We start from the raw sequence: 57671 nt of genomic DNA, 5'->3' as shown, positions 1-57671 counted from the left end.
GGCCCGGCCGACGCCCATCTGCCGGCCCACTGGCAGGGCCGCACGGGCGGCACGGGGCTGCTCGGCCCGGCACCCCACACGGACCCCGGACCCGCGCTGCCGTCCGGCCTGCTCACCGTCGGGACGACGGCGCTCGGCGCACCGGGCGGCAGGACCGCCCCGGCGGCCGGCTTCGGCGACGGACTGTCGGCGTACCTCGTCGACCCCGACGGCGCCGCCGCCCCCGTCCTGCTCGCCGTAGAGAAGGACGCGGCGACGCTCCGCGTGTGCGACCTCAGCCGCGACGGCGCGTTCGCGCTGCTGCGCCGGGGACCGCGCGGCCGGCGCGAGGCGGTCGTGCTGCGCACCGCCGACCACGAGCCGACCTGTGTGGTGCCGGTGGCCGACGGGGACCCGTGGATCGGCGGCTTCTCGCCCCGCGCGGACACCCTCTGGCTGCGCAGCAACGTCCACCGGGAGTTCGCGGTCCTGCTCGCCGCCGCACTGGACCCGCGGGGACGGGTGCGCGGCTGGTCGGTCGGCGCAGCGCGCGAGAACAGCGACCTGGAACTGCTGCGGTGCGCCCGCGACGGCACCTTCGCCGTGCTGGCCTGGAACGTCCGCGGCATGAGCGAGGTGGAGGTCCTGGACACCGGCACCTCCGGCGCCGGCACCGGCCCGCCCCGGTCCGTCGCCCTGCCGCACGAAGTGGTCACGCGGGTCACGGACGCCGGGCCCCGGCTGCTGCTGGCCCTGTCCGGGTCCCGTCGCCGCCCCGGCATCTGGTGGCTGCCCGGCGGCGCGAACCCGGTCCGCACCCCGTGGTCGTCCCGCGACGAGGACGCCGTGCCCCCGGGCCGCCCGCCCGTGCGGCCGGTCCCCCTGCGGCCCACCGCCCGGGACGGGCTGCGGCTGAACGGCTGGTACTACCGCGCCCCGGGGCGCGGGCCCGGCGAGCCGGCGCCCTGCGTCATCCACCTGCACGGCGGCCCCGAGGACCAGGAGCGCCCCGTCCTCGACCCGCTCTACCACGAGATCCTCGGGCGGGGACTGGACGTCTTCGCCCCCGACGTCCGCGGGTCCTCCGGCTACGGCCGGTCGTTCGTCGACGCGGACCTGGGCAGGGGACGGCTCGCCGCGATCGACGACGTGGCGGACTGCGCCGCCCACGCGGTGCTGGCCGGCCTCGCCGATCCCGCCCGGCTGGCGGTGATGGGCCGCTCGTACGGCGGCTACCTCACGTTCGCCTCCCTGGTCTGGCACCCGGACCTCTTCCGCACCGGGGTCGCGGTGTGCGGCATGTCGGACCTCGGGACGTTCTTCGAGGGCACCGAACCCTGGATCGCCCAGTCGGCGGCCCACAAGTACGGCCACCCCGAACGCGACCGCGAACTGCTGCGGGCGCTGTCGCCGATGAGCCGCATCGACGCGCTCAGGGCCCCGGTGCTCGCCGTGCACGGCGAACACGACACCAACGTGCCGCCGGGGGAGTCCGAGCAGTTCGTCCGGGCGGCACGCGAGCGCGGTGTGCCGGCCGAACTGCTCACCCTGTACGACGAGGGCCACGAGTTCCTCCGCGCCGACAACCGCCGGCTCTTCCGCCGCGCCGCCGCCGACTGGCTGCAACGGCACCTGGGCACCTGACCGGCCGGGGGGTACCGGAGCCGGGCCCGACTGCCTAGATTCTCCCCAGAGCGGTCCGCGGCACCGACGGGACCGGCCGGCGCACGCGGACACCGAGGTGAGGGATGCAGTTCACCACCCGCCCCACGCTCCAGGGCACGTTCGGCATGGTCTCCACCACCCACTGGCTGGCCTCCCAGTCGGCGATGGCGGTGCTGGAGGACGGCGGCAACGCCTTCGACGCGGCCGTGGCCGGCGCGTTCGTGCTGCACGTCGTCGAACCGCACCTGAACGGCCCGGCCGGCGAGGTGCCGATCCTGCTCGCCCCGGCCGGCGGCGCCGTGCGCGTGCTGTGCGGGCAGGGCGTGGCCCCGGCGGGCGCCGCACCGGCCCACTACCGGCGGCTCGGGCTGGACCTCGTCCCGGGCACCGGACCGCTCGCCGCCGCCGTGCCCGGCGCCTTCGACGCCTGGCTGCTCCTGCTGCGCGACCACGGCACCAAGTCCCTCGACGACGTCCTGGCGTACGCCATCGGCTACGCCGAGCACGGACACCCGCCGGTGGAGAACGTCGGCGCGGCCGTGGAGTCCGTACGCCGGCTGTTCGAGACCGAGTGGACCTCCTCGGCCCAGGTGTACCTGCCGGACGGCAGGGCGCCCCGGCCCGGCACCCTGCTGCGCAACCCGGCGCTCGCCGCCACCTGGAAGCGGCTGCTGGCCGAGACCGCGGGCGCGGGCGGCCGGGAGGCGCGGATCGACGCCGCGCGCGAGGTGTGGCGCACCGGCTTCATCGCCGAGGCCCTGCTGCGGCAGTCCCGGCGGCCCACCCTGGACACCAGCGGCGAACGGCACACCGGCACGCTCACTTCGGCCGACCTGGCCGGCTGGTCGGCCACGTACGAGACCCCGGTGACGTACGACTGGAACGGCTGGACCGTGTGCAAGGCCGGCCCCTGGAGCCAGGGCCCCGTCCTGCTCCAGCAGCTCGCCCTGCTCCCGCCCCGGCTGCCCGCGCCCGGCTCCGCCGACTACGTCCACCTGCTGATCGAGAACTGCAAACTCGCCATGGCCGACCGCGAGGCCTGGTACGGGGACGCCGCCGAGGTGCCGCTCGCCGACCTGCTGTCGGACGCCTACAACGCCGGGCGGCGGGCCCTGGTCGGCGAGCGGGCCTCGTACGCCCTGCGGCCCGGCAGCCCCGGCGGGCGCGTCCCCCGGCTGCCCGCCCACGCCCACGCGCACGCGCCGGCGGGCGCCGCGGCCGGCTTCGACCCGATGGGCGCCGGCGAGCCGACCGTCGCGCCGCTGCCCGGCGCGCCGTCGCTCGCGGAGGCGACCGGACAGGCGCAGGTGACCGGCGCGGCGGAGACGGGTGCCGGGACGTGGGTCGGCGCCGACGGCTCCACCCGTGGCGACACCTGCCACCTGGACGTCGTCGACCGCTGGGGCAACATGATCGCGGCCACGCCCAGCGGCGGCTGGCTCCAGTCCAACCCCGTCGTCCCCGAACTCGGCTTCCCGCTCGGCACGCGTCTGCAGATGACCTGGCTGGAGGAGGGCCTGCCGGGCACCCTCACGCCCGGCCGCCGCCCGCGCACCACCCTCACCCCGTCCCTCGCGCTGCGCGACGGCGTGCCGGTCATGGCGTTCGGCACGCCCGGCGGCGACCAGCAGGACCAGTGGCAGCTGCACTTCTTCCTGGCCGCCGTACTGTGCGACCCCGTCCGCGGCGGCCCGGACCTCCAGGGCGCCATCGACGCCCCCAACTGGCACAACGACAGCTTCCCCGGCTCCTTCCACCCGCGCCTGAGGCGCCCCGGCAGCGTGACGGTGGAGTCCCGCACGGACCCCGGCGTCGTCGCGGAGCTGCGGCGGCGCGGCCATGACGTCACCGTGGGCCCCGCCTGGTCCGAGGGACGGCTGTGCGCGGTGGCCCGGGACCCGGAGACCGGCGTCCTGTCGGCGGCGGCGAACCCGCGCGGGGCGCAGGGCTACGCGGTCGGCCGCTGACCGGCCGGTCCCGGCCGGGACCGGCCCCCGCTCTTCACCGCGGTTCCACCTCCCGTCCACCCGGGCAGCGGGGATTGTCAGTAGGACGTGGTCTGATGGGAGGCATGATCGAAGAGACGGAGACCATCGAGGAGTTTCTCGCCCGCCGCTCGGCCGATGTGGAGGAGGCGGTCCGCAAGGCCGCCGCGGCCGAGATCCTGCCCCGCTTCCGTCGGCTCGCCGCGCACGAGGTGGACCAGAAGAGCGGCCCGCACGACCTGGTGACGGACGCCGACCGCCTCGCCGAGCTGCGGCTCACCGAGGACCTCGGCGCGCTGCTGCCCGGCTCGGTGGTGGTCGGCGAGGAAGCGGTGCACGCCGACCCGGCGGTGTACGAGGCGCTCCAGGGCGACGCGCCGGTCTGGATCGTCGACCCGGTCGACGGCACCCGCCAGTTCGTCCACGGCGACGACGGCTTCTGCACCCTGGTGGCCCTCGCCCACCGCGGCACCGTGCTCGCCTCCTGGACCTACGCGCCGGCGCGCGAGCAGTTCGCCACCGCCGTGCGCGGCCACGGCGCCTTCCTGGGCGGGCGGCGGCTGTTCGCGGGTCCGCCCGAGCCCGGCCGGGACCTGGCCGTCGCCACCTCCCACCCGTACTACACCACCGACGACCAGAAGCGCGCGCTGGGCGCCCTGCGCACCGCCGGCGTGGCCCCGCGCGCGTGCGGCTCCGCCGGCCTGGAGTACCTCGCCGTGGCCCGGGGCGAGTCGGACGCGGTCGCGTTCTCCTGGGAGGCCGCCTGGGACCACGCGGCCGGACTGCTGCTGGTCGAGGAGGCCGGCGGCGCCCACCTCACCCTGACCGGCGAGCCCTTCCGCATCACCGGCGGCAACACCCTGCCGTTCACCGCGGCCCGGGACGCGGCCACCGCCCGCCGGGTGGCCGGCCTGCTGCGCGGCGGGGTCTGACCGCCCGCGGCCACCCGGGCCGGGGGAGCGCCGTCGCCCGGCATATCCTGAGCCCGAATCGCCGTCGGCTGACGAAGGAGTCCGAAGGTGCCGTCGATGCTCGATGCGGTCGTGGTGGGTGCGGGACCGAACGGACTGACCGCTGCCGTGGAGCTGGCCCGCCGCGGCTTCTCCGTGGCCCTGTTCGAGGCGAAGTCCACCGTGGGCGGCGGCGCCCGCACCGAGGAGCTGACCCTGCCCGGCTTCCGGCACGACCCGTGCTCGGCCGCCCACCCCCTCGCCGTCAACTCCCCGGCGTTCCGCGCCCTGCCGCTCGACCGGTACGGCCTCGAATGGCTGCACGCGCCGCTGCCCATGGCCCACCCGTTCCCGGACGGCACCGCGGCCGTGCTGTCCCGCTCGGTCGCCGAGACCGCGGCCTCCTTCGGACCGCGCGACGCGGGCCCGTACCGCAGGCTGGTCGAGCCGCTCCTGGCCCACTGGGACACGCTCGTCCGGGACTTCATGTCCCTGCCGCTGACCGCGCTGCCCCGCGACCCGGTCACCCTGGCCCGGTTCGGCCTGGCCGGGCTCCCGCCGTCCACCTGGCTGATGCGCCGCTTCAAGGACGAGCGGATCAAGACCCTGTTCGCCGGCCTGGTCGCCCATGTGATGGCACCGCTGAACGGCCTGGCCACCAGCGCGATCGGACTGGTCTTCGCGCTCTCCGCGCACGCCCGCGGCTGGCCGGTGGCCCGCGGCGGCTCCCAGTCCCTCTCCGACGCCCTCGCCGCGTATCTGACCGACCTCGGCGGCGCGGTGCACACCGACTTCGAGGTCAAGCGCCTGGACGACCTGCCGCCGGCGCGCGCGTACGTCTTCGACACCTCGCCCGCCGCGCTCGCCCGGATCGCCGGCTTCGGCGACTACTACGCGCACTACCGCTACGGACCCAGCGTCTTCAAGATCGACTACGCGCTGGACGGCCCCGTGCCGTGGACCGCACCCGAGGCCCGCGCCGCCGGCACCGTCCAGATCGGCGCGAGCCAGGCCGAGATCGGCACCGCGCTGCGCGCCGCCTCCCGGGAGGGACGCGCGCCCGAGAGACCGTTCATGATCACCGTGCAGCCGAGCGTGGCCGACCCCACCCGGGCCCCCGAGGGCAAGCACGTCTTCTGGGCGTACGGTCATGTGCCCAACGGCTGGTCCGGAGACCTCACCGACGCCATAGAACGCCAGCTGGAGCGCTTCGCACCCGGCTTCCGCGACCGCGTGCTCGCCCGCGCCACCGCCGGGCCCGCCGAGATGGCCGCCCGCAACGCCAACTACGTCGGCGGGGACATCGCCTGCGGCGCGGCCTCCGGCCTCCAACTGCTGCTGCGGCCCAGGCCGTCCCTGTTCCCGTACCACACCCCGCACCCGGCCGTCTTCCTCTGCTCCTCGGCCACCCCGCCGGGGCCCGGAGTGCACGGCATGTCCGGCCACAACGCGGCCAAGGCCGTCTGGCGGCGGCTGAGACAGGGCTGAACCGGCCCCGGCCCGGACGGCACCGACGCACAGACGAGGCAGACATGACCACCATCACCCTGGTCCGGGGCGACCTCACCCGGCAGCACGCCGACGCCCTCGTCAACGCGGCCAACTCCGCCCTCCTGGGCGGCGGCGGGGTGGACGGCGCGATCCACCGCCGCGGCGGTCCCGCCATCCTCGCCGAGTGCCGCGCCCTGCGCGCCTCCCGGTACGGCAAGGGGCTGCCCACCGGCCAGGCGGTCGCCACCACGGCGGGCGACCTGGACGCCCGCTGGGTGATCCACACGGTGGGTCCGGTGTACCAGGGCCCGGGTACCGATCCCGCGCCGCTCGCCTCCTGCTACCGGGAGTCCCTGCGCGTCGCCGGCGGACTCGGCGCCCGGACGGTCGCGTTCCCGGCGATCTCCACCGGCGTCTACCGCTGGCCGATGGACGACGCGGCCCGGATCGCGGTGGAGACCGTACGCACCACCCCCACCACCGTCGAAGAGGTGCGGTTCGTCCTCTTCGACGACCGGGCCTACGAGGCGTTCGCCCGGCACCTCGGCGCACAGCGCGCGGACTGAGGCCGCGCGCGGCGCCCGGTCACCCCCGGGCCGGCGACGGCTCCTCCTCGGGCCGGCGCATGGTGCCCGGCGGCAGGCCGCCCTGGTCGCGCAGCCGGCGGCAGACATCCACCAGCGCCCTGATGCCGCGGCAGTCCCCTCCGTCCCGCTCGGGCCACACCACGCCGAAGGTGCACGGCGCCAGGTCCGCCACGGTGCGGTAGCGGATGTCGGGCCGGGGGAACAGCTCCGCCGCCACGGCCGGCAGGAAGGCGACCGCGCCGTCGAAGGAGACGGCGGACAGCAGCGACTCGACCCGGCTCACGTGGTGGTCGCTGTAGCGCACGCGGCTGCCGTCCGGCCGGGGGTCCATGGCCCAGAAGCGCCGCTCCACGGAGGACACCCCCGGGGCCAGGCTCACCATCGGCCGGCCGGCCAGGTCCGCCAGCCGCAGCGTGGCCCGCCCGGCGAGCGGGTCGGTGGCCGACAGGCACACCACGCGCGGCTCGGTGGTGAGCGGCTCGGCACAGAAGCCGTCCGGCACCGGCAGATAGGCGAAGGCCGCGTCGACCTTGCCGACCGACAGGGCCGTCGCCTGCTCCACCAGGTCCAGCACCTGGAAGTCGACTTCGAGACCGGGGTGCAGGGTGGTCAGGGTGGCGATGACCCGGCGGGTGGCCCCGAGCGCCGCGGCGCAGTCGGTCAGCCCGACCCGCAGCACGAGCCCGTGCTTGTCGTCCGAGGGCTGCCGCGCGGCGTGCCGGAGTTCGTCCGCGGCGCCCACCACGTTCCGCACGAGCGGAAGCAGCGCCTGGCCCAGCGGCGTCAGCTGCACCCTGCGGCTGGTGCGGGCGAACAACTGCACGCCGAGCCGGCGCTCCAGCGTGCGGATCTGCTGGCTCAGAGCGGGCTGGGTGAGGTACAGCCGAGCGGCGGCGCGGCCGAAGTGCAGTTCCTCGGCCAGTGTCAGCAGCGACCGCAGTTGGTGAACGGCAGGGTCGTCCGTGACCAGCATCGCCGGTGCCTCCCATCCGAGCGGAACGGATTGTGGATCCATCATGCATGCTAATCGATGAACGATTGCGCAGCTCCTCGCATTCACGGGAAGCTGTTGGCGCTTCGACGTGCTAGCGGGGGATTCCAGCCGGGCGAGACGGCGTTGGCCGAAAGTGATCGCCTCGGTTTTTCTTTTCAGCCTGACCGGATCATCCGCGCACGCAGGGCGCTTGGCAGTTGCGCATGAGTGATCGTCGGTTCGGAGGCGGATGGGTCCACAGCGTCATGGGTCAGCGACCACGACAGGTCGGTGACCATGGCAAGGAGGCCCTGGCGCCGTGCCGTCGCCGGTCGTCGAGCACCATCCGGACATGGGTCCGCGGATACGCGGGCGCCAACTCAGGAGCGGTGAAGTGAGAATTCGATCAGTGTTTCGTCCGCAATCCGTCCTGCCCGAACGGCGCGAGTCCGATTTCGCGCCCATACGCGCTTGTGCGATGGAGGAGTGTTGAACGAAAACATAACGGGGGCGTCACTCCCCGGGACGGTATCGCAGAGATTAATGGAACTGCTCGACCGTTACCGGCGGATCGACGAGACACTCGCGGCCGGCGACACGGAAGGCACGCCCGACGGCGACGACGGCACGGGCCACGGCACCACGACCGACCGGACCACGACGGCCCGGCCCACGGCGGGCACGGGCTGCGCCGACGTCCACCGGGCGCGCATCGAGCGCTTCGTCGAGCGCCGGGAACCGATCCACTTCGTCATCCCCGCGTTTCCCGCGAAATCGCCGAACCGCAGCAAGGTGTTGGGCGCGCTGCCCGATCTCGGGGAAAATCTGGCGCTCGGTTTCCTCCAGTCACTGTGCGACTACATCGGGCACTTCTACGAGCCGGGCGCCCGGATCACCATCTGCTCCGACGGCCACGTCTTCGGTGACGTCGTCGGCGTCACGGACCGCGCCGTGACGGAATACCGGCAGGCCCTGGCAGAGATGATCACGGAGTCGGGCTTCGCCTCGCTCGACCTCTTCGGCCTCGACGACGCCTTCGGCACCGCCGACTACCCGAAGCTGCGCCGCCTGCTGGAGGAGAACTACTGCGCGCCCCTGACGGAGCTGCGCGACAAGGTGCGCGCGGACCGCACCACCCAGGCGCTGTTCAACGGCATCCACCGGTTCATGTTCGAGGACGCGGTGGCACGGCGCGGCGAGCAGGTCACCCGCAGCCAGCTCCGCAAGGACTCCAAGGAGACGGCGTACCAGACCATCCTGCGCAGCAACGCGTGGAGCCGGGTCGTCGCCGACAAGTTCCCGCAGGCGGTACGGCTGTCCATACACCCCCAGCCACCGGACTCGGACAAGCTGGGGCTGCGCCTGCTGCGCACGAAGGACGGCTGGCTGACCCCCTGGCACGGCGTGGTCCTGGACGACGGCGTCAACCGGTACCTGGTCCGGCGGTGGGACGCCGAGAAGGTGCACGGCTCCGTCGTCTGGCGCAACGGCCGTCCCAGCCACTTCGTGGCGCCGCACCTGTCCGTGACCGCCTGAGGCGGTGTCCGGCCGCGGCGCGCGAGCGCGCCGCGTGGACGCACACCCAGAAAGGAACACCACGACATGACGATGTCGACGCCTGCCCTCAGGACGCTGAAGCACACCCCGCTGCGCCCCTTCGGCCGGGTGATCGAGGCTCCGGGCGGTGACACACCGGTCGGCGCCATCCCGGTGGACACCCTGGCGCGCTGGACCGAGGAGTCCCGCGTGCTCGTGCTGCGCGGCTTCCGGCTCATGGGCACCCAGGAGTTCGCCGACTACTGCCGCCAGTGGGGCGAGGTACTGAAGTGGGAGCCGGGGGAGGTCATCGACCTGATCGTCGAGGACAACCCGCGCAACTACCTGTTCGCCAGCGGCGACGTGCCGTTCCACTGGGACGGCGCCTTCGTGGAGGCCGACCCGCGCTACTTCTTCTTCCAGTGCCTGGACGCGACCGCGGGCGCCGGCGGGGAGACCGTCTTCTCGGACACCACGGCCGTCTACCGGGACGCCGACGCCGCCGAGCGCGAGCGCTGGGAGCGGATCAGCGTCACCTACACCACCGAGAAGATGGTGCACTACGGCGGCGAGGTCACCGAGCGGCTCGTCGCCCAGCACCCCGGAACCGGCGTGCCCGTGCTGCGCTTCGCCGAACCGCTGGACCCGGCCGTCTACAAGAACCCGGTGTCCGTGCACGTGGACGGTGTCGACGCCTCGGAGGCCGACGCGTTCGTCGACTCCCTCGCCGAGCGGCTGCACCGCCCCGAGTACTGCTACGCCCACGACTGGCGCAAGGGCGACATCCTGATCGCCGACAACTTCGCGCTGGTACACGGACGCAACGCCTTCTCCGGGCCGACCGCCCGCCATCTGCAACGGGTCGAGGTCATCTGACCCTCCCGGCAGCGTCCCGAAAGAGGCAACCGTTCCCAGCACAGGTGGAGCTAGAGCATGAGTATCGGCATCGTGGGCACCGGCATCTCGGGCCTGCACCTGGCCCTGAGACTGCGGCAGTTCGGTATCGACGCCACCCTGTACACGGCTCAGGACCCGGACGGCATCCGCAGCGGACCGCCGTTGAACTTCGTCACGCGGTTCCACTCCACCCGGGAACGGGAGCAGGCGCTCGGCCTGACCGAGTGGGCTTCCGACGCGTACGACAACGCCTGGATGCACCTGTCCGTCGAGGCACCCGGCGGACCGTCGTTCCGCGCCGAACTGCCCCACCCGGCCAGCTCGGTCGACTTCCGGATGTACCTCGCCGCGCTGCTCCAGGAGTACCAGCGGCGCGGCGGGGACACGGTCCGGCGGCAGATCACCGACCGGGCCGGCCTGGCCCGGCTGGCCGAGGCGCACGACCTGGTGGTGGTCGCGGCCGGCCGGGGCGGACTGGGGGACACGTTCCCGCGCGACCCGGCCCGCTCGCCCTACCGGGAGGCACCGCGCCACCTCGCCGGCGGGCTCTTCCACGGCGTCCGGCCGCCCGAACCGCCGGGCATGACCATGCACATGCTGCCCGGGGCCGGCGAGATCCACGCCCCGACCTACCACTCCTTCGCCGGACAGGTGACGGCGGTGCTGGTCGAGGCGGTACCGGGCGGCCCGCTGAGCGCGGTCACCGACCACGACCACGACCCCGGGCGCTTCACCAAGGAACTGCTGCACCTGATCGCCGCGCACGCGCCCGCGCTGCACGCCCGGATCGACGAGCGGGAGTTCGCCCTGACCCGCCCCGCGGACATGCTCCGCGGCGCCGTGCCGCCGATGGTCCGGCACGGCTGGGCCCGGCTCACCGACGACCGCTACGCGCTGGCGATCGGCGACGCCTGGATCACCAACGACCCGCTCACCGCCCAGGGCGCCAACCTCGGCTCCCGGCTCGCCTTCCACCTCGCCGACGCCCTGCGGGCGCACGGCGGTGCCTACGACGAGGCGTTCTGCCGGACGGTGTCGGACCAGATGTGGGCGGCGGCCCGGCCCGTCGTGGACTGGACGAACCAGTTCATCGGGCCGCCCCCGGAGCGGATGGGCACCCTGCTGACCGCCGCCGCGGCCGACCAGCGGGTGGCGGACGCCTTCGTCGCCCGTCTGGACGACCCGGCCGCCATGTGGCGGGCCGTCGGCAGCGAGCAGGGCACCGAGGAGTTCATCGCACAGGCACAGTCAGTGAGGAGCACGGTATGAAGGTGCAAGTCGGTCTGGTCTGGGACGCGGTCGGGCGGATCGAGGGCGGCCGGCAGCTGCTCCAGGTCGCCCGGCAGGCGGGTGCGGACACCTTCCTCGTCTTCGACCACCTCGTCAACGTCTTCCCCCGGCAGGCCTGGGACACCGATTTCAGCTACGCCGCCGCGGAGCTGCCCACCCCCGACCGCTGCCTGGACTTCGCCACGGTCCTCGGCAACCTCGCCCCGGGGGCCGGTCCGGTACGGCTCGCCGTCGGCGTCACCGACCCGCACCGCCGGCACCCGGCCGTGCTCGCCCAGACGGCGCTGACCCTGGCCCAGCTCACCGAGCGGGCACCGGTGCTCGGCATCGGCGCGGGCGCGCTGGAGAACCTGGTCCCGTTCGGGGTGGCGCACGACGACCAGGTGGGCCGGGTCGAGGAGGCGCTGCGCGTGCTGCGGCTGCTCCTGTCCGGTGAGGGCCCGCACGACTTCCAGGGCAGGTACTTCACCCTGGACCGGGCGATCATGGGACTGCCCGCGCCCGAGGGACGTACGCCGCTGATCTGGCTGGGCGCCAACCACCGGCGGATGCTGACCCTGGCCGGCCGCTACGCCGACGGCTGGCTCCCCTCGGAGCTGATGAGCCCCGACGAGTACGCCCGGCGGCTGGCCGTGGTGCGCGCCGCCGCCGCGGACGCCGGCCGGGACCCCGGCGCCGTGCTGCCCGCCGGCGGTGTCCCGATCGTGGTCGCGGAGACCGACGCGGCCGCCCACGAACTGCTGCGCGCCACCCCGATCCGCTTCCTGGCCCTGCACGCCGGCGCCCGGGCCTGGCGCCGGCACGGCGCCGCCCACCCCTTCGGGGAGCACTACCGGGGCCTGGTGGAACTGCTCCCGCACCTGCTGACCCGGCAGGAGGTCGCCCGGGCGCTGGCGGCCGTCCCCGAGGAGGTCGTCGCCGACCAGGTCATCGTCGGCAGCCGGGAGACCGTGCTGAAGCGGATCGGCGAACTGCTCGACGCCGGCATGCGCCACCCCATGCTGATCCCCGCCTCCGCCCTCGCCTCGCCCGAGGCCGCCGGATACACGGTGGAGTCCGTCGGCTGGCTCACCAGCCGGCTGCGCTCCGGGGCGGGCGCCGAGGAGGTGTCCGCATGAGCGTCGGCATCGTCGGCTCCGGCATCTCCGGGCTGCAACTGGCGCTGCGCCTGCGGCAACTGGGCGTGCCGGCCACCGTGTACTCGGAGCACGACATCGACGGCCTGCGGACCGGCCGGCCGCGCAACTTCCCCGCCCGGTTCGGCCGCACCCAGCAGCGGGAGCGCGAACTCGGCGTCTTCGACTGGGACTTCCCCGACGCCCAGGTCCAGCACTGGGCGGTCACCGCGCACCCCGGGGGAGGGGAGCCGCCGCTGCGGTTCCTGGCCGGCCTGGAGCCGCCCTCCAGCGTCGTGGACTTCCGCATCTACCTGCCGCACCTGCTGTCCGCGTGGGTCGGCCGCGGTGGCGAACTGGTCACCGGCGAGCACGAGGTGGCGGACCTGGCGGCCCGCCACGACCTCCTGGTCGTCGCCAACGGCAGCCGCTCGATGCGGGGGCTGTTCCCGGCCGACCCCGGCCGCTCGCCGTACACCACGCCGCAGCGCGTGCTGTGCGCCGGGATCTACCACGGCATCGCCGAGGAGGTGCCGCACTCCCTCGACATCCACTTCCTGCCCGGCGCCGGCGAGATCCTGCGGCTGCCGTTCTACTCGACGGCCGGGCGGGCGGACGTCCTCGCCTTCGAGGCCGTGCCGGGCGGCCCGCTGGAAGCCGTCTGCCACGTCGACGCCGGCGCCGACCCGGCCGGCTTCCACCGGCAGGTCCTCGACCTGGTCGCCGAGCACGCCCCCGACCTGCGGGAACGCGTCGACACCCGGGCGTTCGCCCTGACCGGGCCCGGCGAACTGGCCCAGGGGGCGATCACCCCGGTGGTCCGCCGGGGCTGGGCACGGCTCGACGACGGCACCTGCGCCCTGGCGATCGGGGACGCCTGGATCACCAACGACCCGCTCACCGCCCAGGGCGCCAACCTCGGCTCGCACACCGCCTTCGCCCTGGCCGACCTCCTCGCCGGCGCCACGGGGCCTTTCGACGAGGCGTTCTGCCGTACGGCCTCGGCGCGGCTGTGGGAGCACGCGCGGCACGTCGTGGAGTGGAGCAACGCCTTCCTCCAGCCGCCGGCACCGCACGTGGCCGGGCTGCTCGGCCGGGCGGCGGCGGACAAACGGATCGCCGACGCCTTCGTCAGCCGCTTCAACGACCCCGTCGCGATGTGGCGCACCCTCTCCAGCCCCGAGGGCGTGGCCGCCTTCGTCGCCGGCTGCGAGACCGACGCGCCCGCACCGGTCGGCGCGCAGGGCGGCTGACCACAACCGGCCGCCGCCTCGCCGCCGCCTTGCCGGCCTCTCGCGGCGAGGCGGTGGAAACCGGCGGAAAACGACCGAGAACCAGCACGATATTCGGCACACAAGGGAGCACGATGACCTTCCCGGACATGGTCCACGACGAGAAGGGCCGCCTCATACCCGAGTCCGAGCAGACCGCGGTGTGGCTGCTCGGCGGCCTGGCGCAGATACGCGTGCCCGGTTCCGCGACCCGGGACAGCTTCACGGTCGTCCAGCACACCGGAAACCGCGGGTACAACACCCCGCTGCACATCCACGACTACGAGGACGAGGTCTTCATCGTCCTGGACGGCACCCTGCGCATGATCTGCGACGGGGAGGAGCACATCGCGGAGGCGGGCACCACGATGATCGTCCCGCGGACGGTCCCGCACGGCTTCGTGACGACCTCGGGCAACGCCCGCTTCCTCACCATCCACTCCACCCCGCAGCCGGACCGCAGGCCGCAGTTCGACCTGTTCCTCAAGGCGGAGATCCCGCACGCCAAGACCCTGACGCTGCCCACCGAGGACGTGGGCGGCCCGGACCTGGACCACATCATCGCCCTCGGCTCGACGTACGCCTACCGGTACGCGGGCCCGCCGCCCGCTCCGTAACCGCCCCGACCGGGCACCCCACGGCGGGTCGACAGAACATATCCACCCCGACAGAAGAGACACCATGTCGTTGAAGCTCCTTTCCCTGATGCTGTGCGTGTTCGGCATCACCACCGGTGAATTCGTGATCGCCGGCATCCTGCCGGACGTCGCCGGTGACCTCGACGTGTCGATCCCCGCCGCCGGACTGCTGGTCACGGCGTACGCCATCGGAATGATTCTCGGCGGTCCGATCATGACCGCGCTGACCGCGCGCTACGCGCGCAAGCCGCTCATCGTGGGCCTGCTGGTCGTGGTCGTCGTCGGCAACCTCGCCTCGGCGCTGGCGCCCGTCTACTCCGTGCTCTTCGTGGCCCGTGTGGTGACGGCCCTGGTGACCGCCACGTTCTTCGCCAACGCCATCGTCATCGCCGCTTCCACCGCGCCCGAGGGCAAGCAGGCGTCCACCGTCTCCAAGCTGGTCTTCGGCATGAACCTGTCGATGATGCTGGGCGCGCCCCTCGGCACCTTCATCGGCAACCACTTCGGGTGGCGGGCGACCTTCGGCACCATCACCGTGGTCTGCCTGATCGGCCTGCTGCTGGTGCTGCCCCTGGTCCCGGCGGTGGAGAGCGCGACATCGGGCGGCTCCGCGGTGGCCGAGCTGCGCGTGTTCCGCAACCGCAACGTGCAGCTGGCCATCCTCATCACCGCCGTCGCCAACATGGGCCTGCTGATGGTCTTCACCTACTTCTCCCCGCTGCTCACCGACGTCAGCGGCTTCGCCGAGGGCGCGGTCGCGCTGCTGCTGCTGGCCTACGGCGTGGGCGCGGCGGTCGGCAACTTCGCCGGCGGCTGGCTGTCCGACCGCGCGCTGATGCCGTCGCAGGTGGGCCTGCTCGGGCTGCTCACCGCGGGCCTGGTGGTCATGTGGGCGGTCAGCGGCAGCACCGTCGCCAGCGCGGTCATGGTGTTCGTGATCGGCGCCCTCGGCTTCTCCGTCATCCCCGGCATGCAGACCCGCGTCCTCACCACCGCCAGCTCGGCGCCGACCCTGGCGATCGCGGTGAACGCCTCCGCCTACCAGATCGCCGCCGCCCTGGCCGGCTGGATCGGCGGCCGCATCATCGACGGCCCCGGCCTCAGGCCGGTCTACCTGGCCGCCGCCGCGGTCACCGTCCTCGGCATCCTGCTCAGCTGCTACGCCTGGTACCGGGACCGCGCGACGGCCGCGGCCGGCGTGGAGGGCAAGACGACGGAGACCTCGCCGGCCTGACCCGCCGCCCGGCGGAGCCACCGCTCCCGGCCGGGCAGGACGGCCCCGCCGTTCGCACCGCACCCGGCCCCGTCCCGCACGGGGCCGGGCAGGCCCCGCCGGGAACACCCGGCCGACACCTCACGAGGGGGAACAATGAGCCGTGAGTCCGCCCTGGTCACCGGCGACTGGGCCGAGCAGCGCCTCGGCACCGCCGGGACGGTGCTCGTCGAGACCGCGAACGACGACACCGACTACCGCAAGGGCCATCCGCCGGGCGCCGTCTTCATCAACTGGAGCGAGTTCCAGGACGACCTCAGGCTCGGCGTCATCGGCCGGGAGGCGTTCGAGGAGCTGATGCGGGCCAAGGGCATCGCCGACGACGACACCGTCGTCCTGTACTCCGCCAACGCCAACCTGCTGGCCGCGCTGGCGTACTGGTACCTCACCTACTACGGCCACCGGTCCGTGCGGCTGCTCGACGGCGGACGCGCCAAGTGGGAGGCGGAGGGCCGGCCCCTCTCCGCCGAACCGGTGCGCCGGCCGGCGACCCGCTACCGCGCCGCCGGCCCCGACGCCTCGGTCCGGGCGCTGCGCGACGACGTGCTCGCCGCCCTCGGCACCCACACCATCCTCGACGTCCGCTCGCCCGAGGAGTACGCGGGCCGCGTCTTCGCCCCCGGCTTCGCGGGCGAGGCGTTCGCCCCCGGCAACAACCCGCACGAGGTGGCGCAGCGCGCCGGCCACGTGCCCGGCGCGCTCAACCTGCCCTGGGACACCGCCGTCCACCCCGACGGCACCTTCCGCTCCGACGAGGAGCTGAGAAGCGCCTACGCCGCTGCGGCGCCGGACCGCGGCGCCCTCACCTACTGCTGGGTCGGCGCCCGCTCCGCGCACACCTGGTTCGTCCTGCGGGAACTGCTGGACCGGCCCGACGTGCGCAACTACGACGGCTCCTGGGCGGAGTACGGCTCGCTGGTCGGGGTGCCGGTCGAGCGGGGCGAGCGCACCGCCTGACATCCGCTCCGCCCGACACCTCCCCACCGCACCACCGACAACCCGAAGGGGGCAGGGCCGGCACTCCGGGCCGGCTCATCACCTGATGACCGAACGTGACACGAACCGCTCCACCGCAGGCAGCTCCGCGCCCGGCCGGCTGCACGGCAAGGTCGCCCTGGTGACGGGCGCCAGCTCGGGCATCGGCGAGGCCGCCGCCAAGGCCCTGGCCGCCCAGGGCGCGAGCGTGGTCCTGGCGGCCCGGCGCGAGAGCGAACTCGACCGGGTGGCCGCAGAGATCACCGCCGCCGGCGGCGCCGCCCTCGCCGTACGCGCCGACGTGACGGCGGACGAGGACCTCGCCGCCGCGGTGCGGGCGGCCGAACAGCACTTCGGCGGGCTCGACATCGCCTTCAACAACGCCGGGGCCCTCGGCTCCATGGGCCTGATCGAGGAGCAGAAACCCGAGGCGTGGGCCGAGGACATCACCCTCGTCCTCACCAGCGTGTTCCTCTCCATGCGGCACGAACTGCCGGCCATGCGCCGGCGCGGCGGCGGCTCGATCGTCAACAACGCCTCCCAGCTCGGCGTGGTCGGCTTCGGCGCCGGCATCAGCTCCTACGTGGCCGGCAAGCACGGCGTGGTCGGCCTGACCAAGGCCGCGGCGCTGGAGTACGCCCGCCACAACATCCGGGTCAACGCGCTCGCGCTGGCGACCGTGGACACGCCGATGTACCGCGCCTCCGTGGGCGGCAGCCAGGAGATGGCCGACATGTTCACCAGCCTGCACCCCCTCGGCCGTATCGGCAGCCCGCAGGAGGCGGCCTCGGCCGTGGCCTACCTGGCGGGCGACGACGCGGCCTTCTTCACCGGCTCGGTGCTGGTCATGGACGGTGGATGGAGCGCGCAGTGATCCCCGCGGCCGCGACCGAGCCGGACCACGTCGGCGACGGGCTGCCCGCCGTCGTCGGCGCCGGGCTCCGGGTGCCGCTGGTGACGGGCGGGTGGGTGCCGTACGCCGGACTCGACCACGCCGCGAGCACCCCCAGCCTGGTCGCGGTGCGGGACGCGGTGGACGCGCTGCTGCCCTGGTACAGCAGCGTGCACCGCGGCGCCGGCTTCGTCTCGGCGGTCGCCACCCGCGTCTACGAGCAGGCCCGGCGGGAGGTGCGGCGCTTCACCGCCGCCCCGCCGGACGCCGCGGTGCTGTTCACCCGCAACACCACCGACGCGCTCAACCTGCTGGGCCGCGCCCTGCCCGAGAAGACGACGGTGTTCCGGTTCTCCACCGAGCACCACGCCGCGCTGCTCGCCTGGCGCGGCCACCGGGTGCACCGGCTGGCGCCCCCGGACAGCCCGGCGGACGCCCCCGCCGTGCTGGCCAAGGCGCTCGCCGACGCGCCCGACGGACCGAAACTGGTCGTGATCACCGGCGCCTCCAACGTCACCGGCGAGCTGTGGCCGGTGGCGGAACTGGCCGAGGCGGCCGCCGCGCGGGGCGCGCGCACCGTGCTCGACGCCGCCCAGCTCGCCGGGCACCGGCCGCTGGACCTGGCCGGCTGGGGCGTGGACTGGGTGGCGCTGTCCGGGCACAAGATGTACGCGCCGTTCGGGGCCGGCGCCCTGGTGGGCGCCGCCGACTGGCTGGCCGCCGCCGACCCCTACCTGGCCGGCGGCGGCGCCACCGCGGCGGTGGCCGAACAGGACGACCGGACGGCCGTCACCTGGTCCGGACTGCCGCACCGGCACGAGGGCGGCTCCCCGAACCTGGTGGGCGCCCACGCCATGGCGGTCGCCGGCGGCGCGCTGGCCGGCGCCGGCTGGCACACCCTGATCCGCCACGAGGAGGAGCTGACCGCCCGGCTGCGCGAGGGGCTGGCCACCATCCCCGGGGTGCGGGTGCTGAACCTGTGGCCGGGCCGGCACCCCCGGCTCGGCGTGGTCTCGTTCAGCGTCGCCCGCTGCGGCGGCGAACCGGCGGACCAGCGGCTGCTGGCCACCGCGCTCTCCGCCGAGCACGGCATCGGCCTGCGCGACGGCGCCTTCTGCGCCCACCCGGCCGTCCGCGCCCTGCTCCGGGACGCCGACGGCCACCAGCCCGACCGGGCACTGCGGGCCAGCGTCGGCCTCGGCACCACCGCCGAGCACGTGGACCGGCTGCTGACCGCCCTCGCCGACCTGGTCCGCACCGGACCGCGCTGGGCCTACGGACACCCGGAGGAGGGATGGCGGCCCGTACCGGACCCCCGGCCGGCACCCGGCCTCGTACGGTGAGCCCGGAGCGTGGCCGCCGGGGCGCGGCCACGGCCCGCGACCCCCTCTCGGAACACAGCGTGGAGGCACCACTGAACACCGCATCACCGCAGCCGCGGGGACCCCACGGCACCCCGCCTCCGGCACCACCGGACACCGCGCCCGGCGCGGCACCGCGGCCCGCCCCGGGCACCCCGGGACGGCCCGTCCGCCGGTTCGGCGTCATGCTCTACCCGGACCAGCCCTTCCCGGTCCTCGCCGAACGCCTGCGGCTGCTGGAGGACCTCGGCTTCGACCAGGTCTTCCTGCCCGACCACAGCGCCGACCTGCGAGACGCGCGCCGGCCCTGGTTCGACAGCTGGTCGGTGCTGGCCACGGCCGCCGTGGTGACCCGCCGGATCAGGATCGGCACCCTGGTCGCCAACCAGATCCTGCGCCCGCCCGCCCAGCTCGCCAAGCAGGCGATCGCCCTGGACCACCTCTCGGGCGGCCGCTTCGAACTGGGCATCGGGGCCGGGATCTTCCCGTGGGACCACTTCAGCGTGGGCCAGGAACCCTGGTCCCCGAAGGAGCGGGCCGAGCGGTTCACGGACTACGTCACGATCGTCGACGGCGTGCTGCGCGGCGGCGTCTTCAGCCACCAGGGCAGCCGGCTGTGGGTGAAGGACGTGGTGACCGTGCCCGGCTCCGCGCAGCACCCGCGGCTGCCGGTCACCGTCGGCGGCCAGTCGCCGACCCTCATCCGGGTCGCCGCCGCGTTCGCCGACGCGTGGAACACCCACGGCCCGCCCGGCGCGAGCGCCGCCGAGGTGCTCGCCATCACCGCCGAACAGAACGAACGGCTCGACCGGCTCGCCGAGGCCGCCGGCCGGGACCCCGCGGACGTCCGGCGCTCGTACACCGTCTTCGGGCCGTGGGACCCGAGGGCCGGACAGCACACCTACGAGGAGATCTTCGAGCGGTTCTCCGCCGCCGGTGTCTGCGAATTCGTCCTCGACTGGCCGGGGGAGGCGCATCTGGAGGAGTTCGAACGAGTCGCCCGTGAGGTGATCCCGCCGCTGCGGGCCGGCTGACGGTACCCACCGGGCCGCCCGCACCAGCACATCACCTCACGAGCACCCACGACGCGATCCTGTGCCGGGTGTCCCGGCCGCGAAGCGCCGGCCGGGACACCGTTTTGCCGCACGGGGGATCACAGCGATTCGGCAGTCCCAACACATTCGGGGTTCTCACCCAGGACACCCAGGATTCGCGTGAAGGTGTGACACACATGACCGAAGACACCACCCGCCACCCGGCCGGCCTCACGGTCACCCGGGCCGACCGGCAGTACGCCGATCTGGTGAGCGGGCTCAACCAGCGTTACGTGGCCCGGCCCGAGTCCATACGGCTCGTGCGGTCCACCGACGAGGTGGTGGCGGCCGTCCAGCAGGCCGTCGACGAGGGCAAGCGGATCAGCGTCCGCTCCAGCGGCCACTGCTACGAGGACTTCGTGCACCACCCCGACGTCCAGATGATCGTGGACATGTCGGGCATGAGCGCGGTGTACCACGACGAGCGGCGCGGCGCCGTCGCCGTGGAGTCCGGCGCCACCAACCTCCGTACGTACCAGACCCTCTACCCGGAGTGGGGCGTCGTCGTCCCCACCGGGTTCTGCTACTCGGTCGCCATGGGCGGCCACGTCAGCGGCGGCGCCTGGGGGCCGCTGTGCCGCCTGCACGGCCTGGTCGTCGACCACCTCTACGCGGTGGAGGTGGTCGTGGTCGACGCCCGGGGCAAGGCCCGCGCGGTGGTCGCCACCCGCGACGCGGACGACCCCCGGCGCGAGCTGTGGTGGGCCCACACCGGCGGCGGAGGCGGCAACTTCGGCATCGTCACCCGCTACTGGTTCCGCTCCCCGGACGCCCGGGGCCGCGACCCGCGCGGACTGCTGCCGAAACCGCCCGCGGAACTCCTGGTCAGCGCGGTCGGCTGGGCGTGGAGCGAGCTGCGCCGGCAGGAGTTCCACCAACTGGCGCGCAACTACGCCGACTGGCACGTCGCCCACCGCGCGCCCGACGACCCCCACCGCGCGCTCATCAGCCAGCTCGTCCTCAACCACCGCTCGGCCGGGCAGATCGGCCTGCTCGCCCTGGTCGACGCCACGGCCCCGGACGCCGAGCAGATCCTCGCCGACTACCTCAAGCACATCGGCTACGGCATCAGCGCCGAACACGGCGCGCTGACCCGGCACATGGGCGACCTGCCCGCGCTGCCCCAGTTCGCGGCGCCCCGCCGGCTGCCCTGGCTCCAGGCGGTGCGGATGCTCGGCACCACCAACAGCCTCCTCAACGACCCCACGCTGCGCGCCGAGTACAAGTCCTCCTTCATGCGGGCGGCCTTCCCCGACAGCCACCTGGAGGCGCTGTACAAGCACCTCACCCGCGACGACATCGACAACCCCGGCATCAGCGTGCAACTGACGTCCTACGGCGGCCGGATCAACGCGGTGGACCCCGCGGCGACCGCCGCCCCGCACCGCGACGCCGCCTTCAAGATGCTCTGGCAGGTGTTCTGGAACGACCCCGACGACGACGACCGGTACATCTCCTGGGCCCGCGAATGCTACGGGGAGGTCTACGCGGACACCGGCGGCGTCCCGGTGCCGAACGAGGTGACCGACGGCTGCTACGTCAACTACCCCGACATCGACCTCGGCGACCCCCGGTTCAACACCTCCTCCACCCCCTGGCACACCCTCTACTACAAGGACAACTACCCGCGCCTGCAACGCGTCAAGGCGAAGTGGGACCCGCGGAACGTCTTCCGGCACAGCCAGTCCGTCCAGCCGCCCGCCGCCTGACGGGCACCCCCGCCGGGAACCGTCCCGGCACGCACCGCGCGGCGCCCGGCACCCGGGGCGCCGCGCGGCACCGCCCGCCCGCCCGCCGGCTCACCGTCCGCGCACCCGCATCCCCCTCTGCCCGCCGTCCGCGCACCCGCATCCCCCTCCGCCCGCCGTCCGCACGCCCGCCGTCCGCCCCGCCGTCCCGGCGATCCGCGAAGGAGCCCTCGATGACGCCGACGTCCCTGGTCGCGATATCCGGCAGCCCTTCGGCGCGCTCGCGCACCGCCCTGCTCACGGCCCACGTGCTGGACCGGCTGGCCGGGGCGGGACTGACCGCCGAGCACGTCCGGGTCCGCGAGCTGCCGCCGGCCCCGCTGCTGGCCGTGCGGACCGAGGAGCCCGCACTGCGCCGGGCCCTGGACGCGGTCGCCGCCGCCGACGGTGTCGTGATCGCCAGCCCCGTCTACCAGACCGCCTACAGCGGCCTGCTCAAAGCCTTCCTCGACCTGCTGCCCCAGGCGGGCCTCGCCGGCAAGACGGTGCTGCCGCTGATGACCGGCGGCACCCTCGCCCACGCCCTCGCCCTCGACTACGCGCTGCGGCCCGTCCTGTCGGCCCTGGGCGCCCGCCAGGTGCTGCGCGGCGCCTTCGTCCTGGACCAGAGCATCACCCGCGGCGACGACGGACCGCCGCGCCTTGCCCCGGACGCTGAGGACCGCCTGGCCCGCGCCGTCGAGGAGTTCACCACCGCCCTCCTGCCCGACGGACGGGTCGTCGTGGGCTGACGGGCCCGGCCGAGCCTCGTGTCGCGGACCGTGCCGGCCGCCGCGCGCCGCACGCCCTGCCCGCGGGTCCCGGCCACCCGCGTGGCATCATCGGCGGGGTCCGGGACCACGCCCCGGCGAGCCGCGGGCCCGAGCCGCACGTCGTACGAGGAGCACGAGAAGCACGATGAACCCCGCTCTGCTGGACGACTTCTCCCTGGAGATGACCGGCAAGGACGTGCCCCGGCTGGAGGAGGCGCGCGACGGCATCCCGCCGGGCACCCGGATCAACATCACCTTCCTGGCCGGCGAGGACACCGCGACCCGGCTGGCGGCGGCCCGCGCGGTCAGCCGGCTGGGCTTCGTCCCCGTACCGCACGTCTCCGCCCGCCGCCTGCCCTCCCGCACCGCCCTGGAGGAGTTCCTCGCCGGGCTGGCGGCCGACGGCACCGTCGATAACGTGTTCGTCGTCGGCGGCGACCCGGCCCGCCCCGAGGGCCCCTACCCGGACGCCCTCTCCGTGCTGCGCACCGGGCTGCTGCGCCGCCACGGCGTCCGGCACGTCGGCGTCACCGGCTATCCCGAGGGCCACCCCGGCATCACCGACCGCGTGCTGTGGCAGGCGCTCACGGACAAGGCGGCGGCCCTCGCCGCCGACGGCTTCGGCGGCGACGTCATCACCCAGTTCGGCTTCGACGCCGACCCGGTCCTCGGCTGGCTGGAGGCCCTTCGGGCCAAGGGCGTGCACCTGCCCGTCCGCGTCGGCGTCCCCGGACCGGCCGGCGTGCGCCGGCTGCTGGGCTACGCCACCCGGTTCGGCGTCGGCACCAGCGCCTCCGTCGCCCGCAAGTACGGCTTCTCGCTGACCAACCTCGTGGGCACCACCGGCCCCGACCGCTTCCTACACGCGCTGGCCGACCGGTACGACCCGGCCCGGCACGGCACCGTGAAGGTGCACTTCTACACCTTCGGCGGCCTGCGCACCACCGCCGAGTGGATCACCGGCTTCCGGGACCGCGGCGCCCTCACCGCAGCCACTTGAGCCGGAAGAGTCCCTGGCCGGAGCCACGTACGTGTCGGATTCCCGCCAGCTTCCCGGGCCCCCGGTGGCCGATGCTGGACCCATGGCGACAGCGACACCACTCGACCGGGAGCACTGCGTGCGCGCCGTGCGGTCCAAGGACGCGCGGTTCGACGGCTGGTTCTTCACCGCCGTCCTGACCACGCGGATCTACTGCCGGCCGAGCTGCCCGGTCGTGCCGCCCAAACCGGAGAACATGACGTTCTACCCGAGCGCCGCCGCCTGCCAGCAGGCCGGCTTCCGGGCCTGCAAGCGCTGCCGCCCCGACACCAGCCCCGGCTCCCCGGAGTGGAACCAGCGCGCCGACCTGGCGGCCCGCGCGATGCGGCTGATCGCCGACGGCGTCGTGGACCGCGAGGGCGTGCCCGGACTGGCCGCCCGGCTCGGCTACAGCACCCGGCAGGTGGAACGCCACCTGCTCGCCGAACTCGGCGCCGGTCCGCTCGCGCTCGCCCGCGCCCAGCGCGCCCAGACCGCGCGGCTGCTCGTCGAGACCACCGCGCTGCCCATGGCGGAGATCGCGTTCGCGGCCGGCTTCTCCTCGGTCCGCGCCTTCAACGACACCGTCCGCGAGGTCTTCGCGCTGTCCCCGAGCCAACTGCGCGCCCGCGTCCCCGCCGCCGGCGCGGGCACCCCCGGCGCGCTCACCCTGCGGCTGCCGTTCCGCGCCCCGCTCAACCCGTCCAACCTCTTCGGCCACCTCGCCGCCACCGCCGTACCCGGCGTCGAGGAGTGGCGCGACGGCGCCTACCGGCGCACCCTGCGGCTGCCCTACGGCCACGGGATCGTCGCGCTCGCCCCGCGCCCCGACCACATCGCCTGCCGGCTCACGCTCAGCGACCTGCGGGACCTGACGGTGGCGATCAGCCGCTGCCGCCGCCTGCTCGACCTGGACGCCGACCCGGTCGCCGTCGACGAGCGGCTGCGCGCCGACCCGCTGCTCGCCCCCCTGGTCGACCGGGGCCCCGGCCGCCGGGTGCCGCGCACGGTCGACGAGGCCGAGTTCGCCGTCCGCGCCGTCCTCGGACAGCAGGTGTCCACGGCCGCCGCCCGCACCCACGCGGCCCGCCTGGTCACCGCGCACGGCAAGCCCCTGGACGATCCCGAGGGCGGCCTCACCCACCTCTTCCCGGCCCCGGAGGCGCTGGCCGCCGTCGACCCGGGCACCCTGGCCATGCCCGGCGCCCGGCGCACCACCTTCACCACCCTGGTCGGCCGGCTCGCCGACGGCGCGCTGAGCCTGGGCGTCGACTCCGACTGGGCCGAGGCCCGCGCCCGGCTGCGCGCGCTGCCCGGCTTCGGGCCGTGGACGGTGGAGGCCATCGCCCTGCGCGCCCTCGGCGACCCCGACGCGTTCCTCCCCACCGACCTCGGCATCCGGCGCGCCGCCCGGGGGCTGGGCCTGCCGGCCACGCCGGCCGCGCTCACCGCCCGCGCGGAGGGCTGGCGGCCCTGGCGGGCGTACGCCGTGCAGTACCTCTGGGCGACCGACAGCCACCCCGTCAACTTCCTGCCCGCGTGAGGAGCCCCGGCATGAGGCAGCACACCGTCATCGACAGCCCCTACGGCCCGCTCACCCTCGTCGCCGACGACGGCGCCCTGTGCGGCCTCTACATGACCGACCAGCGCCACCGCCCCGCGCACGAGACGTTCGGGACCCCGGGCGACACCCCGTTCGCCGAGGCCCGGGAACAGCTCGCCGCCTACTTCGCCGGCGAGCTGCGCCGCTTCACCCTGCGGCTCAGCCTCCAGGGCACCCCGTTCCAGCGCCGCGTCTGGGAGCAGCTCACCCGCATCCCCTACGGCGAGACCCGCTCCTACGGCGCACTCGCCGACGCCCTCGGCAACCCGAAGGCGTCCCGCGCGGTCGGCCTCGCCAACGGCAGGAACCCCATCGGCATCATCGTGCCCTGCCACCGCGTCGTCGGCGCGGACGGCGCCCTCACCGGCTACGGGGGCGGCCTGCACCGCAAACGCGACCTGCTGGACTTCGAACGCGGCACCACCCTGTTCTGACCCACCCGACGCGACCACGGGCGGTGCCGCCCGGGCGACATGCCGCCCCAGGTGACTTGCGGGCCGCGCCGCCCCGGGGCCGGTGTGTCACGCCACCCGGTGGCCGTTCTCCAGTTCCGCCGTGCCGGTGCCCTGCGCCAGGACGTCCAGGGCGGCCAGCACCCGGCGGCCGAGCGCGCCGGGCAGGTGGGCGGGGAGGCCGGCGCGCTCCACCAGCCGCCAGGACAGCAGCTCCTCCTCCTGGAGGCGGATGGCCTTCAGCTCGGTGTCGTCGAGGACACCGCCGTCGTACAGGTACGCCACCAGCGGCGGCCGGTTCGTGCCGTGCACCCAGTCCACCGCGAGCAGCCGGCCCAGCGGACGGTCGAGCCCGATCTCCTCCAGCGTCTCCCGGCGGGCGCCCTCGCGCGGCGTCTCCCCGGTGTCGGACTCGATGGTGCCGCCCGGCAGCGCCCAGCCCTCGCGGTAGTTGGGCTCCACGAGCAGCACCCGGCCCTCGGCGTCCCGGAAGAGCGCGGCGGCACCGGCGAGCACCCGGGGCAGGCCGGCGATGTACGTGGCGAAGTCGTCCGTGGTCGTCATGGGGGAAGGGTAACCAGCCGGGCCCGCCTTACGTCCCGTTACGTCCCGGCCGTCGCCAGGCGCAGGGTGCGCTCGGCGAGCGCGCTGATCCGCACGCCGTCGAAGCCGAACACCGCGCTGCGCACCGTGTCCCGCAGCGGCTCGCGCCACTGGGCCGGAATGGCGGCCGCCCCGGTGCGCACCCCGGCCACCGAACCGGCCGTCGCCCCGTTGGAGTCGGTGTCCAGGCCGCCGCGCACGGTCAGGGCGATGGTCCGGGTGAAGTCGCCGTCGCCGTACAGCAGTCCGGCGGTCAGGACGGCGGCGTTCGGCACGGTGTGGATCCAGCCGAGCCCGGCGGTCTCCTCGGCCGCCGTGGCGAGGGTCTCCGCCCAGGGCAGCCGGGCCTCGTGCAGGCTCGCGACCCGCCGTACCGTCCGGGCCAGCCGGCTGCTCGCCGGCACGACCGTCAGCGCGGTCTCCAGGGCGTCCCGGACGGTCGGCGCGGTGAAGGACGCGGCGATCAGCGCGGCGGCCCACATGGCGCCGTAGACGCCGTTGCCGGTGTGCGAGAGCACCGCGTCCCGGCGGGCCAGACCGGCGGCCCGGAGCGGGTCGCCCGGGCAGGTCCAGCCGTAGACGTCGGCGCGGATCAGCGCGCCGATCCACTCCTGGTACGGGTTGTCGTACGTCGCCGTCAGCGGCGGCTTCAGCCCGCTCGCCAGGTTCCGGTACGCGGCCCGCTCCGCCGTGAACGTCTGCAGGTACGGCAGTCTGAGCAGCCACAGGTCGCCGACCTGCTCGGTACTGAAGCCGAAGCCGTGCGTCTCCAGCAGGTGCAGGCCGAGGATCGCGTAGTCGACGTCGTCGTCCCGGCAGCTGCCGTCGACCCGGCCGCGCACACAGCCGCGCCACTCCGGGCGCAGCTCGGCGGCCTCGGCCGGGTCGGCGGGCTCCGGCAGGTAGTCGGTCAGCGGCAGGGCGGCGGCGCGGCGCAGATAGCGGTCGATGCGGTCGCGGGTCCACACCTCGCCCTGCTCGACCGGCTTGCCGAGCATGTTGCCCGCGATCCGGCCGAGCCAGCCGCCGTGGACGCGGTCGGCGAGGCCGGGGCCGGTGCGTGCGGTGCTCATGGCAGGGGTGTACCCACTTCGGCGGGCCCGTCCCCGCGCCTTCCCACGCTTCGGGCGGGGCATGACGGCGGGGGTGTCCTGCGGTTATGGTCACAGCGGCGCGACTGGCCCCGACACGCGCGGGGCCCGGAGAGCAAGGGGAACACAAGGTGGCGGACGCTGCAGTGAACGAGACCCGCCGGGTGCTCATCGCCGCGGACAAGTTCAAGGGCTCGCTGACGGCCGTGCAGGTCGCCGAGCGGGTGACGGCCGGGCTGCGCCGGGTCGTGCCGGACCTCGCGGTCGAGGCGCTGCCGGTGGCCGACGGCGGCGACGGGACGGTGGCCGCGGCGGTCGCGGCCGGCTTCGAACGCCGGGAGGCCCGGGTCGCCGGACCGCTCGGCGTGCAGGTGACGGCCGCGTTCGCGCTGCGCGGGGACACCGCGGTCGTGGAGATGGCCGAGGCCAGCGGGCTCCACCGGCTGCCGGCCGGGGTTTTCGCACCCCTGACGGCCTCCACGTACGGCTCCGGCGAACTGCTGCGGGCCGCGCTGGACGCGGGCGCGCGGACGATCGTCTTCGGCGTCGGCGGCAGCGCCACGACGGACGGCGGCGCGGGCATGCTGTCCGCGCTGGGCGCGCGGTTCCTGACCGCGCGGGGCGAGCCGGTCGCCCCGGGCGGCGGCGGCCTCGCCGACCTGGCCCGCGCCGACCTCTCCGGTCTGGACCCGCGGCTGTCCGCGGTGGACCTGGTGCTGGCCAGCGACGTCGACAACCCGCTGACCGGGCCGAAGGGCGCGCCGGCGGTGTACGGCCCGCAGAAGGGCGCCTCGCCGGCCGACGTGGCCGCGCTGGACGCGGCGCTGGCCCGCTTCGCGAAGGTGCTGGAGGCGGCGGCGGGCCCCCGGGCGGCGCAGTACGCGGCGTCCCCGGGCGCGGGCGCGGCCGGCGGCATCGGCTTCGGCGCCCTGCTGCTGGGCGCCCGTTTCCGCCCCGGCATCGAGGTCATGCTGGACGTCCTGGGCTTCGCGCCCGCCCTGGAGCGGGCCGCGCTGGTCATCACCGGGGAAGGCTCGCTGGACGAGCAGACGCTGCACGGCAAGGCGCCGGCGGGAGTGGCCGCGGCGGCGCGGGCCGCGGGCAAGGAGGTCGTGGCGGTGTGCGGGCGCCTCGCGCTGCCGCCGGAGGCGCTGCACGGCGCCGGGATCTCCCAGGCCTACCCGCTGACCTCGGTCGAGCCGGACGTGGCCCGGTGCATCGCGGAGGCCGGACCGATCCTGGAACGCGTCGCCGCCCGCATCGCCGAGGACCGCTTGCGCTGAGGAACCGCGGTACATAGACGAGGGGCCCCCTACCCGGCCGGGTAGGGGGCCCCTCGTCTGCCTATCGCTACGGCAGCTGCGCCGCCCGCGCCTCGCGGCGGTTGTCGCGGAAGTTGTTCACCCGGCGCGCCGTGGCGAACAGCGGGATCACCGCGCCCATCACGAGCTGGAGCGCGCAGCCGGTCTGGAGCAGCAGCTGACCGCTCGGGGCGTCGAAGGCCCAGGCGGCCAGCAGGCCCATGGACAGCACGATCCAGGAGAGCATCGCCCCGGCCAGCCGGCCCCGCGGCTTCGGGTACTCGACCCGGCTCACCATCAGCCACGCCGTCCCCAGGATCGCCAGCAGCGTCGCCACGAACGGCAGCTCCAGCAGCACGATCGAGACGACGGTCAGCGCGCCGAACGGCGAGGGCATGCCCTGGAACACGCCGTCCTTCATCGTCACACAGCTGAACCGGGCCAGTCTGAGGACCACGGCGAGCAGGACGACGATCGCTCCGACCGCCGCCACCCGCTGGTGCGCGTCGTCGGCGACCATGCCGTAGACGAGCACGAAGTACGCGGGCGCGAGGCCGAAGCTGATCAGGTCCGACAGGTTGTCCAGTTCCGCGCCCATCGGCGAGGAGCGCAGCTTGCGCGCCACCAGGCCGTCGAACAGGTCGAACACCGCCGCGCAGAGCATCAGGATGACCGCCGTGGCCGCGCTGTGGCGGGCCATGCCGGATTCCTGGCTGCCGGTCAGGTGCGGGATCAGGATGCCGGTGGTGGTGAAGTACACCGCCATGAACCCGCAGGTGGCGTTGCCCAGCGTCAGCGTGTCCGCTATCGAGAGGCGGAGCGAGAGAGGCATCTCCTCCTCGTCGTCCACCTCGTCGGCCTCGGGCACCCAGCCCGCCTGGGTTTCCGGATCAATCACGGTCAATGCGAGTCACCCCAGCCACGGTCTTCTGTCCGACCTCGACCGCGACCTCCACGCCCTCGGGCAGGTAGAGGTCGACACGCGAGCCGAAGCGGATCAGACCGATTCGGTCGCCCTGCTCGACCTTCGTGCCCTCCGGGAGGTAGGGCACGATGCGGCGGGCCACCGCGCCGGCGATCTGGATCATCTCGATGTCGCCGAGTTCGGTGTCGAAGTGCCAGACTACGCGCTCGTTGTTCTCGCTCTCCTTGTTGAAAGCCGGAACAAAGCCGCCGGGGATGTGTTCGACCGACGTCACCGTGCCCGCCAGCGGCGCGCGGTTCACGTGCACGTTGAGCGGGCTCATGAAGATCGCGACGCGGGTGCGTCCGTCCTTCCACGGCATGATGCTCTGCACCACGCCGTCGGCCGGCGAGATGACCCGGCCCGTGGCGATCTCGCGCTCGGGGTCGCGGAAGAACCACAGCATGCCCGCCGCGAGCGCGGTGGCGGGCACGGCGACGGCCTTCGCCGCGCCGGAGCGGCGGGCGCGGGCCAGGCTGAGGGCTGCGGTGGCGACGGTCGGGAGAAGCCACGGCGATGCTCCGCGCGCGAGGCGTGCGCCTACCAGGCTGTCGCGGTGTGCAGAGGTTTGGCTGTGGGGCATGGATGACCTTCGTAGCGGATGATGCCGCGCTCTGACGGGGGACGGCGGCTTTACCGGATCGTACCGGGCGCGGCCCACAACTGGGCAAGCCAGGAAGCCGAGTCGGCGGCTGAAGACCGCCTACGGGGTGTGATCTTCTTCTCGAAGAAAACGCCCCGTACCCGGACAATCAGCCCTCGAACCGATACTCTTCGAGCAGCCTGCGGCCGATGATCATTTTCTGGATCTCGGCGGTACCTTCACCGATGAGCAGCATCGGGGCCTCGCGGTAGAGGCGCTCGATCTCGTACTCCTTGGAGAAGCCGTAGCCGCCGTGGATCCGGAAGGCGTCCTCCACGACCTCCTTGCAGTACTCGGAGGCCAGGTACTTCGCCATGCCGGCCTCCAGGTCGTTTCGCTCCCCGGAGTCCTTTTTGCGCGCCGCGTTGACCATCATCGCATGTGCGGCCTCCACCTTGGTGGCCATCTCCGCCAGCTTGAACTGGACGGCCTGGTGCTGTGCGATCGGCTTGCCGAAGGTGTGCCGCTGCTGGGCGTACCGGACGCCCAGCTCGAAGGCCCGCTGGGCGACGCCGCAGCCGCGCGCCGCCACGTTGACCCGGCCGACCTCCACGCCGTCCATCATTTGGTAAAAACCTCGGCCGGTGACGCCGCCGAGCACCCGGTCGGCCGGAACCCGCAGGCCGTCCATGATCAGCTCGGTGGTGTCGACCCCCTTGTAGCCCATCTTCTCGATCTTGCCGGGGATGGTGAGGCCCGGACGGACCTCGCCGAAGCCCGGCTCCTTCTCGACCAGGAAGGTCGTCATCGACTTGTGCGGGGCCGTGCCCTCGGGGTGTCCTTCGTCACTGCGGACCAGGACGGCCACGAGCGAGGAGGTGCCGCCGTTCGTCAGCCACATCTTCTGGCCGTTCAGGACGTACGCGTCGCCGTCCCGGACCGCCTTGGAGGTGATGGCCGACACATCGGAGCCGAGGCCCGGCTCCGACATGGAGAAGGCGCCCCGGATGTCGCCGGCGGCCATCCTCGGCAGGAAGTGCTCCTTCTGCTCCGGCGTGCCGTGCTGCTTGAGCATGTACGCGACGATGAAGTGGGTGTTGATGATGCCGGACACCGACATCCAGCCACGGGCGATCTCCTCCACGCACAGGGCGTAGGTGAGCAGCGACTCGCCCAGGCCCCCGTACTCCTCGGGGATCATCAGCCCGAACAGCCCCAGCTCCTTCAGGCCGTCCACGATGGCTTGCGGGTACTCGTCGCGGTGCTCCAGCCCGGTCGCGACCGGAATGATCTCCTTGTCGACGAAGTCCCGGACGGTGGAGAGGATCTCCTGCTGGACGTCGGTCAGACCGGCGGTCTGGGCGAGACGGGCCATGGCTTACTTCTCCTGCTGCTTCGGCTCCGGGCGGCCCGGCTGCTCGCCGCCGCGCTCCTTGGTGTACGTCTCGGTGGGCACCATCACCTTGCGGCGGAAGACGCACACCACGGTGCCGTCCTGCTTGTAGCCCCTGGTCTCGACGTGGACGATCCCGCGGTCGCTCTTCGACTTCGACGGCCACTTGTCCAGCACCGTCGTCTCGCCGTAGACCGTGTCCCCGTGGAAGGTCGGCGCCACGTGCCGCAGCGACTCGATCTCCAGGTTGGCGATCGCCTTGCCGGAGACGTCCGGCACGGACATGCCCAGCAGCAGCGAGTAGACGTAGTTGCCCACCACGACGTTCCTGCCGAAGTCGGTCGTCTCCCCGGCGTAGTGGGCGTCCAGGTGGAGCGGGTGGTGGTTCATGGTGAGGAGACAGAACAGGTGGTCGTCGTACTCCGTGACCGTCTTGCCCGGCCAGTGCTTGTACACCGCGCCGACCTCGAACTCCTCGTACGTGCGTCCGAACTGCATCGCGCTCACGCCTCCGGGATCTCGAACGTGCTGGTGCGCCGCAGTCCGGCGGCCCGGCCCTTGCCGGCGACCACCAGGGCCATCTTGCGGCTGGCCTCGTCGATCATCTCGTCCCCGAGCATCGCGGAGCCCTTCTTGCCGCCCGCCTCGGAGGTGTAGTAGTCGTACGCGTCCAGGATCAGCTCGGCGTGGTCGTAGTCCTCCTGGGAGGGGGAGAAGACCTCGTTGGCGGCGTCGACCTGGCCCGGGTGCAGCACCCACTTGCCGTCGAAGCCCAGCGCGGCGGCCCGGCCGGCCACCTCGCGGAAGCCGTCCACGTTGCGGATCTGGAGGTAGGGGCCGTCGATCGCCTGGAGGTCGTTGGCGCGGGCGGCCATCAGGATCTTCATCAGGATGTAGTGGTAGGCGTCGGCCGGGTAGCCGGGCGGCTGCTCGCCGACGACCAGCGACTTCATGTTGATCGACGCCATGAAGTCGGCCGGGCCGAAGATGATCGTCTCGATCCGGGGGCTGGCCTGGGCGATCTCGTTGACGTTGTTCAGGCCCTGGGCGTTCTCGATCTGCGCCTCGATGCCGATGCGCCCGACCTCGAAGCCCATGGTCTTCTCGATCTGGGTCAGCAGCAGGTCCAGCGCGACGATCTGCTGGGCGTTCTGCACCTTGGGGAGCATGATGCAGTCGAGGTTGGGGCCGGCGCCCTCGACCACGGTCACGACGTCCCGGTACGTCCACTCGGTCGTCCAGTCGTTGACCCGGACCACCCGCGTCTTGCCCGTCCAGTCGCCCTCGTTGAGGAACTTGACGATGGTGTGCCGCGCCCCGGGCTTGGCGAGCGGCGCGCACGCGTCCTCCAGGTCCAGGAAGACCTGGTCCGCGGGGAGGCCCTGGGCCTTCTCCAGGAAGCGCGGGTTCGAGCCCGGCACCGCCAGGCAGGAACGCCGGGGGCGGAGGCGGTTGACGGACGGCTGCGCGGCGCTGGTGGCGGGCGGCGGATGGGCGGTCATGCGGGGACCTCCAAGGGGTCGAGCTTGTTCGCTGTGCGGATCTCGTCCACGATGCGGCCGATGATCCCGGTGATGTCGAAGTCCTTCGGGGTGAACACCGCGGCCACCCCGGCGGCCCTGAGCTGTTCGGCGTCACCGTTCGGGATGATGCCACCCGCGATCACGGGTATCTCTGTGGCACCGGCCACACGCAGCCGCCGCAGCACGTCCGGGACGAGCTGGGCGTGCGAGCCGGACAGGATCGACAGGCCCACCGCGTGCACGTCCTCGGCCACCGCCGCGTCCACGATCTGCTCGGGAGTGAGCCGGATGCCCTGGTAGACCACCTCGAAGCCGGCGTCCCGGGCCCGTACGGCGATCTGCTCGGCGCCGTTGGAGTGCCCGTCCAGGCCCGGCTTGCCGACCAGGAAGCGCAGCCGGGCGACGCCCAGTTCGCGGGCGGTGGCCTCCACCCGGGCCCGGACGCCGGCGAGCGCGGAGCCCGGCTCGGCGGCCACCGCGACCGGCGCGGAGGAGACCCCGGTGGGCGCCCGGTACTCGCCGAACACCTCCCGCAGGGCGCCGGCCCACTCGCCGGTCGTGACGCCGGCGCGGGCGCACTCCAGCGTGGCCTCCATCAGGTTCTCGGTGCCCTGGGCGGCCTCCTTGAGCCGCTCCAGCGCCTTGCAGGGCCGCGGGTGGTTGAACGGCGGCTGGTAGCGGGTGTCCCGCCAGTGCCGCAGCGCGTCGACGACGCGGGCCTCGACCGCCGGGTCCACCGTCTGGATCGCGGTGTCCAGATCGGCCGTCAGCGGGTTCGGCTCGGTGCCCTCGAAGGCGTTGACGCCGACGATCTTCTCCTCGCCGGACTCGATCCGGGCCCGGCGCTCGGCGTGCGAGGCGACCAGCTGCGACTTCAGATAGCCGGACTCCACGGCGGCCAGCGCGCCGCCCATCTCCTCGATGCGGCCGACCTCCGCGAGGACGTCCGCGACCAGCTCCTCCACCTTGGCCTCGACCACCTTCGAGCCCTCGAAGAGGTCGTCGTACTCCAGCAGGTCGCTCTCGTAGGCCAGCACCTGCTGGATGCGCAGGCTCCACTGCTGGTCCCAGGGCCGGGGCAGGCCGAGCGCCTCGTTCCAGGCGGGGAGCTGCACGGCACGGGCGCGGGCGTCCTTCGACAGCGTCACGGCCAGCATCTCCAGCACGATCCGCTGGACGTTGTTCTCCGGCTGCGCCTCGGTCAGGCCGAGCGAGTTGACCTGGACGCCGTAGCGGAAGCGGCGCTGCTTGGGGTTCTCGATGCCGTACCGCTCGCGGGTGATCCGGTCCCAGATGCGGCCGAACGCCCGCATCTTGCACATCTCCTCGACGAAGCGGACGCCCGCGTTCACGAAGAAGGAGATCCGCGCGACCACGTCGCCCATGCGCTCCTCGGGCACCTGCCCGGAGTCGCGCACGGCGTCCAGGACGGCGATCGCGGTGGACATCGCGTACGCGATCTCCTGCACCGGCGTGGCCCCGGCCTCCTGCAGGTGGTAGCTGCAGATGTTGATCGGGTTCCACTTCGGCAGGTGGGAGACCGTGTACGCGATCATGTCCGTCGTCAGGCGGAGCGAGGGCCCCGGCGGGAAGACGTGCGTCCCCCGGGACAGGTACTCCTTGACGATGTCGTTCTGGGTCGTGCCCTGGAGCCTGGTGAGGTCCGCGCCCTGCTCCTCGGCGACGACCTGGTAGAGCGCCAGCAGCCACATGGCGGTGGCGTTGATCGTCATCGAGGTGTTCATCTGCTCCAGGGGGATGTCCTGGAACAGCCGGCGCATGTCACCCAGGTGCGCGACGGGCACGCCCACCCGGCCGACCTCGCCGCGGGCGAGGACGTGGTCGGGGTCGTAGCCGGTCTGGGTCGGCAGGTCGAACGCCACCGACAGGCCGGTCTGGCCCTTGGCGAGGTTGCGCCGGTACAGCTCGTTGGACGCCTCCGCCGTCGAGTGGCCGGCGTACGTCCGCATGAGCCACGGACGGTCCTTCTGACGCTCTGTCATCTGCGGCCCTCAGACGTTCCGGAAGCGGTTGATGGCGTCGAGGTGCCGGGCGCGCGTCTCCGCGTCGCGCACGCCGAGGCCCTCCTCGGGCGCGAGGCAGAGCACGCCGACCTTGCCCTGGTGCAGGTTGCGGTGGACGTCGTAGGCCGCCTGGCCGGTGTCCTTCAGGTCGTAGACCTTCGACAGGGTCGGGTGGATCTTGCCCTTGGCGATGAGGCGGTTGGCCTCCCACGCCTCGCGGTAGTTGGCGAAGTGCGAGCCGATGATCCGCTTCAGCGACATCCACAGGTAGCGGTTGTCGTACTCGTGCAGGTACCCCGAGGTCGAGGCGCAGGTGGTGATGGTGCCGCCCTTGCGGGTGACGTAGACGGAGGCGCCGAAGGTCTCGCGGCCGGGGTGCTCGAAGACGATGTCGATGTCCTCGCCGCCGGTCAGTTCGCGGATGCGCTTGCCGAAGCGCTTCCACTCCTTGGGGTCCTGGGTCCGCTCGTCCTTCCAGAACCGGTAGCCCTCGGCGTTGCGGTCGATGATCGCCTCCGCGCCCATCGCCCGGCAGATGTCCGCCTTCTGCGGCGAGGAGACGACGCAGATCGGGTTGGCGCCGCCGGCCAGCGCGAACTGCGTGGCGTACGAGCCGAGTCCGCCGCTCGCGCCCCAGATCAGCACGTTGTCGCCCTGCTTCATCCCGGCGCCGTTGCGGGAGACGAGCTGGCGGTAGGCGGTGGAGTTCACCAGGCCCGGCGCCGCCGCCTCCTCCCAGCTGAGGTGGGCCGGCTTCGGCATCAGCTGGTTGGACTTCACGAGCGCGATCTCGGCGAGCCCGCCGAAGTTGGTCTCGAAGCCCCAGATCCGCTGCTCGGGGTCGAGCATGGTGTCGTTGTGGCCGTCGGAGGACTCCAGTTCCACCGACAGGCAGTGGGCGACGACCTCGTCACCGGGCTTCCAGGCGTTGACGCCCGGGCCGGTGCGCAGGACGACGCCCGCGAGGTCGGAGCCGATGATGTGGTACGGCAGGTCGTGCCGCTTGGCCAGCTCGTTGGTGCGGCCGTAGCGCTCCAGGAACCCGAAGGTGGACAGCGGCTCGAAGATCGAGGTCCACACCGAGTTGTAGTTGACCGACGAGGCCATGACGGCCACCAGGGCCTCGCCCGGGCCCAGTTCGGGCACCGGCACCTCGTCGAGGTGGATCGACTTGCGCGGGTCCTTGTCGCGGGTCTCCAGGCCCTGGAACATCTCCGTCTCGTCCTTGTGCACGGTGATCGCGCGGTACGAATCGGGGAGCGGCAGGGCGGCGAAGTCGGCGGACGTGGCGTCCTGCGACTGGATCGCGTCCAGGATGTCCTTCACGGTCACGGTGTCGCCTCCGGCGGTGAGCGCCCTGAGGGAGGGGCGCCTTTCGGGGATCGTCGGTGCTTGCTGAGTGCTGCTGAGGGTGTCGAGGGGTGCCGTCGGTCCGGCGGGTGGTGCTTCGGCAGCGCTTTGTGGCGCGGGAGGGTGCCTGTGACGCAGGCGTCCGGGCGCAGGGGCCAAGGGCCCTCGGGGACAGCCGGCGAGGAGAAGGTGTCCGCTTCGCCGGCCGCCCGGACGACTTCACCGTATGGCACGCCGTGACAGGTGACAAGGCACTGCGTGCCAAAAAACGCACTCAGATGAAATCTTTACGCGACAGATGAGCGATGATCGATCGTCGCGTGGTAAAAGAACGGGCGGTGGACGGCACCGAGTGCCGTCCACCGCCCGTCTGCCGCGGCCGGACCGGGTCTTACAGCCGGTCGCCGAGCGCCTGCTGGATGGTGCGCATCACCTCGTCGAGGGGTGCGTCGGTGCGGGCCACCGTCACCAGGACCTCGCCCCGGGCGGCGGCCGTGGTGGTGGCCGGCGGGGTGCGCGGCGCGGACTCGCGGCCGGCCCCGATGCCGGAGCCGAACGTCTTGCGCACGATCGCGAACGCGTGGTCCAGCTGGGCCTCCACGTCGCCCTGGCCGCCCGCCCGCAGCCAGCGCCGCAGGACGTGGTTGTGGGCGGTGACCACGGCCGAGGCGGCGACCTCCGCCAGCAGCGGGTCGTCGTTGGCGTCGTCGGCGTGCGCGTGCTCGTCGAAGTGGCCGAGCAGATAGCGGGTGAACAGGCGCTCGTAGCGGGCCACGGAGGCGATCTCGGCCTCGCGCAGGGTGGGCACCTCGCGCGTCAGCTTGTAGCGGGCGACCGAGATCTCCGGCCGCGCCGCGTACATCTTCATGACTTCCTTGATCCCCCGGCACACCGTGTCGAGCGGGTGCTCGTGCGCGGGCGCGGCGTTGAGCACGGCCTCCGCGCGGACCAGGGTGTCGTCGTGGTCCGGGAAGATCGCCTCTTCCTTGGAGCGGAAGTGGCGGAAGAAGGTGCGCCGGGCGACCCCGGCGGCGGCGGCGATCTCGTCGACGGTGGTGGCCTCGTACCCCTTGGTCGCGAACAGTTCCATGGCTGCCGCCGCCAGCTCTCGGCGCATTTTCAGCCGCTGGGCGGCGGCCCGACTGCCTGCGGCACTTTCCGGCGCGTCGGGCGTGGCGGGTGTACGGGAGGACTTGGCGGGCTGGGACATGACCCGAACGTACTGCATCCGCGCAGCACGATGCGCAGGTCCGGACCCTCCCCCGCCCGCGGAGGGCGGGGGAGGGCCGGCCGGTTCGAGCAGTCCGCCCCAGTCCGGCCGCGTCCGGAACCCGTCGCCGGCGCCGTCAGCGGCGGGCATACTCGCGGAAGCCGCGGCCGGTCTTGCGGCCCAGGCAGCCCGCGGCCACCAGATGCTCCAGCAGCGGCGCCGGGGCGAGGCCGGGGTCCCGGAACTCGCGGTGCAGCACCTTCTCGATGGCCAGCGAGACGTCCAGGCCGACCACGTCCAGCAGTTCGAACGGGCCCATCGGATAGCCGCCGCCCAGCTTCATCGCGGCGTCGATGTCGTCCGGCGAGGCGTAGTGCTCCTGGACCATCTTGACCGCGTTGTTGAGGTACGGGAACAGCAGCGCGTTGACGATGAACCCGGCCCGGTCGCCGCAGTCCACGGCGTGCTTCCCGGTCCTCGCGCAGACCGCGCGGACCGTCGCGTGCACCTCGTCGGAGGTCAGCACGGTGCGCACGACCTCCACCAGCTTCATGGCCGGCGCCGGGTTGAAGAAGTGCATGCCGATCACGTCCTGCGGGCGCGAGGTGGCGCGGGCGCAGGCGATGACGGGCAGCGAGGAGGTGGTGGTGGCCAGCACCGCGCCCGGCTTGCAGACCTTGTCCAGCGCCGCGAACAGCCGCCGCTTGACCTCCAGGTCCTCCGCGACCGCCTCCACGGCCAGGTCCACGTCGGCGAACGCGTCGTAGGAGCCCGCCGGGACGATCCGCTCCAGGACGCCGGCGGCGGCCTCGGCGGTCAGCCGGCCCTTGTCCACGGACCGGGCCAGGGACGTGCCGATCCGGGCCTTGGCCGTCCGTGCCTTCTCCTCGCTGCGGGCGGCCAGGACGACCTGGAAGCCGGCCTTCGCGAACACCTCGGCGATACCGGAGGCCATCGTGCCGGATCCGGCGACCCCGACCGAGCGGACCTCCCGGCCCCCGGCGGACGGCCCGCCCGCCGCCGGAGCCGGGGCGTCCGGCACGACCGTCCCGCTGCCCGGCGCCTCGTAGGTGTAGAAGCCGCGCCCGGACTTGCGGCCGGTCAGGCCCGCCTCGCTGAGCTGGCCCAGGATCGGGGCGGGCGCGTGCAGCCGGTCCCGGGACTCGGCGTACAGGGCCTCCAGGACCGTGCGCGCGGTGTCGATGCCGATCAGGTCCAGCAGGGCGAGCGGGCCCATCGGCAGACCGCAGCCGAGCCGCATGGCGGCGTCGATGTCCTCCCGGGAGGCGTACCGCGACTCGTACATCGCCGCGGCCTGGTTCAGATAGCCGAACAGCAGTCCGTCCGCGACGAAGCCCGGACGGTCGCCGACCGCGACCGGCTCCTTGCCCAGCTCGATCGCGAGCCCGGTGACGGCGGCGACGGCCTGCGGCGCGGTGAGCACCGAGGAGACCACCTCCACCAGCCGCATCGCGGGCGCCGGGTTGAAGAAGTGCAGGCCGAGCACGCGCTCGGGGCGGGCCGAGCCGGCCGCCAGCCGGGTCACGGACAGCGCGTTGGTGCCGGTCGCCAGGATCGTCTCCGGGCGGACGACGGCGTCCAGTCCGGTCAGGATCCGCTGCTTGATCTCGTACGACTCCGGGGCCACCTCGATCACGAGGTCGGCGTCGGCCGCCGCGCCGAGGTCGGTGGCGGTGCGCACCCGGGCCAGCGCCCCGGCCCGCTCCCCGGCGGTGAGCCGGCCGCGCTCCACGGAACGGGCGGTGGCGGCCTGAAGGGCGGCGAGCGCCCGGGCGGTGCGGTCCTCGCTGATGTCGATGCCGATCACCTCCCGGCCGGCCGTCGCGAGGACCTCGGTGATGCCGGTGCCCATGGTGCCGAGGCCGACGACGGCGATCGTCTTCAGCGGGGACGGCGGGGACAGGGGGGTGTCGGACAGGGGAGCGGCCATCGCGGGACTCCAGGAATGAGGTGACGACGAGGAACGCGCCGTGGCGCGCCCGGCAGGGCGCACCACGGGGCGAGGAGGAATGCGGGTGTCGCCGGGCTGCGAGCGCACACGCCCGGTGCGGCCGGTGCCACGGGCGCGCACACGCCCGTGAACGGCAACTTTCCGGCCGGCTCTGTCCCGGAGCCGGGCCGTACTGCGGTACACGCGGTGTACCGAACCGACAGCGCTCGCTCGCGACGGCCGCGTCACCAGACCGTCGCCAGCGAAAGAAGCGAGGGTTACTCGCTCGTATGAGCTTAACCGGCGGGTAACGAGCGCACCAGACCCTGGTGGGAAACCGACTCTGTGATGTACCTCCCTCCGTCGCCGCGACCCGCTTACGCTGGACCTCGTGGACGAAGAGTCGCGTTCGCTCACGGAACGCTTACGGCAGGAGTCGGGCGGCTCGGCGGCGTTCGCCCGTCTGCTGGCCGCCGAGGACCACGACACCCTCGCGGAGGTGCTCACCGCGCCCGGACAGCCGCTGTGGGCCCGGGAACTGGCCGCCTTCCGCCTCGGCCGCGCGGGCGACCGGCGGGCCTTCGAGGCGCTGGTGCTGCTGCTCAACCACCGGGACCCGCCGCGCTGCGCCTCCGCCGCGCACGCCCTCGCCCGGCTCGGCGACCCGCGCACCGCCCGGGCCGCCGCCGCCCTCGCCACCAACGAACTCCGTGTCGCCTACGCCCTGCACCCGGTACGGCTCCTGGTCGCCCTGCGCGCCCCGGAGTCCGTCCCCGCGCTGATCACCACGCTGGAGCGGCGGCTGCGGCCGCACGACCCCTACCGGCGGGTCGCCCTTGCCTGTGTGCAGGGCCTCGGCGAACTGGGCGACCCCCGCGCCCGCCAGGTGCTCGGCGAGGCCCTGGCCCACCCCGCACTCGCCGAGGCGGCGGTACACGCCCTGGCGAAACTCCCGCAACAGCAGCCCACCTGACGCGGGGTCAGTCGCCGGGCTCGCGGACGTAGCGGAGTTCGGGCACGGGTACGCCGGATGCTTCGAAGGTGTCCTCGGCGCCGTCGGGCCGGAAGCCGGCGCGTTCGTAGAAGCGGCGGGCCGGGGCGTTGCCCTCCAAGACCCACAGGAACATGCGCGCACGCCCCGCGCACCGCTCGGCCGACGCGGCCAGCAGCGCCCGCCCGATCCCGCCGCCGAGGTGCGCCGGATCGACGTAGAGCGCGTACAGCTCGGCGTCCCGCGGGTCCGCCCCGGCCTCCCGGTGCGGCCCCACCGCCGCCCACCCGAGCACCCGGCCGCCCCGCTCGGCGACCAGGTTCGCCACCGGACTGTCGCCCCGCGCGAACCGCTCCCGCCGCCGCCCGGCGTCCGCGCGCACGTCCAGCGCGTCCAGGTACGGCCCCGGCACCAGCCCCCGGTAGGCGTGCTGCCAGCCGCGGACGCGGATCTCCGAGACGCGGTCGCAGTCGGCGAGCGCCATGGCGCGGATGCGTACGGTCGGGTCGTCCATGACGAAACCGTAGACCTCGTCGCACGGAAGCCGGCAGTCCGCGGGCCGCGGATCACGGATGCGGTGCCTCGGCCACCGCGTCCGGGGCGACCGCGTCCGGGGCGATCCGGCAGTGCGAGCGGGTGCGCGCCTGGAAGGCGCACAGGGCCAGGGCGCCGGCCGCGGCGGACCAGGCGAACGAGAGCAGCCCGTAGGACCAGGAGGTGACGGACGTGAACGCCGCGGCCAGCGCCGACTGGCACGCGCCGTACAGCGGCAGGGCGTTCAGACCGGTGAGGTCGGCCACGTTCAGGACCGGGTTCTGCAGACCGGTGTCGACCAGGCTGAGCATGATGACGAGGAAGAAGCCCTCCAGCTCGCCGCGCACCAGCGAGCCCAGCAGCAGACCGATGCCGCCGTAGGCGAGACCGGCGCCGAAGACGGCGACGGTCAGCGGGCCCAGTTGCTGCACCGGCAGCGAGCCGCGGAGCACGGCCGTGGTGTACACGGCGACGAGGGCGGTGGCCAGGGCGACGGCGGTGATCTTGGCCAGCAGCATCTGGAGTCTCGGATAGCCGGCCAGGACCAGCCGGCGGTCCACCTCCCCGGCCTTGAAGGTCTCCATGAACATCGAGAAACCCGTGACCAGGGTGACGGCGGCGAGGGCGTTCACCACTTGGCTGACCTGATTCGCCGGCGCCTGGACCTCGGCGTGCGCGGCCTGAAGGGAGAAGCGCACCGCGCGGTCCGGCGCGCACAGCCGCGCCACCATGATCCAGCCGGGGATGAACGCGACCGCCAGCAGCATCGCCATCCGGCTGCGCAGGTGACCGAGGAGGGTGCAGCGCAGCATCTCGGTGAACGCCGGGCGCCGGTACGTCATCGGGTGGGCCTCTCCAGGTCGAGACGGCCGCCGCGCAGGTGGCCGACCGCGTCGAAGTGGTGCAGGTCGTGCAGCAGGTGCGAGACCACGACGATCGACCTGCCCTGGTCGCGCAGCCGGGCGGCGAGCGCCCAGAAACGCTGGTGCGTGTCCCAGTCGAACCCCTGGTACGGCTCGTCCAGCACCAGGAGCTGGGGATCGTGCATCAGGCTGAGCACGAGGTTCAGCTTCTGCCGCGTGCCTCCGCTCAGCTCCCCGGCGCGCTGCCGGCCGCAGCCGGTGAGCGCCAGGAGATCCATCAGCTCGTGGGCGCGCGTGAGGTCCGGCAGCCGGTAGGCCGCCTGGAAGAGACGCAGGTGCTGGGCGACGGTGAACGAGTCGTTCAGCACGGCGTGCTGTGGGCAGTAGCCCGCCTTGCCGGTGCGCTCCACCGTGCCCCGGTCGGGCGCCAGATACCCCATGGCGATCCGGAGCAGCGTGCTCTTGCCCGCGCCGTTCTCGCCGACGACGCCGATCAGCGCTCCGGCGGGCACGTCGAGGTCGGCGCCGCACAGGATCTGTCTGCGGCCGTACGCCTTCCACACGTCGCTGATCCGCAGCGGTGACCGCCGTCGCGTGGGCCGCGTGGCCTCTGTGGTCACGTCCGGGTCTCCCGTCAGCGCAGGGTGTAGACGGAGGCGGCGAGGGCGAGGGTGTACCACTGTTCGACCAGGCGGTAGCTGCGCTGGTCGTGCTCGCGCCCGCGCAGCCGCATCACCCGCACCGCGAGCAGCAGACTCAGACCGCCCAGGAGCACGTCCGTGGCGACGGCCCACCAGTGCCGGCCGGCGGGCTCCATGAGGAAGTAGTGGATGGCGACGGGACCCACGGCGAAGCCGGTGCACAGGAAGACCCGGGTGGGCGTCTCGCCGAAGACCAGCGGCATCGTGGACCGGCGGACCGCGCGGTCGCCGGTCATGTCGCGCAGGTCCTGTACCGACATGAGCAGGGTCACGGTGACCGTGAGGGTCACGATCCAGCGCCAGGCGTCCGGGGTGACCGCGGTGACCATCCCCCAGGCGGCGGCCAGCTGGGCGATGACCCCGAGTCCCGCGTAGAGGTTCCTGCCCAGCCAGTGCCGGCCCCAGCCGTACTCGTGCTGCAGCAGGGAGAGGACCTGCCACATCAGGGCCCACTCCAGGACACCCAGCCAGTACCCGTACAAGGGGAAGAGGACCCGGACCGCGTACAGCCGCAGCCGCGCGCCCCGGACGGTGCTCTGGCCGGTCACCAGGGGCCGGAACGGCTTGTTGACGCGGTCCTCCTCGACGCCGACGAGCTGGTTGGCCAGCGTGTGCTCGTAGACGAACAGCCAGAAGTACAGCGCTCCGCCGGCCAGGGTGAGCACGGCGTCGGGCGGGGACAGCCGGGCGTGGACGACGGCCGCCACCACGAAGCAGGTGGCCGGGAAGATGGTGGTCCAGCGGTCGGCGCTGATGAAGAGCCAGCTAAGGCGGATCTCCCGCCAGGCGCTCTGGAGCACCGCCGCCGGCGCGGTCGTGGTCGTCACTGTGGGTCCGTACTCCGTGGTCGGCCGGGCCGGTGGACGGCCCGGGGCGGGTCCTGGTGCGGGTCGCCGGCCGGGCCGGGCGTCACGCCGTGCGGTGGACGACCGCCTCCGCGACGTCCTCCAGCGTGCGGATGGCGCTGGGCGGGAAAGGGGCCACCGTCAGCGAGTCCAGGGCCTGGCGGTACCTCTCCTCGATCATGTGCTCGACGGCTCTCCGGGCTCCCGTGCCGGTGAGGATGGACCGGATCTCCGCGGCTTCCCGCTCCCCGAGGTCCGGGTCGCCGAGCAGCGCGTGCAGCCGGTCGGCCTGGGCCGGTCCGCAGACGCGCAGGGCGTGGACGATCAGGCTGGTGGACTTGCCCTCGCGCAGGTCGTCCAGGCGGGACTTGCCCATCCGGTCCGGGTCCCCGAAGACACCCAGCACGTCGTCCCGGAGCTGGAACGCCTCACCGAGGGGGATACCGAAGGCGGTGCAGGCGTTCATGACCTCCGGTCCGGCACCGGCGAGGGCCGCCCCCACCTGCAAGGGGCGCTCGATGGTGTACTTGGCGGTCTTGTAGCGGATGACGCTCAGCATCGTCTCCAGGCTCGCGTGCAGCTTGCCGGTGGTCAGCAGGTCCAGGTGCTGGCCGGCGATCAGTTCGCTCCGGGCGAGGTCGACGCAGTGCAGGACCCTGGCCCGGTGGGCCTCCGGCATGAGCGTGGTGTGCAGCAGCTCGTCGGACCAGACCAGAGCCAGGTCGCCCAGCAGGATCGCGCCGCCGAGTCCGTACTGCTGCGCCATCCGCGCCACGTGGTGCCGGTCGGCCAGCGACCGGTGGATCGTGGGGCGGCCCCGGCGGCTGTCGGACGCGTCCATGATGTCGTCGTGGATCAGCGCGCAGGTGTGCGCCAGTTCGATGGAGGCGGCCAGCCGGACGGCCTGTGTGATGTCGCCCCGCCCCCCGGCCGCGATCCAGCCGGTCACGCACAGCAGCGGACGGACTCTTTTCCCGCCGGAGATGAAGTCACGCAGAATGCGGATGAGCGCCGACTGGCCGGGCACGGGAGCGGACCGTTCCTTCTGCGTCAGGAATTCCGACAGCAGATTGTCGATCGCGGGGCGCGGCGCGAAGAACTCGGAGGTGACCGCCAGTGTTTCCGTACTCATGACGAAGGCGCCTTTCAGAAGGAATGCCGGTCACTGGTCCGGCCCGGTTGCTTCGCTTCGTGGCCGGCCCACCGCCGCATCTCGGGGGTGACCGGGTTGCCGGAGATAACGGCCCAGGGCCATCAAGGGGAAGACGTGCCCGTAATACCCGTAGTGCGCGGCCACGGCCCGGGGGACGAGGACGCCGGTGAACTGCGGCTCCTCCCAGGTGCCGGCGGGCGTCTGCCGCTCGGTCAGCCAGCGCACCCCGTCCCGCGCCACGGCACTGTCACGCTCTCCCGCCGCGAGGAGCGCGAGCAGCGCCCAGGCGGTCTGCGAAGGCGTGGACGGGCCGCGGCCGGCGCGGGCCGGGACGGTGTACGACTCCCAGCTCTCGCCCCAGCCGCCGTCCGCGTTCTGCACCGACGTCAGCCAGGCGACGGCACGCCGGACGGCGGCGTGGTCGCGGGGCACTCCGGCGGCCACGAGGGCGGGCAGCACACAGCCGGTGCCGTAGACGTAGTTCACTCCCCAGCGTCCGTACCACGCGCCGTTCGCCTCCTGCCGGCCGAGCAGCCAGCGGACGCCGCGGCGGGTACGGGGGTCGCGGCGCCGTCCCTGGGCGGCCAGCATCTCCACCACATGGGCGGTGATGTCGGCGGTGGGCGGGTCGGTGCAGAACTCGCCGAAGTCGAAGAACGGGAGCCTGGCGGGGAGCGTGCTGGTGTTGTCCGCGTCGAAGGCCGCCCACCCGCCGTTCCGGCTCTGCATGCCCAGGCACCACCGCGTCGCCCTGTCGAGCGCTTCGTCGACGCGTGCCCGGTCGGGATGGCTCACCCGGCGCAGCGCGAGGACCACCTCGCTGGTGTCGTCGGTGTCGGGGTAGTACCGGTTGTGGAACTGGAAGGCCCAGCCGCCGGGAGCCAGCCGGGGCCGCCGCACGGCCCAGTCGCCGGGCCGGTCGGCCTGCCGGGTGAGCAGCCAGTCGGCGGCCTTGACCAGCGCGGGATGGTCGGCGGCCAGACCGGCGTCCAGGAGCGCGGTGGTGGACAGGCAGGTGTCCCAGACCGGGCTGTGGACGGTGTGCAGCGCCCGCACGCCGTCCTCGGGCCACGCACCGCAGTCCTCCAGGAAGCCCCAGGCGGCCTTGAGCACCGGATGGTCCGGCGGGTAGCCGTGCAGATGCAGGGCGAGGACGACCCACGTGGTCATCGGCGTGCACGCCCCCCAGCTGCCGTCCGGCTCCTGACGCGCCAGGAGCCAGCGGACGCAGGCGTTCACCGCGGCTTCGCGCGCCGGGCGGGGAAGGGCCCGGGAGCAGGTGCGCACGGCGGCGTTCAGCCGCCAGAACAGCTTCTCCCGGCCGCTGTCGGGCGGCGGCGCCGGCGGCCGGCCCGCGGTGCCGGGCACGGCGAAGAGCTCGTCGATGCCGAAGGGGGCCGGGCGCACCGGGCGGTGGGCGCTGATGACGCTGAGGGCGACCAGCGCCAGGCGCATGACGGAGCTGAAGGAGTAGATGTTCAGGGGCGCCCGCCTGGGCAGGGCGATGATCTCCGGCGGGATCTCGGGCAGGTCGTCCCAGCTCCACCAGCCGAGGAGGGCGAGCCAGACACGCGCCGTGAGCGGGCCGGCCGCGGCACCGCCCTGCTCGCGCACCCAGGCCGCGCACCGCAGCATGTGCTCCTCGTCCGGGCCGTCCCCGGCGAGCCGCAGCGCGACGTACGCCTGGACCGTGGTCCCCAGATGGCCCCGGCCTTCGAAGACGAGGGGCCAGGAACCGTCCGCGCTCTGCTGCGAGCGGATCCACCGGCCGCTCGCCCGGGCCAGACGTTCGTCCAGCACGCCCAGCAGGTGGCGGAGGAAGAGGTCGTGGGCGTCGTAACTCACGTCCGTCGTGAAACGGGCCTTCCACCATCCGGCGGTGTCCTGCCGGGCCAGCAGATGGTCCGCGGCCCGCGCCACCGCGGCCCGGACCGCCTCCTCCGTCGCCTCCTCCGCCGGGCCGGACGCGGGAACGGCGGGCGGCACGCCGGCGTCACCCGCGGGGAGGGGGCCTTTCGCGTGCGGCACACCGCCGGCCGAAATCGTCATGGCACTCCTCAGGCACCGAATCCGTGAATACCCCGCCTTTCGGAATATCCGAATTCCGTGACGGCGCCGTCGCTGTTTCGCCGAGTTCGCCGTCCCGCGGGGAGGGGATCGATTCTTCCGGATCTTTCCGGCCGGCACATCCTTCGTACGTGTGCAAGAGAAGGGCGTGAAGAGTCACGCCGTGTGTTCCGGGACGCGCCCCCCGCGCCCGAAAGTCCGCATTCCGCGCGCGTCGCCGCTCCGGCGGCGCGCGCGGACCGGTATGCCGTCAGGGACGCGGGCCCAGCAGGCCGTGCAGGATGGCGCCGCGGGTCGCCGCCGGCGCCCTCTTCCGTGCGGACAGCGGCCGCGGGTCCGGTGACTTCGCGCAGACCGCGTCGGCCGGCCCGCCGCCGCGCGGCACCGTGCCGTCGGCCAGGTACGCGGCCAGGTAGCCGTCCAGGCAGGCGTTGCCGCTCAGGGTGACGCCGTGGTTGCCGCCGCCCTGCTCGACCACCAGGGCGGACCGGCTCAGCAGCCGGTGGACCGCGACCGCGCCGGCGTACGGCGTGGCCGCGTCGTCGGTCGCCTGGAACAGCAGCGCCGGCGGCAGGGCGCCGTTCGCGACGTCCACCGGCCGCCCCGGCGCCGCCGGCCAGAACGCGCAGGGCGCGTTGTACCAGGTGTTGCTCCAGGCCATCAGCGGCGCCTTCGCGTACACCCGCCAGGCGTCCGCCCGCCACCGGTCCCAGCCGCGCGGCCAGGGGGCGTCCCGGCACTGCACCGCCGTATAGACGCTGTAGCCGTTGTCGCCCGAGGCGTCCACGGCGCCCAGGCTCCGGTAGGCCGCCACCAGTGGTCCGGTCTCCCCGCGGCGCGCGTAGGCCGCGAACGCCTGCGCCAGGCGGGGCCAGTAGCCGTCGTAGTAGCCGCCGGGCGTGAAGGTGTCCTCCAGTTCCGCCGCGCCCACCTCGCCCCCGGCCGGCCTGCGCGCCAGCGCCGACCGCATCGCGTACCAGCGGGCCTCGATCCGCGCGGGGTCCGTGCCGAGCCCGTAGACCGCGTCGTGCCGGGCGATCCAGGCCATCAGCGCGCGGTGGCGGTCGTCGAAGGCGTAGTCCTGGCGGAGGTTGTCCTCGTACCACACGCCCGCCGGGTCGACGACCGAGTCCAGCACCAGGCGGTGGACCCGCCGCGGGTACAGCTTGGCGTAGACCGCGCCCAGGTAGGTGCCGTAGGAGTAGCCGAAGTAGCTGATCCGCGGCGCGCCCAGGGCCCGGCGCACGGCGTCCAGGTCGCGGGCCGCGCTCACGGTGTCCATGAAGGGCAGGACGTCGGCGTACGCGCGGCCGCAGGCCGCGGCGAAGGACCGCGCGCGCTCGAGGTTGGCCCGCTCCAGCGCGGGGGTGGCCGGGACGGAGTCCGGGCGGCCGGCGGCGAAGTGGCCGGGCGCGCAGGTCAGGGCGGGCGTGCTGCGGCCGACGCCGCGCGGATCGAAGCCGATGACGTCGTACCGGGCCGCCACCTCCTTCGGCAGGGCCGAGGCGACGAACCCGGCGAGCGCCAGCCCGCTGCCGCCGGGTCCGCCCGGGTTGACCAGCAACGGTCCCTCTGAGGACCGCGCGGTGTGCGGCACCCGGGACAGCGCGAGCGTGATCCGCCGCCCCGCCGGACGCGCGTGGTCCAGCGGCACCTGGACGGAGGCGCACTGGAGCGCGGGGTGGCCGAGGTCGCCACACCCTTTCCAGAGGGGCTCCGCCGGGGCGGCGGCGGCAGGTGCCGGTTGAGTGGCGGTGGCCGTCCGGCCGGGCGCGGCGGGTGCGGCGAGGGGCGCCGGTGTCGTCGTGGTGGCCGCCCGGGCGGGGGCGGTGGTCAGCGAGCCCGCCAGCACGGCGGCGGCCGCGCCCAGCGCGGCGGCGCGTGGTCTCATACGGGTCCTCCCGGGACGGAGGGGCACGGCGAACCGCGAGGCTCACGGTTCTCGCCGGATCGTCCCGGTATCGCCACCCCGCGGAACACGTCTCCGCGACACGTGACCCGATTGGGCCGCGAGAAGCCCCCGAACGCGCCCGGCCCCGCTCACATCAGACTGAGCTGGACCGGTTCCGCCCCGGCGGCCGGCGCCGGACCGGCCGGGCGGATCCGGCGGGCCACGGCGGCGCGCGTGGGCCCGATGCCGTACTCCTCGGCCAGCTCGTGCACTTGACGGGTGATCCGGCGCTGGTACCAGCGCGGCGCGTAGGCGCCCTCCGCGTACAGCCGCTCGTACCGCCCCACCAGGTGCGGATGGTGCCGCCCGAGCCAGGCCGTGAACCACTCCCGCGCGCCGGGGCGCAGGTGCAGCACCAGCGGCGTGACGGAGGTGGCCCCGGCCGCCGCGATCGCCCGGACCGTGGCCCGCAGCCGGTCGGGATGGTCGCCGAGGAACGGGATCACCGGTGCCATCAGCACCCCGCAGCCGATGCCGCGCTCCGTGAAGGCCCGCACGACCTCCAGCCGGCGCTCGGGCGCGGGCGTGCCCGGCTCGACCGTGCGCCACAGCTCGGTGTCCAGGAAGCCGACGGAGACCGAGACGCCCACGTCCGTCACCTCGGCGGCGCGGACCAGCAGGTCGAGATCGCGCAGGATCAGCGTGCCCTTGGTGAGCACGGAGAACGGGTTCGCGTGCTCGGTGAGCGCGGAGATGATGCCCGGCATCAACCGGTAGCGGCCCTCGGCGCGCTGATAACAGTCGACGTTGGTGCCCATCGCCACGTGGTCGCCCTGCCAGCGGCGCGAACCGAGCTGGCGGCGCAGCACCTCGGGGGCGTTCACCTTGACCACGATCTGGGTGTCGAAGCCGATGCCCGTGTCCAGGTCGAGGTAGCCGTGCGTCCGGCGGGCGAAGCAGTACACGCACGCGTGCGTGCACCCCCGGTACGGGTTGACCGTCCACTCGAACGGCATGCGGGAGGCGCCCGGCACCCGGTTGAGCACCGAGCGCGCCCGCACCTCGTGGAAGGTGATCCCGCGGAACTCGGGCGCGTCGAAGGTCCGGGTGGTCACGGCGTCCGCGCCGAACAGCGCGGCGTCCGCGGCCCGGCCGTGGTCGCTGTCGTCGGTGAGGTTCTCCCAGCGCATGACGCCTCCTCGGTAGCGCTGGGCACACAATAGAACAAACGTTCCCATGATCGTGCACCCCCCGATTTGGGCCGCCGGGCGCCGGGGTGGTTGGCTTGCCCCAACCCCGAGCTACAGGTCCTGGAGGAACGCAATGGCGCAGGTCGAGGCCACTACGGAGCGGGTCGTCGCGGCGGACGCGGAGAAGGTGTTCGACGCCCTCGCCGACTACCGCGGCACACGGCAGCGGCTGCTGCCCGAACAGTTCAGCGCGTACGAGGTGCGCGAGGGCGGCGACGGCGAGGGCACCGTCGTCCACTGGCGGCTGCAGGCCACCAGCAAGCGGGTGCGCGACTGCCTGCTGGAGGTGAGCGAGCCCACCGACGGCGAACTGGTCGAGAAGGACCGCAACTCCTCCATGGTCACCACCTGGCGCGTCACTCCCGCCGGCGAGGGCCGCTCCCGGGTCGTCGTCACCAGCACCTGGCAGGGCGCCGGCGGCATCGGCGGCTTCTTCGAGCGCACCTTCGCGCCCAAGGGCCTCGGCCGGATCTACGACGCCCTGCTCGCCAACCTCGCCGCCGAGGTGGAGAAGTAGCCCAAAAGCCTTCTCCCGCAGGGGCGTTGACTCTCGGTTGACCCCTTCACCGGTTCGAGTGGATCTCCGCCCCGGGCCCGGCGGCGCCGTAACCCGCCACCACCGTTCGCAGTTGTCGCCTCGCGCGGAACAGGTGACAGGTGGGACGAGGGGAGCGGTCCGTGGGCGGGACGACTCTGGCGCGGCACGAGCCGGCCGCGGCACCGGCGGCGGAGCGGGAGCCGGCCGCGGCACCGCCGCCCCCGCCCCCGGGCGCCGAACTCGGGCCCCGGCGGGTCCGGTTGGTCTTCTTCGGGCTGATGCTGGCGCTGCTGCTGGCCGCCCTGGACCAGATGATCGTCGCCACCGCCCTGCCGAAGATCGTCGGTGAACTGCACGGCCTGGACAAGATGTCCTGGGCGATCACCGCCTATCTGCTCACCTCCACCATCGGCCTGCCCCTGTACGGCAAGCTGGGCGACCTCGTCGGCCGCAAGGGCGTCTTCCAGTTCGCCATCGCGGTCTTCGTCCTCGGCTCCGCGCTCGCCGGGCGGGCCGGCAGCATGGACCAGCTGATCGCCTTCCGCGCGCTCCAGGGCGTCGGCGCGGGCGGCCTCATGATCGGCGTGCAGGCGATCATCGCCGACATCGTGCCGCCCCGCGAGCGCGGCCGCTACATGGGCCTGATCGGCGCCGCCTTCGGCCTCGCCTCCGTGGCCGGCCCGCTGCTCGGCGGCTACTTCACCGACCACCTCTCCTGGCGCTGGTGCTTCTACATCAACGTGCCCTTCGGCCTGGTCACCCTGGCCGTCGTCACCGTCGTGCTGAAACTGCCCCGGCCCCGCGTGCGCGCCCGGTTCGACGTCCCCGGCGCGCTGCTGCTGGCCGCCGCCTCCACCTGTCTGGTGCTGCTCACGAGCTGGGGCGGCACCGAGTACGCCTGGGACTCCCGGCAGATCCACGGCCTCGGCGCCGGCGCCCTGATCGCCACCGCGCTGTTCCTCGTCGCCGAGCGCTTCGCCGCCGAACCCCTCATCCCGCTGCGGCTGTTCCGCGATTCCGTCTTCACCGTCAGCGGCCTGGTCGGCCTGGTCGTCGGCGTCGCCCTGTTCGGCGCCGCCAGCTATCTGCCGACCTTCCTGCAGATGGTCGACGGGGCCAGCGCCACCGGGTCCGGGCTGCTGATGCTGCCCATGATGGCCGGCATCGTCGGCGCCTCGGTGCTCAGCGGACAGCTCATCAGCCACACCGGCCGCTACCGGATCTACCCCGTGCTCGGCAGCGCCGTCTCCGCCGTCGGCATGTGGCTGCTGTCCCGGCTCGACACCGGCACCCCGCGGCTGCACTACAGCATCTGGATGGCCGTCCTCGGCACCGGCATCGGCCTGGTGATGCCGGTCCTCGTCCTCGCCGTGCAGAACTCCGTACGCCCCGCCGACCTCGGCAGCGCCACCAGCGCCAACAACTACTTCCGGCAGATCGGCGGCAGCGTCGGTGCCGCCGTCTTCGGCACCCTCTTCGCCGGCCGGCTCACCGAGGCCCTGCACCGCGAGACGCCCCCGCGCGCGGGCACCGGCCTGCCCGACCCCGAGTCCCTCACCCCGCAGCTCGTGCACGCGCTGCCCCCGGCCCTGCGCGACGCCTACATCCGCGCCTACGCCGACGCGATGCCCCGGATCTTCCTCTACCTCGTCCCGGTGCTCGTCCTCGGCGTGCTCATCGCCTTCTTCCTCAAGGAGAAACCGCTGGTGTCCCACCACACCGCCGAAACGGAGCAGCCGACCGTGAACGCCCCGATCCCCCAGGCCCGTCCCCAGCCGCCGGCCGGGACGGCCGCCGCGCCGGCGCGCGCGCCCTACGCCGCCGGGATCCCGGTCTGCGGCACGGTGCAGCACGCCGACGGCACCGTGGTGCCCCGCGCCGCGCTCACCCTCATCGACGTCGCCGGGCAGCAGGTCGGCCGGGGCGCCAGCGGCGAGGACGGCCGGTACGCGCTCGGCACCCCCGGCGCCGGCTCCTACGTGCTGATCGCCGCCGCCGGCGGACACCAGCCGCAGGCCGTCTCCGTCACCGTCGGCGAACGCCCCGTCGAACTCGACGTCGTCCTCGGCGGCGCCGGACGCCTGGCCGGCAGTGTGCTCACCGCCGACGGCAGCCCGGTCCGGGACGCCATCGTCACCCTCACCAACGTGCACGGCGAGGTCGTCGCCACCACCCGCAGCGGACGCGAGGGCGGCTACGTCATCACCGAGCTGGTGGCCGGCGAGTACACCCTCGCCGCCAGCGCCCCCGCCTTCCGGCCCGCCGCCCTCCCGGTCACCGTGCAGGCCTCCCGGGAGACCCGGCAGGACGTCGAACTCGCCGGCGGCGCCGTGCTCAAGGGCACCGTGCGGGCCGGCGGCGGACGTCCCGTGGAGGAGGCCCGGGTGACGCTGCTCGACGCCGCGGGCAACGTCGTGGACACCCTCACCACCGGAGCCGACGGAACGTTCCGGTTCGTGGACCTCTCCTCGGGCGAGTACACCGTCATCGCCGCCGGTTACCCGCCGGTCGCCACGGTGCTCCAGGTCGCGGGCGGTGGCCGCACCGAACGCGACCTCCAGCTCGGGCACGAGGACTGAGGGGGCGCACGCCGTGCGCCGGGCCGCGCGCCGGTGCACTCGGCGCGGCTAATTCCAGGATTGGCACACATCGCGACGGGCCGCCGCCGTACCGTAGTGGCGGGCGGCACAGATCGTTTGCGGACAGCCGTGGGGAGAAAGGGCCTGGGCCATGGACCGTGGCAGCAAGCGGGACGCACCCGCCGGACGCGGCGTCGGTGACACCGCGGCGGGCCGGATTCCGCTGGCCGTGGTCGTCGTCGACCGCGCCGGTCTGGTGTCCCACTGGAGCAGCGGCGCGGGGCGCCTGTTCGGCGTGGACAGGAAGGACGCCGTCGGACGGCCGGCGGCGGACCTGCTGCCCGTCTCCGGCGCCTTCCCCGAGGACCTGCACGACCCGGGGGAACGGCCCGCGCCCGACGCCTTCGACGCCTACGAAGGGCCCGGCCCCGACCTGGAGTCCTCGCTCGGCGGCCACGGCTACCCCACGGCGGGCCGCGCCCGGCTCCGCCCGCCTGGGCCGGGCCCCGGCGGCGAGCGGATCGACGCGCTGTGGTGGGCCTACCCGCTGGTCGGCCCCGGCCCCTCCCGGCTGCTCGTCCTCGCCGCCGACGCCACCCGGCTGCGCGCCGAACGCGGCTACGACGACGAGACCGCCGAACGCATCTCGCCCGGCTTCGCCCGCCACACCGAACTGCCCGCCTCCGACGAACTCGCCCGGCGCCTGCCCGACATCCTGCCCAACATGGGCCCGGGACTGAGCGCCCGCATCGTCGCGCAGGTCCTCGAACTCGGCTATCCGGTACTGGAGTTCAGCCAGTTCGAGCGGGTGCCGGTGACACCGGACTGGGGCGTGCCCCGCCGTCCGGGCCGCGCCCACGCCGGAACCGGCCCGGCCTCCGTCACCGCGCCGCACCGGACGGTGGCCGCCCTGGTCCCGGCCGGCGCCGAACAGGACCTGGAGTACGCCGCCGTCCGCGAGCGGCTGGAGTTCCTCAACGAGGTCAGCTCCGGCATCGGCTCCTCCCTTGACCTCGGCGAGACCATCCGCGAGGTCACCAGCGCCGCCGTGCCCCGGTTCGCGGACTTCGCCGGCACCCATCTGCGGGCCGCGGTGCTGGCCGGCGAGGGCTTCCCGGACGGCCCGCCGGACGCCCACACCGTCATGCACCGCGTGTGGGTCGAGCACAACGACGAACCGGGCCGCTGGGACGACACCGTGCCGGTCGGCGAGGCCTTCGCCTTCCCCGAACACACCCCGTTCTACCGGTGCATGGTCACCGGCGAACCCGTCCTCATCCCGCGGGTCACCGAGGACCTGGGCGACCGCATCGCCGGCGAGTTCGAGAAACGCGACCTGCGGCCGCTCATCAACGGCCGCTCCCTGCTGATCGTGCCGCTCAAGGCGCGCAACGTCGTCCTCGGCTTCATGGTGCTGATGCGCCGCCCCGACCGGCCGCAGTTCGACGACATGGACCGCACCACCGGCGCCGAACTCGCCGCCCGCGCGGGCCTCGTGCTCGACAACGCCCGCATGTACACCTACCAGGAGAACGTCGCCGACACCCTCCAGGACAGCATGCTGCCGCAGGTCACCCCGCGGCTGGCCGGCTGTGACATCGCCACCCGCTATCTGCCCGGCGCCCAGCTCGGCCGGATCGGCGGCGACTGGTTCGACACCATCAAACTGCCCGGTTCGCGCATCGCGCTCGTGGTCGGCGACGTGATGGGCCACGGCCTGAACTCGGCCGCCATGATGGGCCAGTTGCGCACCGCCGTACAGACCATGGCCGCCATGGAGACCCCGCCCGCCCAGTTGCTGCGCAACCTGGACGACCTGGCCCGCAGGCTCGGCGACAACTACCTCGCCACCTGCCTGTACGCGGTGTACGACCCGATCCGCGGCGAACTCACCCTGGCCAACGCCGGTCACATCCCGCCCGTGCTGGTCCGCGCCGAGGACGGTGACAGCGAACTCCTCCGGCTGCCCACCGGCGCCCCGATCGGGGTCGGCGGCGTCCCGTTCGAGACGATCCGGGTCAAGGTCCGGCCCGGCGACCGGCTGGTGCTGTGCACGGACGGCCTGGTCGAGGTGCGCGGCTCCGACATCGGCGAGGGCCTGGCCGCGCTCTGCGAGTCCGCCGCCCACCCCGCGGCCTCGATGGACGACGCCTGCGACACCATCATCCGCGCGCTGAACACCCGCGGCGGACGCAAGGACGACGTGGCCCTGCTCATGGCGCGGCTGAACGGCATCCCCGACGACGACGTCGCCGAATGGCGGCTCGACGCCGACCCGCGCGAGGCGTCCCGGGCCCGCCGCCTGGTGCGCGGACAACTGCGCAACTGGGGCCTGCCCCAGCTCGCGGAGACGGCCGAACTGCTGGTCAGCGAGGTCGTCACCAACGCCGTACGGCACGCCGGGAGCGACCGGATCGGCCTGCGGATCGTGCGCAGCGACGCGCTGCTGTTCGAGGTCACCGACGACGAGCCCGCCCTGCCCGCCCTGCTGCACGCGGGTCCCGAGGACGAGTCGGGACGCGGCCTGCGGGTGGTCAGCCGACTGGCCCGGGAGTGGGGCGCCAGCGCCACCGGGCACCGCAAGACCGTCTGGTTCGAGCAGACCGTCACCGACGCGGGAAGGTGAGGGCCGCCCGGCCCTTGCCCCTGCACCGCTCCGCGCGATATCCCGAGCACGGAACCGAACCGTGGGGAGATCGCATGAACATCTCGGACACCTACCGCAACGCGTGGGAGAGTTACTGGCGCGAGACCTCCGACGCCCGGGGCGAGGCGATATGGGACTCCGATCCCGCCCTGAGCGCCGCACCGCACACCGAACTGCTCCTGTCGCACGCCGACCCGGACCGCACCATCGTCGACCTCGGCTGCGGCAACGGCACCCAGACCCGGTACCTGGCCACCCGGTTCGCCCGCGCGGTCGGCGTCGACCTCTCCCACGCGGCCGTCGAACACGCCCGCCGCGCCGCGGACGGCGAGACGGCCGTCGAGTTCCAGCAGCTCGACCTCACCGACGCCGCCGCCGTACACGCCCTGCACCAGCGGCTCGGCGACGCCCACGTCTACATGCGGGCCGTCATCCACCAGAGCGAACCGGCCGCGCGGCCCGCGGTGGCCGCCGCCGTCGCCGGGATCCTCGGCGCCCGGGGCCGCGCCTTCGTGGTGGAGCTGACCTCCGCCTCCCGGGAGGTGCTGGCCCGCGCGGCGGCCGGACCGGACGGCCCGCCGCCCAAACTGCGCCGCGTCTTCCACCACGGACTGAAGCCCGCCGACGCGCCCGACGACGAGATCCCGCGCCTGCTCACCGGGGCCGGCCTCACCGTGCTGGCCGGGGGCGACACGGCCGTGCCGCAGACCGAGCACCTCCCGGACGGCACCCGTATCGACCTGCCGGCCCGCTGGTTCGTCCTCGCCCGGGCCTGACCGGGACCCGGCACCGCTTCCCGCCGCGGGGTCGTGGCCAGTGGGCCGGCCGGCGCGTAACGTGACACGGCATGAAGATCCTCATCAGTGCCGACATGGAGGGGGCCACGGGCGTCACCTGGCCCGCCGACGTGCTGCCGGGGACGCCGCAGTGGGAGCGGTGCCGGTCGATGTTCACCTCGGACGTGAACGCCGCCGCGGAGGGCTTCTTCGACGGCGGCGCCGACCGGGTGCTCGTCAACGAGGCCCACTGGACCATGCGCAACCTGCTGCTGGAGCGGCTCGACGAGCGGGTGCAGATGCTCACCGGCCGGCACAAGGCGCTGTCGATGGTGGAGGGCGTCCAGCACGGTGACGTCGACGGCATCGCGTTCGTCGGCTACCACGCGGGCGCCGGCATGGAGGGCGTCCTCGCCCACACCTATCTCGCCAACCAGATCACCGGGGTGTGGCTGAACGGCGTCCGCGCCAGCGAGGGCCTGCTGAACGCGCACGTCGTCGCCGAGTACGGCGTTCCCGTCGTCCTCGTCACCGGCGACGACGTGGCCTGCGAGGACGCCCTCGGCTACGCGCCCGGGGCGCCGAAGGTCGCCGTCAAGGACCACGTCTCCCGGTACGCGGCCGTGTGCCGGACCCCGGCCCGCACGGCGGCCGACATCCGCGCGGCGGCCAAGGCCGGCGCCGGGCTGGCGGTGCGTCAGGATCCGGTGGACGCGGGGCCGTTCACGATCACCGTGGAGTTCGACGCCGAGCACCTCGCGTCGGCCGTCACCGTCGTCCCCGGCGTGGCGCGCACCGGTGAGCGCAAGGCGGCGTACACCAGCGTCACCATGTACGAGGGCATCAGGACGTTCAAGGCGGTCACCACGATCGCCTCCGCCGCCGTGGAGGAGCAGTATGGCTGACCCGCGAGCCGATCAGCTGGCCCTGGAGGAGGTCGTGGAGTTCACCTCCGGGCTGATCCGCCTCGACACCACCAACCGGGGCGGCGGCGACTGCCGGGAGCGGCCCGCCGCCGAGTACGCGGCCGAACGGCTGGCCGGCGCGGGCCTGGACCCGCTGCTGCTGGAGCGCACCCCGGGCCGCACCAACGTGGTGGCCCGGATCGAGGGCACCGACCCGTCCGCCGACGCGCTGCTGGTCCACGGCCACCTGGACGTCGTACCCGCCGAGGCCGCCGACTGGCGGGTGCACCCGTTCTCCGGCGAGGTCCTGGACGGGGTGGTGTGGGGGCGGGGCGCCGTCGACATGAAGAACATGGACGCGATGATCCTCGCGGTGGTCCGGTCCTGGGCCCG

Annotated in this window: 49 protein-coding genes (2 of these 49 only partly in view); 29 read left to right on the top strand and 20 right to left on the bottom strand. The window is 73.6% G+C overall.

Annotated features, from left to right (window positions below; all coding sequences use genetic code 11):
• The 5 genes from ACH4OA_RS12190 to ACH4OA_RS12170 all read left to right on the top strand — a co-directional run.
• Positions 1–1623, top strand: partial view of a S9 family peptidase gene (locus ACH4OA_RS12190; RefSeq protein ID WP_397968852.1) — the 3' portion only. 576 nt of this gene lie to the left of the window's left edge; the window shows 1623 of its 2199 coding nt (coding positions 577–2199); its start codon lies beyond the left edge, outside the window; the stop codon is at positions 1621–1623.
• A 104-nt stretch (positions 1624–1727) separates the two neighbouring features.
• Entirely contained in the window at positions 1728–3611 is a 1884-nt protein-coding gene (locus ACH4OA_RS12185) for a gamma-glutamyltransferase family protein (protein ID WP_397968851.1), read from the top strand.
• 104 nt (positions 3612–3715) lie between these two features.
• Positions 3716–4561, top strand: a complete 846-nt coding sequence (locus ACH4OA_RS12180; RefSeq protein ID WP_397968850.1) for an inositol monophosphatase family protein — start codon at positions 3716–3718, stop codon at positions 4559–4561.
• Between the two features lie 87 nt (positions 4562–4648).
• The gene (locus ACH4OA_RS12175) at positions 4649–6067 is read left to right on the top strand and encodes a phytoene desaturase family protein (RefSeq protein ID WP_397938762.1); all 1419 of its coding nucleotides are present in this window, start codon (positions 4649–4651) and stop codon (positions 6065–6067) included.
• A gap of 44 nt (positions 6068–6111) precedes the next feature.
• Positions 6112–6636 (top strand): O-acetyl-ADP-ribose deacetylase, encoded by a 525-nt coding sequence (locus tag ACH4OA_RS12170; protein WP_397938760.1) that lies wholly within the window; start codon positions 6112–6114, stop codon positions 6634–6636.
• A gap of 19 nt (positions 6637–6655) precedes the next feature.
• On the opposite strand, the gene ACH4OA_RS12165 is transcribed toward ACH4OA_RS12170, so the two are convergent.
• Positions 6656–7630: a LysR family transcriptional regulator gene (locus ACH4OA_RS12165; protein ID WP_397968848.1), complete on the bottom strand. Its 975-nt coding sequence runs from the start codon at positions 7628–7630 to the stop codon at positions 6656–6658.
• A gap of 543 nt (positions 7631–8173) precedes the next feature.
• On the opposite strand from ACH4OA_RS12165, the gene ACH4OA_RS12160 reads away from it, so the two are divergent.
• The 16 genes from ACH4OA_RS12160 to ACH4OA_RS12085 all read left to right on the top strand — a co-directional run bounded on the left by ACH4OA_RS12160 (position 8174) and on the right by ACH4OA_RS12085 (position 25527).
• A complete protein-coding gene (locus ACH4OA_RS12160) occupies positions 8174–9166 on the top strand; it encodes an L-tyrosine/L-tryptophan isonitrile synthase family protein (protein ID WP_397938756.1) in 993 nt (330 codons plus the stop codon).
• 66 nt (positions 9167–9232) lie between these two features.
• A complete protein-coding gene (locus ACH4OA_RS12155) occupies positions 9233–10042 on the top strand; it encodes a TauD/TfdA dioxygenase family protein (RefSeq protein ID WP_397938755.1) in 810 nt (269 codons plus the stop codon).
• Positions 10043–10099: 57 nt separating this feature from the next.
• Positions 10100–11332, top strand: a complete 1233-nt coding sequence (locus ACH4OA_RS12150) for a styrene monooxygenase/indole monooxygenase family protein (protein WP_397968847.1) — start codon at positions 10100–10102, stop codon at positions 11330–11332.
• The gene (locus ACH4OA_RS12145; protein ID WP_397938751.1) at positions 11329–12471 is read left to right on the top strand and encodes an LLM class flavin-dependent oxidoreductase; all 1143 of its coding nucleotides are present in this window, start codon (positions 11329–11331) and stop codon (positions 12469–12471) included. The genes ACH4OA_RS12150 and ACH4OA_RS12145 overlap by 4 nt, the downstream gene beginning before the upstream one ends.
• A complete protein-coding gene (locus ACH4OA_RS12140) occupies positions 12468–13721 on the top strand; it encodes a styrene monooxygenase/indole monooxygenase family protein (RefSeq protein ID WP_397968845.1) in 1254 nt (417 codons plus the stop codon). Before ACH4OA_RS12145 ends, ACH4OA_RS12140 begins: the two co-directional genes overlap by 4 nt.
• 113 nt (positions 13722–13834) lie before the next feature.
• The gene (locus ACH4OA_RS12135; protein WP_365883490.1) at positions 13835–14356 is read left to right on the top strand and encodes a cupin domain-containing protein; all 522 of its coding nucleotides are present in this window, start codon (positions 13835–13837) and stop codon (positions 14354–14356) included.
• Between the two features lie 64 nt (positions 14357–14420).
• A complete protein-coding gene (locus ACH4OA_RS12130; RefSeq protein ID WP_397949144.1) occupies positions 14421–15611 on the top strand; it encodes an MFS transporter in 1191 nt (396 codons plus the stop codon).
• A gap of 135 nt (positions 15612–15746) precedes the next feature.
• Entirely contained in the window at positions 15747–16607 is an 861-nt protein-coding gene (locus ACH4OA_RS12125; protein WP_397938747.1) for a sulfurtransferase, read from the top strand.
• 85 nt (positions 16608–16692) lie between these two features.
• Entirely contained in the window at positions 16693–17499 is an 807-nt protein-coding gene (locus tag ACH4OA_RS12120) for an SDR family NAD(P)-dependent oxidoreductase (RefSeq protein WP_397938745.1), read from the top strand.
• On the top strand, positions 17484–18860 hold the full coding sequence (locus tag ACH4OA_RS12115; RefSeq protein ID WP_397968844.1) for an aminotransferase class V-fold PLP-dependent enzyme: 1377 nt from the start codon (positions 17484–17486) through the stop codon (positions 18858–18860). The genes ACH4OA_RS12120 and ACH4OA_RS12115 overlap by 16 nt, the downstream gene beginning before the upstream one ends.
• A 203-nt stretch (positions 18861–19063) precedes the next feature.
• Complete coding sequence (locus ACH4OA_RS12110) at positions 19064–19912, top strand: LLM class flavin-dependent oxidoreductase (protein ID WP_365881925.1); 849 nt, start codon at positions 19064–19066, stop codon at positions 19910–19912.
• A 197-nt stretch (positions 19913–20109) separates the two neighbouring features.
• The gene (locus tag ACH4OA_RS12105) at positions 20110–21681 is read left to right on the top strand and encodes an FAD-binding oxidoreductase (RefSeq protein WP_397968842.1); all 1572 of its coding nucleotides are present in this window, start codon (positions 20110–20112) and stop codon (positions 21679–21681) included.
• 212 nt (positions 21682–21893) lie between these two features.
• Positions 21894–22451: an NADPH-dependent FMN reductase gene (ssuE, locus tag ACH4OA_RS12100; protein ID WP_397968840.1), complete on the top strand. Its 558-nt coding sequence runs from the start codon at positions 21894–21896 to the stop codon at positions 22449–22451.
• A gap of 166 nt (positions 22452–22617) precedes the next feature.
• On the top strand, positions 22618–23472 hold the full coding sequence (locus ACH4OA_RS12095; protein ID WP_397938736.1) for a methylenetetrahydrofolate reductase: 855 nt from the start codon (positions 22618–22620) through the stop codon (positions 23470–23472).
• Positions 23473–23554: 82 nt separating this feature from the next.
• Positions 23555–25033, top strand: coding sequence for an AlkA N-terminal domain-containing protein (locus ACH4OA_RS12090; RefSeq protein WP_397968839.1), 1479 nt, complete (start codon positions 23555–23557; stop codon positions 25031–25033).
• 11 nt (positions 25034–25044) lie between these two features.
• Entirely contained in the window at positions 25045–25527 is a 483-nt protein-coding gene (locus ACH4OA_RS12085; RefSeq protein ID WP_365881915.1) for a methylated-DNA--[protein]-cysteine S-methyltransferase, read from the top strand.
• 87 nt (positions 25528–25614) lie between these two features.
• Here ACH4OA_RS12085 and ACH4OA_RS12080 read toward each other — a convergent pair whose 3' ends face one another.
• Both ACH4OA_RS12080 and ACH4OA_RS12075 read right to left on the bottom strand, forming a co-directional pair.
• Positions 25615–26109, bottom strand: a complete 495-nt coding sequence (locus ACH4OA_RS12080; protein WP_365881913.1) for an NUDIX hydrolase — start codon at positions 26107–26109, stop codon at positions 25615–25617.
• A gap of 38 nt (positions 26110–26147) precedes the next feature.
• Positions 26148–27221 (bottom strand): ADP-ribosylglycohydrolase family protein, encoded by a 1074-nt coding sequence (locus ACH4OA_RS12075; RefSeq protein ID WP_397938731.1) that lies wholly within the window; start codon positions 27219–27221, stop codon positions 26148–26150.
• Positions 27222–27385: 164 nt separating this feature from the next.
• Here ACH4OA_RS12075 and ACH4OA_RS12070 point away from each other — a divergent pair, with 164 nt between their 5' ends.
• Positions 27386–28522: a glycerate kinase gene (locus ACH4OA_RS12070; RefSeq protein WP_397969027.1), complete on the top strand. Its 1137-nt coding sequence runs from the start codon at positions 27386–27388 to the stop codon at positions 28520–28522.
• 67 nt (positions 28523–28589) lie between these two features.
• Here the strand turns inward: ACH4OA_RS12070 and pssA are convergent, their stop codons facing one another.
• The 9 genes from pssA to ACH4OA_RS12025 all read right to left on the bottom strand — a co-directional run bounded on the left by pssA (position 28590) and on the right by ACH4OA_RS12025 (position 39538).
• Positions 28590–29408, bottom strand: a complete 819-nt coding sequence (gene pssA, locus ACH4OA_RS12065; RefSeq protein ID WP_365941804.1) for a CDP-diacylglycerol--serine O-phosphatidyltransferase — start codon at positions 29406–29408, stop codon at positions 28590–28592.
• A 22-nt stretch (positions 29409–29430) separates the two neighbouring features.
• The gene (locus tag ACH4OA_RS12060; protein WP_030346776.1) at positions 29431–30087 is read right to left on the bottom strand and encodes a phosphatidylserine decarboxylase; all 657 of its coding nucleotides are present in this window, start codon (positions 30085–30087) and stop codon (positions 29431–29433) included.
• A gap of 169 nt (positions 30088–30256) precedes the next feature.
• On the bottom strand, positions 30257–31462 hold the full coding sequence (locus tag ACH4OA_RS12055; RefSeq protein ID WP_397968837.1) for an acyl-CoA dehydrogenase family protein: 1206 nt from the start codon (positions 31460–31462) through the stop codon (positions 30257–30259).
• Between the two features lie 3 nt (positions 31463–31465).
• On the bottom strand, positions 31466–31978 hold the full coding sequence (locus ACH4OA_RS12050) for a MaoC family dehydratase (protein WP_397938929.1): 513 nt from the start codon (positions 31976–31978) through the stop codon (positions 31466–31468).
• 5 nt (positions 31979–31983) lie between these two features.
• Positions 31984–32982: an HpcH/HpaI aldolase/citrate lyase family protein gene (locus ACH4OA_RS12045; RefSeq protein ID WP_397938728.1), complete on the bottom strand. Its 999-nt coding sequence runs from the start codon at positions 32980–32982 to the stop codon at positions 31984–31986.
• The gene (locus ACH4OA_RS12040) at positions 32979–35006 is read right to left on the bottom strand and encodes a protein meaA (RefSeq protein ID WP_397968835.1); all 2028 of its coding nucleotides are present in this window, start codon (positions 35004–35006) and stop codon (positions 32979–32981) included. Before ACH4OA_RS12040 ends, ACH4OA_RS12045 begins: the two co-directional genes overlap by 4 nt.
• A 9-nt stretch (positions 35007–35015) precedes the next feature.
• Entirely contained in the window at positions 35016–36353 is a 1338-nt protein-coding gene (gene ccrA / locus ACH4OA_RS12035) for a crotonyl-CoA carboxylase/reductase (protein WP_365877670.1), read from the bottom strand.
• A 415-nt stretch (positions 36354–36768) separates the two neighbouring features.
• The gene (locus ACH4OA_RS12030) at positions 36769–37587 is read right to left on the bottom strand and encodes a TetR family transcriptional regulator (protein WP_365877660.1); all 819 of its coding nucleotides are present in this window, start codon (positions 37585–37587) and stop codon (positions 36769–36771) included.
• Positions 37588–37723: 136 nt separating this feature from the next.
• Positions 37724–39538 carry a 3-hydroxyacyl-CoA dehydrogenase family protein gene (locus tag ACH4OA_RS12025; protein WP_397938725.1) on the bottom strand — a complete coding sequence of 605 codons (1815 nt, stop codon included), beginning with the start codon at positions 39536–39538 and terminating at the stop codon, positions 37724–37726.
• A 391-nt stretch (positions 39539–39929) separates the two neighbouring features.
• Between ACH4OA_RS12025 and ACH4OA_RS12020 the strand changes: the two genes are divergently transcribed.
• Complete coding sequence (locus ACH4OA_RS12020) at positions 39930–40511, top strand: adenylosuccinate lyase (protein ID WP_365877656.1); 582 nt, start codon at positions 39930–39932, stop codon at positions 40509–40511.
• Between the two features lie 7 nt (positions 40512–40518).
• On the opposite strand, the gene ACH4OA_RS12015 is transcribed toward ACH4OA_RS12020, so the two are convergent.
• From ACH4OA_RS12015 to ACH4OA_RS11980, 8 genes are all read right to left on the bottom strand, one after another.
• Positions 40519–41043, bottom strand: coding sequence for a GNAT family N-acetyltransferase (locus ACH4OA_RS12015; protein WP_397938722.1), 525 nt, complete (start codon positions 41041–41043; stop codon positions 40519–40521).
• A gap of 52 nt (positions 41044–41095) precedes the next feature.
• On the bottom strand, positions 41096–41905 hold the full coding sequence (locus ACH4OA_RS12010) for a hypothetical protein (RefSeq protein ID WP_397968833.1): 810 nt from the start codon (positions 41903–41905) through the stop codon (positions 41096–41098).
• Positions 41902–42546: an ABC transporter ATP-binding protein gene (locus ACH4OA_RS12005; RefSeq protein ID WP_397948296.1), complete on the bottom strand. Its 645-nt coding sequence runs from the start codon at positions 42544–42546 to the stop codon at positions 41902–41904. The genes ACH4OA_RS12010 and ACH4OA_RS12005 overlap by 4 nt, the downstream gene beginning before the upstream one ends.
• Positions 42547–42560: 14 nt before the next feature.
• Positions 42561–43454, bottom strand: a complete 894-nt coding sequence (locus ACH4OA_RS12000; RefSeq protein WP_365877650.1) for a UbiA family prenyltransferase — start codon at positions 43452–43454, stop codon at positions 42561–42563.
• Positions 43455–43536: 82 nt separating this feature from the next.
• Positions 43537–44604 (bottom strand): polyprenyl synthetase family protein, encoded by a 1068-nt coding sequence (locus ACH4OA_RS11995; protein ID WP_397968831.1) that lies wholly within the window; start codon positions 44602–44604, stop codon positions 43537–43539.
• Positions 44605–44634: 30 nt separating this feature from the next.
• On the bottom strand, positions 44635–46674 hold the full coding sequence (gene shc / locus ACH4OA_RS11990) for a squalene--hopene cyclase (protein WP_397968829.1): 2040 nt from the start codon (positions 46672–46674) through the stop codon (positions 44635–44637).
• 268 nt (positions 46675–46942) lie between these two features.
• Complete coding sequence (locus tag ACH4OA_RS11985; RefSeq protein WP_397968828.1) at positions 46943–48583, bottom strand: alpha/beta hydrolase; 1641 nt, start codon at positions 48581–48583, stop codon at positions 46943–46945.
• Between the two features lie 149 nt (positions 48584–48732).
• Positions 48733–49773 carry an Rv2578c family radical SAM protein gene (locus tag ACH4OA_RS11980; protein ID WP_397968826.1) on the bottom strand — a complete coding sequence of 347 codons (1041 nt, stop codon included), beginning with the start codon at positions 49771–49773 and terminating at the stop codon, positions 48733–48735.
• A gap of 133 nt (positions 49774–49906) precedes the next feature.
• On the opposite strand from ACH4OA_RS11980, the gene ACH4OA_RS11975 reads away from it, so the two are divergent.
• The 6 genes from ACH4OA_RS11975 to ACH4OA_RS11950 all read left to right on the top strand — a co-directional run.
• On the top strand, positions 49907–50350 hold the full coding sequence (locus ACH4OA_RS11975; protein ID WP_365874508.1) for an SRPBCC family protein: 444 nt from the start codon (positions 49907–49909) through the stop codon (positions 50348–50350).
• Positions 50351–50511: 161 nt separating this feature from the next.
• Positions 50512–52950 carry an MFS transporter gene (locus ACH4OA_RS11970; protein ID WP_397938707.1) on the top strand — a complete coding sequence of 813 codons (2439 nt, stop codon included), beginning with the start codon at positions 50512–50514 and terminating at the stop codon, positions 52948–52950.
• Between the two features lie 151 nt (positions 52951–53101).
• The gene (locus tag ACH4OA_RS11965) at positions 53102–55576 is read left to right on the top strand and encodes a SpoIIE family protein phosphatase (protein WP_397968824.1); all 2475 of its coding nucleotides are present in this window, start codon (positions 53102–53104) and stop codon (positions 55574–55576) included.
• A gap of 74 nt (positions 55577–55650) precedes the next feature.
• Positions 55651–56373 (top strand): class I SAM-dependent methyltransferase, encoded by a 723-nt coding sequence (locus tag ACH4OA_RS11960; RefSeq protein ID WP_397968823.1) that lies wholly within the window; start codon positions 55651–55653, stop codon positions 56371–56373.
• A 71-nt stretch (positions 56374–56444) separates the two neighbouring features.
• The gene (locus tag ACH4OA_RS11955; RefSeq protein ID WP_397968822.1) at positions 56445–57278 is read left to right on the top strand and encodes a M55 family metallopeptidase; all 834 of its coding nucleotides are present in this window, start codon (positions 56445–56447) and stop codon (positions 57276–57278) included.
• On the top strand, positions 57271–57671 hold the beginning of the coding sequence (locus tag ACH4OA_RS11950; protein ID WP_365874518.1) for a M20/M25/M40 family metallo-hydrolase. The gene runs 916 nt beyond the window's last position; only the first 401 of its 1317 coding nucleotides appear in the window; the start codon lies at positions 57271–57273; its stop codon lies off the right edge, out of view. The genes ACH4OA_RS11955 and ACH4OA_RS11950 overlap by 8 nt, the downstream gene beginning before the upstream one ends.

The sequence above is a fragment of the Streptomyces sp. NPDC017095 genome (assembly GCF_044332325.1).
In the GTDB taxonomy this organism is placed as follows: domain Bacteria; phylum Actinomycetota; class Actinomycetes; order Streptomycetales; family Streptomycetaceae; genus Streptomyces.
Note: the sequence above shows the minus strand (reverse complement) of the source record. Positions and strands in the feature narration are given on the sequence as shown.

Bases quoted from the DNA above. Each gene is read 5' to 3' on its own strand.
- ACH4OA_RS12185 (WP_397968851.1), top strand. From the start codon at position 1,728: ATGCAGTTCACCACCCGCCCCACGCTCCAGGGCACGTTCGGCATGGTC.
- ACH4OA_RS12180 (WP_397968850.1), top strand. From the start codon at position 3,716: ATGATCGAAGAGACGGAGACCATCGAGGAGTTTCTCGCCCGCCGCTCG.
- ACH4OA_RS12170 (WP_397938760.1), top strand. From the start codon at position 6,112: ATGACCACCATCACCCTGGTCCGGGGCGACCTCACCCGGCAGCACGCC.
- ACH4OA_RS12165 (WP_397968848.1), bottom strand. From the start codon at position 7,630: ATGCTGGTCACGGACGACCCTGCCGTTCACCAACTGCGGTCGCTGCTG.
- ACH4OA_RS12160 (WP_397938756.1), top strand. From the start codon at position 8,174: ATGGAACTGCTCGACCGTTACCGGCGGATCGACGAGACACTCGCGGCC.
- ACH4OA_RS12155 (WP_397938755.1), top strand. From the start codon at position 9,233: ATGACGATGTCGACGCCTGCCCTCAGGACGCTGAAGCACACCCCGCTG.
- ACH4OA_RS12150 (WP_397968847.1), top strand. From the start codon at position 10,100: ATGAGTATCGGCATCGTGGGCACCGGCATCTCGGGCCTGCACCTGGCC.
- ACH4OA_RS12145 (WP_397938751.1), top strand. From the start codon at position 11,329: ATGAAGGTGCAAGTCGGTCTGGTCTGGGACGCGGTCGGGCGGATCGAG.
- ACH4OA_RS12140 (WP_397968845.1), top strand. From the start codon at position 12,468: ATGAGCGTCGGCATCGTCGGCTCCGGCATCTCCGGGCTGCAACTGGCG.
- ACH4OA_RS12135 (WP_365883490.1), top strand. From the start codon at position 13,835: ATGACCTTCCCGGACATGGTCCACGACGAGAAGGGCCGCCTCATACCC.
- ACH4OA_RS12130 (WP_397949144.1), top strand. From the start codon at position 14,421: ATGTCGTTGAAGCTCCTTTCCCTGATGCTGTGCGTGTTCGGCATCACC.
- ACH4OA_RS12125 (WP_397938747.1), top strand. From the start codon at position 15,747: ATGAGCCGTGAGTCCGCCCTGGTCACCGGCGACTGGGCCGAGCAGCGC.
- ACH4OA_RS12120 (WP_397938745.1), top strand. From the start codon at position 16,693: ATGACCGAACGTGACACGAACCGCTCCACCGCAGGCAGCTCCGCGCCC.
- ACH4OA_RS12115 (WP_397968844.1), top strand. From the start codon at position 17,484: ATGGAGCGCGCAGTGATCCCCGCGGCCGCGACCGAGCCGGACCACGTC.
- ACH4OA_RS12110 (WP_365881925.1), top strand. From the start codon at position 19,064: ATGCTCTACCCGGACCAGCCCTTCCCGGTCCTCGCCGAACGCCTGCGG.
- ACH4OA_RS12105 (WP_397968842.1), top strand. From the start codon at position 20,110: ATGACCGAAGACACCACCCGCCACCCGGCCGGCCTCACGGTCACCCGG.
- ssuE (WP_397968840.1), top strand. From the start codon at position 21,894: ATGACGCCGACGTCCCTGGTCGCGATATCCGGCAGCCCTTCGGCGCGC.
- ACH4OA_RS12095 (WP_397938736.1), top strand. From the start codon at position 22,618: ATGAACCCCGCTCTGCTGGACGACTTCTCCCTGGAGATGACCGGCAAG.
- ACH4OA_RS12090 (WP_397968839.1), top strand. From the start codon at position 23,555: ATGGCGACAGCGACACCACTCGACCGGGAGCACTGCGTGCGCGCCGTG.
- ACH4OA_RS12085 (WP_365881915.1), top strand. From the start codon at position 25,045: ATGAGGCAGCACACCGTCATCGACAGCCCCTACGGCCCGCTCACCCTC.
- ACH4OA_RS12080 (WP_365881913.1), bottom strand. From the start codon at position 26,109: ATGACGACCACGGACGACTTCGCCACGTACATCGCCGGCCTGCCCCGG.
- ACH4OA_RS12075 (WP_397938731.1), bottom strand. From the start codon at position 27,221: ATGAGCACCGCACGCACCGGCCCCGGCCTCGCCGACCGCGTCCACGGC.
- ACH4OA_RS12060 (WP_030346776.1), bottom strand. From the start codon at position 30,087: ATGCCCCACAGCCAAACCTCTGCACACCGCGACAGCCTGGTAGGCGCA.
- ACH4OA_RS12055 (WP_397968837.1), bottom strand. From the start codon at position 31,462: ATGGCCCGTCTCGCCCAGACCGCCGGTCTGACCGACGTCCAGCAGGAG.
- ACH4OA_RS12050 (WP_397938929.1), bottom strand. From the start codon at position 31,978: ATGCAGTTCGGACGCACGTACGAGGAGTTCGAGGTCGGCGCGGTGTAC.
- ACH4OA_RS12045 (WP_397938728.1), bottom strand. From the start codon at position 32,982: ATGACCGCCCATCCGCCGCCCGCCACCAGCGCCGCGCAGCCGTCCGTC.
- ACH4OA_RS12040 (WP_397968835.1), bottom strand. From the start codon at position 35,006: ATGACAGAGCGTCAGAAGGACCGTCCGTGGCTCATGCGGACGTACGCC.
- ACH4OA_RS12030 (WP_365877660.1), bottom strand. From the start codon at position 37,587: ATGTCCCAGCCCGCCAAGTCCTCCCGTACACCCGCCACGCCCGACGCG.
- ACH4OA_RS12025 (WP_397938725.1), bottom strand. From the start codon at position 39,538: ATGGCCGCTCCCCTGTCCGACACCCCCCTGTCCCCGCCGTCCCCGCTG.
- ACH4OA_RS12015 (WP_397938722.1), bottom strand. From the start codon at position 41,043: ATGGACGACCCGACCGTACGCATCCGCGCCATGGCGCTCGCCGACTGC.
- ACH4OA_RS12010 (WP_397968833.1), bottom strand. From the start codon at position 41,905: ATGACGTACCGGCGCCCGGCGTTCACCGAGATGCTGCGCTGCACCCTC.
- ACH4OA_RS11995 (WP_397968831.1), bottom strand. From the start codon at position 44,604: ATGAGTACGGAAACACTGGCGGTCACCTCCGAGTTCTTCGCGCCGCGC.
- shc (WP_397968829.1), bottom strand. From the start codon at position 46,674: ATGACGATTTCGGCCGGCGGTGTGCCGCACGCGAAAGGCCCCCTCCCC.
- ACH4OA_RS11985 (WP_397968828.1), bottom strand. From the start codon at position 48,583: ATGAGACCACGCGCCGCCGCGCTGGGCGCGGCCGCCGCCGTGCTGGCG.
- ACH4OA_RS11980 (WP_397968826.1), bottom strand. From the start codon at position 49,773: ATGCGCTGGGAGAACCTCACCGACGACAGCGACCACGGCCGGGCCGCG.
- ACH4OA_RS11975 (WP_365874508.1), top strand. From the start codon at position 49,907: ATGGCGCAGGTCGAGGCCACTACGGAGCGGGTCGTCGCGGCGGACGCG.
- ACH4OA_RS11965 (WP_397968824.1), top strand. From the start codon at position 53,102: ATGGACCGTGGCAGCAAGCGGGACGCACCCGCCGGACGCGGCGTCGGT.
- ACH4OA_RS11960 (WP_397968823.1), top strand. From the start codon at position 55,651: ATGAACATCTCGGACACCTACCGCAACGCGTGGGAGAGTTACTGGCGC.
- ACH4OA_RS11955 (WP_397968822.1), top strand. From the start codon at position 56,445: ATGAAGATCCTCATCAGTGCCGACATGGAGGGGGCCACGGGCGTCACC.